Consider the following 57671-nt stretch of genomic DNA (forward strand, 5'->3'; position numbering starts at 1 on the left):
ACAGCCTGTGAGTATAAATATTAGAAAAAAGAGTAACAGTTGATTCTTCATTTCCAGTTTCCTTTATCTGGTATTAATTATTCAGCTTATTGCTTTAATCTGGCGGCGGTTTTCGCTTCAATCTGTTTAAGCAAGCTACCGCTGCCAGTACGGATAAAATCGGCAATTTCCCACTTTCCTTCGCGCCGCTGTAAAACTAAATCCTGCTCTTCACTGTTATCATTGGTCAGCGCAATACGAACATGAATACGGGCGGAATCGGCAGTTTTCTCGAGTACACGAATTTCATCAACGCGAGAAAATAGCGACTCTTCGCCAAAACAAATCGGATTGTCGTAAATAAATTGCCGTTCTATTTGCATCTCTTGATCGAAATTGCCGTTTTTATTGAATGTGGTTTTATAAAATTCATTGACTGCCTGACGATAGGTGTCGGAAACAACCCATGTCCAGGGCCAACTATAATCGGCAATATGTTTAAACAATTCAGCGACAAAGGCTTCTGGCTGTTCTTTTTGCAGCGATGCCAGCGTCGCCAGTATTTTTTCATTCTCGCTATTAACTGCCTGCCAGACGCTGCCATGGTTGCTGATGACATCATCAATGACCCAACGACCATTTTCTGCCACCATTTTCAGCGTTTGCGTGGTCTTTTCTTTATCGTCGTCAAAGGTACGAAAGCGCACAACGGCATCTGCATGATCGGTATCCGTTTGAGTAACTGCTACGCTTTCTAACACCAGATCGCCAAAATCCTGACAATCACAAATCGGATCATAATCCAGCCAGCCGATATTGCCCGGCAGCGTGAGATTATCATTCAGGGTAAGTGCTTTTTGTATGCGTGCAGACGTTATCGCCTGCTCTCCTGTCTCACCAAAATAAGGCGCGCTGGCATCAGATTTATAGTTTTGATAAATCTGGCGAACTGTCTGTTCAGCAGTCAGCGAGGGTGATTGTGCCTGAGTAGTGAAGCTTGCAAAAAACGCCAAAAACAGAAGTATTATTTTCATCTGTTTTTCACCTCACCGTCGTGTTTATCCATATTGTAGATGCTTTGTTGCTTTAAGAGCTTCCAGCTCTGCATGATGATGTCCTTAAATTTGGCATTTCTGAACAAGGGAGAGTAACAACGGGCGGGAGGTGAGGGGAATAAATGATTTCTGAAAAGTCCGGTAGCGGAACATTACCGCCACCGGGAGAATTTGCGCGTTAGCCGCCGAACTGGTCGGGATCGGGACCGAGACGTTTACCTTGATCGAGTTTTGCGATTTCACAAAGTTCGTCTTTGTCGAGACGGAAATCCCAGACATCAAAGTTTTCGGCAATGCGTGAAGGCGTGACCGATTTCGGGATCACCACCAGACCGTTATCCAGATGCCAGCGGATAACAATTTGTGCCGGTGTTTTGCCGTATTTATCCGCCAGGTAGCGAATGACTTTCTGATCGAAAACGCCTTTCCCACCTTGCGCTAATGGGCTCCAGGATTCGGTCTGGATTTTGTGCGTAGCGTTCCAGGCGTGAAGCTGGCGTTGCTGCATCAGCGGGTGAAGTTCGATCTGATTAATAACAGGCGTCACGCCAGTTTCGTCGATCAGACGTTGCAGGTGGTGGATCTGGAAGTTACAGACGCCAATGCTTTTGATTAATCCTTCTTTTTGCAGCTCAATCATTCCTTTCCACGCCTCGACATAGTGATCGATAGCGGGAACGGGCCAGTGCATTAAGTAAAGGTCGATATAATCAAGCTGAAGTTTTTTCAGGCTGTCGAGCAGTGCTTCGCGGGGGCGTTTGTGGTCGTCGTTCCACAGTTTGGTTGTAATGAACAACTCTTCTCTGGCAAGAGTGGCATTTTTCAGCGCCTTGCCGACACCTTCTTCGTTTTTATAGGCAGCGGCGGTATCAATCGAGCGATATCCCACTTCTAACGCTTTTTGGATAGCGGTGATGACTTCCTCATTACTTGCTTGCCAGACACCCAGTCCCAGCTGGGGCATGACATTGCCATCCTGTAGCTTAATAACGGTTGGATTAGCCATACGTTCCTCCTTTTATATGAACTCACCGGAGCAGGCTCCGGTGAGTTGGTGTGAACTTAAGTCTGGACGAAATACCCAAAAACGAAAGTTTGAGGAGGAAAAAGCTTAACGAGCAGCTTCGTAAATGCGGCGGCTGACATCCAGCGTAATGTCATGATTTTCGCCCAGTTGGGTCATGCCGTGTTCTTCCAGTTTCTTCAGCAATGCCGGGATGGAGCTGCCGTCCAGACCGTAGTCGGAGAGGCGGGTTGGCACGCCCAATTGCTCGAAGAAGTTGCGGGTCGCGGCAATTGCGGCGTCAATACGCTCATCGTCGGAACCTTCAGTGATGTTCCAGACGCGTTCAGCATATTGCAGCAGTTTTGCGCGCTTGGTGTCGCGTTTTTCATTCCACAGGGCAGGCAGAACGATAGCCAGCGTTTGCGCGTGATCCAGACCGTGCATCGCAGTCAGTTCGTGTCCCAGCATATGCGTTGCCCAGTCCTGTGGTACGCCAGCGCCAATCAAACCGTTCAGCGCCTGGGTTGCCGCCCACATGACGTTAGCGCGTACATCGTAGTTTTCTGGCTCTTTCAGGGCTTTCGGGCCATCTTCGAGAAGCGTCAGCAAAATACCTTCTGCGAAGCGATCCTGAATTTTGGCATCAACCGGTTTGGTAACATACTGTTCCACGGTGTGTACAAAGGCGTCCACTACGCCGTTAGCCACCTGACGCGGCGGCAGGGTGTAGGTATAAATCGGATCGAGCACGGCAAATACGGGCTGAACATGGGCAGAATGGAACGCCTGCTTGTCGCCGGTGGTTTTACGGGAGATCACCGCACCTGCGTTGGATTCTGAACCGGTCGCTGGCAGTGTCAGCACACAGCCCATTGGGATGGCGCTTTTAATCTCTTTACCGCCAGTTTGTAGGATGTGCCACGGATCGACATTCTCAGGATAATTTGCCGCTGCGGCGATAAATTTGGTGCCGTCCAGTACGGAACCGCCGCCAACCGCCAGCAGGAAAGTCACTTTCTGTTCGCGAACCAGTTTCACGGCGTTCATCAGCGTTTCATAAGCCGGGTTTGGCTCGATACCGCCAAACTCCAGCACATCCATACCTTTCAGCGCATCCAGAACTTGATCGAGAACGCCTGTTTTTTTCACGCTGCCGCCGCCGTAGGTAATCAATACGCGAGCATCGTGAGGAATTTGTTCGCGTAAACCAGCGATAGCGCCTTTACCAAACAGAATACGGGTTGGGGTGTGCAGATTAAAGTTGTTCATTACTTGCTCCCTTTGCTGAGCCAATATTAGGGCAGAGATCGGTCTGCCTGATGTTTTTCATTGTGGTCGCCAGCGCCGCAGCTCTCAATGCTCATTTCTGCCAATGTCTTGCCTATTTCTCCAGAGTACTGGAGAAATGTTACAAAATTGCGCACAATCAAATTGCCGCATTATTCTTAAGAAATTACGCGATATGAAACGTGAAGAGATTTACCGCCTGCTGACGGACAAAATTAATAACCTGAAAAATAAAGAAAATAGTTTGTCTGAGCTATTGCCCGATGTGCGCTTATTGTATGGCGAGAACCCCGGCGCACGTACGCCGGTGATGTATGAACCTGGCATCATAATTCTCTTTTCCGGGCATAAAATCGGCTATATCAATGAACGCGTGTTTCGTTATGATGCCAATGAATATCTGCTGCTGACGGTGCCGTTACCGTTTGAGTGCGAAACCTATGCCACGCCGGAGGTGCCATTAGCGGGCTTACGTCTCAACGTCGATATTTTGCAGTTACAGGAACTGTTGATGGACATTGGTGAAGATGAGCATTTCCAGCCGTCGATGGCTGCCAGTGGCATAAACTCCGCTACGTTGTCAGAAGAGATTTTATGCGCGGCGGAGCGGTTACTGGACGTGATGGAGCGACCGCTGGATGCGCGCATTCTTGGCAAACAGATCATCCGCGAAATTCTTTACTACGTGCTGACCGGACCTTGCGGTGGCGCATTACTGGCGCTGGTCAGTCGTCAGACTCACTTCAGCCTGATTAGCCGCGTGCTGAAACGGATTGAGAATAAATACACCGAAAACCTGAGCGTCGAGCAACTGGCGGCAGAAGCTAACATGAGCGTTTCAGCGTTCCACCATAATTTTAAGTCTGTCACCAGCACCTCACCGTTGCAGTATTTGAAGAACTACCGACTGCATAAGGCGCGGATGATGATAATCCATGATGGCATGAAGGCCAGCGCGGCGGCGATGCGCGTCGGCTACGAAAGTGCGTCGCAATTTAGCCGTGAGTTTAAACGCTACTTCGGTGTGACGCCGGGGGAAGATGCGGCAAGAATGCGGGCGATGCAGGGGAGTTAAATGTGTTCCCGGCATCGCTGCCGGGAACGGAGAAAAACGTCAGGCGTTACCGTATTTCTTTTTAATCACCACAAACAGCGTGCCTAACAGGCCGGCGGTTAACAGGGCAATCGGCAGGATCATCAGGAATGTCATTACCTGATCTTCATGGCGTTTAACGAACGGGATCATGCTCAAGGCATAGCCGAAACCGGTCACCACGCTGACCCATAGCAATCCACTTAACCAGTTGAAAAACTGGAAGCGGCGGTTTGGCAGACCGGAAATCCCCGCCATGGTTGGTAGCAGCGTGCGGACAAATGCAAGAAAACGTCCAGCCAGCAAAGCCAGCAAACCGTGGCGGTCAAACATACAGGTGGCGCGCTGATGATATTTAGCGGGGAGCTGTGCCAGCCAGCCTTTCACCGTTTTGGTATTACCTAGCCAACGCCCTTGAATATAACTTAACCAGCAGCCCAGGCTGGCTGCGGCAGTCAGAATCACGATTGTTGGCAGAAAATCCATCACCCCCTGGGCAATCAGTGCGCCAGCCAGTATCAACAAGCTGTCGCCTGGCAAAAATGAAGCGGGCAGCAGACCGTTTTCTAAAAACAGCGTGGCAAACATGACAAAGTAAACAACGCTAACAATATGAGGATCCGCCAGCGCGGCAAAGTCGTGTTGCCAGAGCGCAGCGATAATGTCTTGAATAACAGCCATGGACTTTCCTGTGGAACAGCGTTTAAGCCTTTATTTGCCTATTGTACTCCTGAATCGTCCGGGACGCCTTGATCCCGGACGCAACAATTTAAGACTATTCACAATTAAATGTCTGCAAAATTGTCCAAATTTGGCAATGTTACACAATTCGGGTAAAGCCAGCGTCCAGATCGGCAATCAGATCGTCGACGTTTTCCAGACCAATATGCAGGCGAATCAACGTGCCGCTGAAATCAATCTTTCCTTGCGGGCGAATGGCGGCGATATGTTCCGGTTGATTTGCAAGGATCAACGATTCATATCCTCCCCACGAGTAGGCCATGCTGAATAAACTGAAGTTATCCAGATAGTTCGCCAGTTCTTCATCGTTGAGTTTTTTCTTCAACACAAAGGAAAATAGTCCGCTGCTGCCTGTAAAGTCTCGTTGCCAGAATTCGTGACCTCTACTGCCCGGCAGAGCAGGGTGGTTAACCCGTTCAACCTGCGGATGTTCCGCCAGCCATTCAGCCACTTTCAGGCTGCTTTCATGATGTTGACGCAGACGCACACCTAAAGTGCGCAGGCCACGGCTGGTCATATAAGCGGTGTCGGCATCGACCATTTGTCCCATCAGATAAGCGTTCTCCCGCAGTTGCTCCCAGCATCGGGCATTACATACCGCAGTGCCGATCATTGCATCCGAGTGACCTACCAGATATTTGGTGGCGGCCTGAATGGAAACATCAATGCCAAAATCAAGGGCTTTAAACAGCACCCCGGCAGCCCAGGTGTTATCGATCATAATGATGGCGTCCGGCACCACGCTGCGCACGGCGGAGACAATCGCCGGAACATCATGCACTTCCATGGTGATGGAGCCAGGGGATTCCAGAAACACGATTTTAGTGTTTGGCTGCACATGTTTAATGATATCCGCGCCAATCAGTGGATCAAACCACGATGTCGTTACGCCCAGTTTGCTGAGGATTTTGCTACAGAAATCCTGACTTGGTTCGTAGGCGGTGTTGGTCATCAACACATGATCGCCCTGTTCGACAAAAGCAAGGATGGAATTGGCAACCGCTGCCGCACCGCAAGGAAACAGTGCACAGCCGGTGCCACCTTCCAGTTCGCACATTGCTTCTTGTAACGAAAAGTGGGTTAACGTTCCGCGCCGTCCATAGAACAATTCGCCGTTGGCGCGATTACGCGTCGCATGTTTTTTCGCTTCAACGCTGTCAAAAACCAGCGAAGAGGCGCGCTGAATCACGCTATTCACCGCGCCGAGAGTGTACTTTTTGCTGCGTCCTGCATTCACCAGTTGAGTATCAAGCTTTTTGTCCGCCATGTCGGTATTCCTGTTTTTATACGTCTGGATGTCTAAACTAGCATGAATAATTGCGGGCGCATCCTGAAGAATTGGCATTAAAGAAGAAAATTTTCGCAAATGGCGTTCTGGTGGCTTTTTTACTGCGTAAACGCAAGGAAAAGAAAGCAAAGGTACGGCAGTATGCAAATAGTAATGAGAACGACTATCAATTCGACGTCGTTTTGATATTATTATGCGCAGATTTTGTGACTTGCGTCCTGGAGATACACAGTGGGTAATAATTTAATGCAGACGGATCTTTCCGTCTGGGGTATGTATCAGCACGCCGATATTGTCGTTAAGTGCGTGATGATTGGGCTTATTTTGGCCTCCGTAGTCACCTGGGCAATCTTCTTCAGTAAGAGCGTAGAGTTCTTCAATCAGAAGCGTCGCCTTAAGCGCGAGCAGCAACTGCTGGCTGAAGCGCGTTCCTTAAACCAGGCCAACGATATCGCCGCTGATTTTGGTAGCAAAAGCTTAAGCCTGCATTTGCTCAATGAAGCGCAGAACGAGCTGGAATTGTCAGAAGGCAGCGACGATAACGAAGGTATTAAAGAGCGTACCAGCTTCCGCCTGGAGCGTCGGGTCGCCGCAGTGGGGCGTCAAATGGGACGCGGTAACGGCTATCTGGCAACCATTGGCGCGATTTCGCCGTTCGTTGGTCTGTTTGGTACGGTCTGGGGCATCATGAACAGCTTTATCGGTATTGCGCAAACGCAGACCACGAATTTGGCGGTGGTTGCACCGGGTATCGCAGAAGCTCTGTTAGCAACGGCAATCGGCCTGGTGGCAGCGATTCCGGCGGTCGTTATCTATAACGTATTCGCGCGCCAGATTGGCGGCTTTAAAGCGATGCTGGGCGATGTCGCAGCGCAGGTGCTGTTGCTGCAAAGCCGTGACCTGGATCTGGAAGCCAGCGCCGCTGCGCATCCGGTTCGTGTCGCACAAAAATTACGTGCAGGGTAATGCGCTATGGCAATGCATCTTAACGAAAACCTCGATGATAACGGCGAAATGCATGATATCAACGTGACGCCGTTTATCGACGTGATGTTGGTTCTGCTGATTATCTTTATGGTGGCGGCACCGTTAGCGACGGTAGATGTGAAGGTGAACTTGCCTGCTTCTACCAGCACGCCGCAGCCGCGCCCGGAAAAACCGGTTTATCTGTCGGTGAAGGCAGACAACTCGATGTTTATCGGTAACGATCCGGTCACCGATGAAACAATGATTACGGCGTTGAATGCGTTAACCGAAGGCAAGAAAGACACCACCATCTTCTTCCGAGCGGACAAAACCGTCGATTACGAGACGTTGATGAAGGTAATGGATACGCTGCATCAGGCGGGTTATCTGAAGATAGGCCTGGTCGGCGAAGAAACCGCTAAAGCGAAATAAAAATGATGCCCGGTTGCTTCATACAACCGGGCATTTTTTAGCCTAGATGTTCGCCGCCGCACACGCCGTGCACTTCTGCGGTGACGTAGCTCGACTCCTGACTTGCCAGATAAACATAAACAGGCGCCAGTTCTGCCGGCTGCCCCGCACGTTTCATCGGTGTTTTCTGACCAAACTGTGGGATCTTATCCTGCGTTTGTCCGCCGGAAATTTGCAGTGCCGTCCAGATAGGACCTGGTGCGACAATATTCACCCGAATACCTTTCTCCGCGACCTGTTTTGCCAGACCACGGCTGTAGTTAAGAATCGCCGCTTTCGTTGCTGCGTAATCCAACAAGTGCGGGCTCGGCTGGTACGCCTGGATTGACGAAGTGGTGATGATACTTGAGCCTTTCGGCAGCAAGGGAATCGCTTCCTGGGTTAACCAGAACAGCGCGAAAACGTTAATGGCAAAGGTCTCTTGAAACTGTTCGCTGGTGAGGTCTGCAATATCAGGAATGGCAACCTGTTTCCCGGCGACTAGCGCCATAATATCCAGCCCGCCTAACGCCTTATGCGCGTCGTGAACTAGCGAACGGGCAAATTTCTCATCGCTTAAATCGCCCGGCAGCAGAACGACTTTGCGTCCGCATTCTTCAATAATCTTTTTCACATCCTGGGCGTCTTCTTCTTCCGCCGGAAGATAACTGATCGCCACGTCAGCGCCTTCACGCGCGTAAGCGATGGCGGCAGCACGACCGATACCAGAATCGCCCCCTGTCACCAGTGCCTTACGATCTTTCAGGCGACCGCTACCAACATAGGTTTTCTCGCCGCAATCCGGCACCGGCGTCATCTTCGCCTGGATGCCTGGCGTCGGTTGTTTCTGTTTGGGATATTCACCAGTGTAATACTGCGTGGTCGGGTCTTTTAAATGAGACATCGCTTTTCTCCCTTCAGGTTCAACGTCCTATAAGGGTAGACGCTCTCAATGCGTTAATCAGGGAACCAGGAAGATCCCTAAACCTCGGATTTATGCGACAACGGTTTAACGTATATGTTGATTTGCTGTTGCGCGCTGTTTACTCAATTGCGATATACTGTTGCCCGTTTTAACTACACGACAGGAATGTATGGAACGTTTTCTTGAAAATGCAATGTATGCTTCTCGCTGGCTGCTTGCCCCCGTGTACTTTGGCCTTTCGCTGGCGTTAGTTGCCCTGGCGCTGAAGTTCTTCCAGGAGATTATTCACGTACTGCCGAATATCTTCTCGATGGCGGAATCTGATTTGATCCTCGTTCTGCTGTCGCTGGTGGATATGACGCTGGTTGGCGGTTTGCTGGTGATGGTGATGTTTTCCGGTTATGAGAATTTCGTCTCGCAGCTCGATATCTCCGAGAACAAAGAGAAGCTGAACTGGCTGGGGAAAATGGACGCAACGTCGCTAAAGAACAAAGTGGCAGCGTCGATTGTGGCGATCTCTTCCATTCACTTACTGCGCGTCTTTATGGATGCGAAAAATGTCCCTGATAACAAACTGATGTGGTACGTCATTATCCATCTGACGTTTGTGCTCTCTGCGTTTGTGATGGGCTATCTTGACCGACTGACTCGCCATAATCACTGATCTGATTCGGGCGCGGTTCTCGCGCCCGTTATTAACACGTTATTTATCGGATGACGCTTGCCACAGATTCAGCTCGCCATCGGCGATATGCTGGTCAATCTGCGCTAACTCCTCGGTGCTAAACGCCAGATTATTCAGCGCCTGTACGTTCTCCTCCAGTTGCTCCGCACGGCTGGCACCGATCAATACCGATGTCACGCGATCATCTTTCAGCAACCAGCTTAATGCCATTTGCGCCATCGTCTGACCGCGCTGCTGTGCCATTTTATTCAATAACCGCAGGCTGTTGAGGTTGGCTTCGGTGAGCATTTTCGGCGTCAGACCTCGAACTTTATGACCTTCGCGATGCATCCGTGAATCCTCCGGAATACCGTTGAGATATTTTCCGGTCAGCAATCCCTGAGCCAGTGGAGTAAAGGCAATACAGCCCACGCCGTTATTTTCCAGGGTGTCCAGCAGGCCGCTTTTATCCACCCAGCGGTTCAGTAAATTGTATGAAGGTTGATGAATTAACAGCGGAATTTTCCATTCGCGCAGCAACTCGACCATTTTTTGCGTCCGCTCTGGCGAGTATGAAGAGATCCCGACATACAGCGCCTTGCCGCTTTGCACAGCATGAGCCAGCGCAGAGGCGGTTTCTTCCATCGGCGTATTTTCATCGACGCGATGAGAGTAAAAAATATCAACATATTCTAGACCCATACGCTTCAGGCTTTGGTCGAGGCTGGCGAGCAGGTATTTACGTGAACCGCCAGAGCCGTACGGGCCGGGCCACATATCGTATCCGGCTTTGGTAGAGATAATCAGTTCATCGCGATAAGCAGCAAAATCCTCCCGCAGCAGACGACCAAAGTTCTCTTCTGCGCTTCCTGGAGGCGGCCCGTAGTTGTTGGCTAAATCAAAGTGCGTAATGCCCAAATCAAAGGCTTTGCGCAGGATCGCACGCTGTGATTCCAGCGCGTTAACGTGGCCGAAATTGTGCCATAAACCGAGCGATAACGCGGGCAGACGTAAACCGCTTTTTCCGCAATAGCGGTACTGCATCTGCCCGTAACGTTCGGGATTCGCTAACCAGACCATGACATCTCCTTTTCACCGTTCAGTTTCGAAACAATGTTTCTAGTTTAGCAATTTGCCAGCGTGTCTCCCGTAGCCTAGTTCACAGAGTGACGAAAAACTGGGCAAAAACACGTGCTTATGCTTTGCTTAAAAAAACAACAGTTGAGGAATGAAACGATGTCGCGTTTAACAGCCAAAGATTTCCCGCAAGAGTTACTGGATTACTACGACTATTACGCTCACGGGAAAATCTCGAAACGTGAGTTCCTCAACCTGGCGACGAAGTATACGGTGGGCGGGATGACGGCATTAGCGTTGTTTGATTTGCTCAAGCCAAATTATGCGCTGGCGACTCAGGTAGAGTTTACCGACCCGGAGATTGTTGCTGAGTACATCACGTATCCTTCGCCAAATGGTCACGGCGAGGTTCGGGGTTATCTGGTGAAGCCTGCGAAGATGAGCGGCAAAACGCCAGCCGTGGTGGTAGTGCATGAGAATCGTGGACTGAATCCGTATATCGAAGATGTGGCGCGGCGAGTGGCGAAGGCGGGGTACATCGCTCTGGCGCCAGACGGCTTAAGCTCCGTGGGCGGATATCCGGGGAACGATGATAAAGGTCGTGAGCTGCAACAGCAGGTTGATCCAACCAAACTGATGAATGATTTCTTTGCCGCGATTGAGTTTATGCAACGCTATCCGCAAGCCACGGGCAAAGTGGGTATTACGGGATTTTGCTATGGCGGTGGTGTCTCGAACGCGGCAGCGGTGGCATACCCGGAACTGGCCTGCGCGGTGCCGTTTTATGGCCGCCAGGCGCCCACCGCCGATGTGGCGAAAATCGACGCGCCTTTACTGCTTCACTACGCTGAACTGGATACGCGAATCAACGAAGGTTGGCCCGCTTATGAGGCAGCGTTGAAAGCTAATAATAAGGTTTATGAAGCGTATATTTATCCGGGGGTTAATCACGGATTCCATAATGATTCCACGCCCCGTTATGACAAATCTGCTGCCGATCTTGCCTGGCAAAGGACGCTGAAATGGTTCGACAAATATCTCTCCTGATGGGTTTATCTCTTCCTGGATAACATTCTTAACATGCTGAAAAAAATAGCGTGCGTAAAAGTCGTTCTTTGCCTAAAATATCGCTATATAAGTTGATATATAGCGTTTGAGGGCAAAACGATGAATAACCATTTTGGTAAAGGCTTAATGGCGGGATTAAAAGCAACACATGCCGACAGTGCGGTTAATGTGACTAAATTCTGTGCCGATTATAAGCGCGGATTTGTATTAGGCTACTCGCATCGGATGTATAAAAAGACCGGTGACCGCCAGCTCAGCGCCTGGGAAGCAGGTATTCTGACGCGCCGTTATGGACTGGATAAAGAGATGGTAATGGATTTCTTTCGTGAGAATAATTCCTGTTCTACATTACGATTTTTTATGGCTGGTTATCGCCTCGAAAATTGATCAAACATACGTATTATCTTGCTTTAATTAATTACACTAATGCTTCTTCCCTTCGTTTTAGCGCCCCGCCGCAGTATCATGACAATGATAACCATAATAAATGTGTGGTAAATGGCGCATCGATCGCATTATTGATTTTGCGGTTGAGGCAAAATATATGCCAGGTCTTCGCAACGGAATAACTATAAATGACTGGAGATAACACCCTCATCCATTCTCACGGCATTAATCGTCGTGATTTCATGAAGCTTTGTGCAGCATTAGCCGCCACTATGGGGCTGAGTAGCAAAGCCGCCGCAGAGATGGCCGAATCGGTCACTAACCCGCAGCGCCCGCCGGTTATCTGGATTGGCGCGCAGGAGTGCACCGGTTGTACGGAATCTCTGCTTCGTGCAACGCATCCAACGGTAGAAAACCTCGTGCTGGAGACCATCTCTCTGGAGTATCACGAAGTCCTTTCCGCCGCATTCGGCCATCAGGTTGAAGAGAACAAACATAACGCGCTTGAGAAGTATAAAGGGCAGTATGTGTTGGTTGTGGATGGTTCCATCCCATTAAAAGATAACGGTATTTACTGCATGGTTGCCGGTGAGCCGATTGTGGATCACATCCGCAAAGCGGCGGAAGGCGCAGCAGCCATTATTGCTATCGGTTCTTGCTCCGCGTGGGGCGGTGTCGCAGCAGCTGGGGTTAACCCCACCGGCGCGGTCAGCCTGCAAGAAGTTCTGCCGGGCAAAACCGTTATCAACATTCCAGGCTGTCCGCCGAACCCGCACAACTTCCTTGCGACCGTTGCGCACATCATCACTTACGGCAAACCGCCGAAACTGGATGACAAAAATCGTCCGACCTTCGCCTATGGCCGTCTGATTCACGAACACTGCGAACGTCGCCCGCACTTCGATGCTGGTCGTTTTGCCAAAGAGTTCGGTGATGAAGGCCACCGCGAAGGCTGGTGCCTGTACCACCTCGGCTGTAAAGGCCCTGAAACTTACGGCAACTGCTCAACGCTGCAATTCTGCGATGTTGGCGGCGTGTGGCCGGTGGCGATTGGTCACCCGTGCTACGGCTGTAACGAAGAAGGTATCGGCTTCCATAAAGGCATCCATCAGCTTGCTAACGTCGAAAACCAGACGCCACGCTCACAAAAACCGGACGTGAATGCTAAAGAAGGCGGCAACGTCTCTGCGGGCGCTATCGGTTTGCTCGGCGGCGTGGTTGGGCTGGTTGCCGGTGTCAGCGTGATGGCGGTGCGTGAACTGGGTCGTCAGCAAAAGAAAGATAACGCTGACTCACGGGGAGAATAACCGTGAACAGACGTAATTTTATTAAAGCAGCCTCCTGCGGGGCATTGCTGACGGGCGCGTTGCCGTCTGTCAGCCATGCGGCTGCTGAAAACCGCCCGCCAATTCCGGGATCGCTGGGTATGTTGTATGACTCGACCTTGTGCGTAGGCTGCCAGGCTTGCGTCACTAAGTGTCAGGATATCAACTTCCCTGAACGTAACCCACAAGGGGAGCAGACCTGGTCGAACAACGACAAACTGTCGCCATACACCAATAACATCATTCAGGTGTGGACCAGCGGCACGGGTGTCAACAAAGACCAGGAAGAGAACGGCTATGCGTACATTAAGAAACAGTGTATGCACTGCGTCGATCCAAATTGTGTCTCTGTATGCCCGGTCTCTGCGCTGAAAAAAGATCCGAAAACCGGCATTGTCCATTACGACAAAGATGTGTGCACCGGCTGCCGTTACTGCATGGTCGCCTGTCCGTACAACGTGCCGAAGTACGACTACAACAACCCGTTTGGTGCGTTGCATAAGTGTGAGCTGTGTAACCAGAAAGGCGTGGAACGTCTCGATAAAGGCGGTCTGCCTGGCTGCGTAGAAGTGTGCCCGGCGGGCGCGGTGATTTTTGGTACGCGTGAAGAGCTGATGGCTGAGGCGAAAAAACGCCTGGCGCTGAAGCCTGGCAGCGAATACCACTATCCGCGTCAGACGCTGAAATCTGGCGACACTTACCTGCACACAGTGCCGAAATATTATCCGCATCTGTACGGCGAGAAAGAGGGCGGCGGTACTCAGGTTCTGGTACTGACGGGTGTGCCTTATGAAAATCTCGACCTGCCGAAACTGGACGATCTTTCTACCGGTGCGCGTTCCGAAAATATTCAACACACCCTGTATAAAGGCATGATGCTACCACTGGCTGTGCTGGCGGGCTTAACCGTGCTGGTTCGTCGCAACACCAAAAACGACCATCACGACGGAGGAGACGATCATGAGTCATGATCCACAACCGCTGGGCGGCAAAATCATCAGTAAACCGGTCATGATTTTTGGACCGTTAATCGTCATCTGTATGCTCCTGATTGTGAAACGTCTGGTGTTCGGTCTGGGTTCTGTCTCCGACCTGAACGGCGGCTTCCCGTGGGGCGTGTGGATCGCGTTTGACCTGCTGATCGGCACCGGCTTTGCCTGTGGCGGCTGGGCGCTGGCGTGGGCGGTATACGTCTTTAACCGTGGGCAATACCATCCGCTGGTGCGTCCGGCGCTGTTGGCGAGTCTGTTTGGTTACTCACTGGGTGGCTTGTCGATCACCATCGACGTGGGTCGCTACTGGAACCTGCCGTACTTCTACATTCCGGGTCACTTCAACGTGAACTCGGTACTGTTCGAGACGGCGGTCTGTATGACCATCTACATCGGCGTGATGGCTCTGGAGTTTGCTCCGGCACTGTTTGAACGTCTGGGCTGGAAGGTGTCGCTCAAGCGTCTGAACAAGGTGATGTTCTTTATCATCGCGCTCGGCGCGCTGCTGCCGACCATGCACCAGTCTTCCATGGGGTCACTGATGATCTCGGCGGGCTATAAAGTGCATCCGCTGTGGCAGAGCTATGAAATGTTGCCGCTGTTCTCGCTGCTGACGGCGTTCATCATGGGCTTCTCGATTGTCATCTTTGAAGGTTCGCTGGTGCAGGTGGGTCTGCGCGGCAATGGCCCGGATGAGAAGAGCCTGTTCGTCAAGCTGACCAACACCATCAGCGTGCTGCTGGCGATTTTCATTGTGCTGCGCTTTGGCGAGCTAATCTATCGCGACAAGCTGTCGTTAGCGTTTGCCGGTGACTTCTACTCCGTGATGTTCTGGATTGAAGTCCTGCTGATGCTTTTCCCGCTGGTCGTTCTGCGTGTGACGAAGCTGCGCAATGATTCCCGTATGCTGTTCCTGTCAGCACTGAGCGCACTGTTAGGTTGTGCAACCTGGCGTCTGACCTATTCGCTGGTGGCATTCAACCCAGGCGGCGGTTACGCCTACTTCCCGACCTGGGAAGAACTGTTGATTTCTATTGGTTTTGTGGCTATTGAGATTTGCGCTTACATCGTACTCATTCGTCTACTGCCGATACTTCCTCCTTTAAAACAAAACGATCATAATCGTCATGAGGCGAGCAAAGCATGAGCCAGAGAATTACTATTGATCCGGTAACCCGTATTGAAGGGCATTTACGCATCGATTGCGAAATCGAAAATGGCGTCGTTTCGAAAGCATGGGCTTCCGGGACCATGTGGCGCGGCATGGAAGAGATCGTGAAAAACCGCGATCCGCGCGATGCATGGATGATTGTGCAACGTATCTGTGGCGTATGTACCACCACTCACGCGCTCTCTTCTGTTCGTGCGGCAGAGAGTGCGCTGAATATCGACGTTCCGGTTAACGCGCAATACATCCGTAACATCATTCTGGCTGCGCACACCACGCATGACCATATCGTTCATTTCTATCAGCTCTCTGCGCTGGACTGGGTAGACATCACTTCTGCGCTGCAAGCCGATCCGACCAAAGCCTCCGAAATGCTGAAAGGCGTTTCGACCTGGCACCTGAACAGCCCGGAAGAGTTCACTAAAGTTCAGAACAAGATCAAAGATCTGGTTGCCAGCGGTCAGTTGGGTATTTTCGCCAACGGCTACTGGGGACATCCGGCGATGAAACTGCCGCCGGAAGTGAACCTGATTGCGGTAGCGCACTACTTACAGGCGCTGGAGTGCCAGCGTGACGCTAACCGCGTTGTGGCGCTGCTGGGTGGTAAAACGCCGCACATTCAGAACCTGGCGGTAGGTGGTGTTGCTAACCCGATCAACCTTGACGGTCTGGGCGTGCTGAACCTTGAGCGCCTGATGTACATCAAGTCCTTCATCGACAAGCTGAGCGACTTTGTTGAGCAGGTTTATAAGGTTGATACCGCAGTTATTGCCGCGTTCTATCCGGAATGGCTGGAACGCGGTAAAGGCGCGGTGAACTACTTGAGCGTGCCGGAATTCCCGACCGACAGCAAAAACGGCAGCTTCCTGTTCCCGGGCGGCTACATTGAGAATGCGGATCTGTCCTCGTATCGTCCGATCACTTCCCATTCAGATGAATATCTGATCAAAGGGATTCAGGAAAGCGCGAAGCACTCCTGGTATAAAGACGAAGCGCCGCAGGCACCGTGGGAAGGCACGACCATTCCGGCTTATGACGGCTGGTCTGAGGACGGTAAATATTCCTGGGTGAAATCACCGACTTTCTACGGCAAAACGGTAGAAGTGGGGCCGCTGGCGAACATGCTGGTGAAACTGGCCGCAGGACGCGAGTCTACCCAGAACAAACTAAATGAAATCGTTGCGATTTATCAGAAACTGACTGGCAACACGCTGGAGGTGGCGCAGCTGCACTCCACGCTGGGGCGTATTATTGGTCGTACCGTTCACTGCTGCGAATTGCAGGATATCCTGCAAAATCAATACAGTGCACTGATCACCAATATCGGCAAAGGCGACCACACCACCTTTGTGAAGCCGAACATTCCGGCTACAGGTGAGTTCAAAGGCGTTGGCTTCCTTGAAGCACCGCGCGGTATGCTCTCTCACTGGATGGTGATCAAAGACGGTATCATCAGCAACTACCAGGCGGTCGTCCCATCAACCTGGAACTCCGGCCCGCGTAACTTTAATGATGACGTCGGTCCTTACGAGCAGTCACTGGTGGGGACACCGGTTGCCGATCCGAATAAACCGCTGGAAGTGGTGCGCACCATTCACTCCTTCGACCCGTGCATGGCCTGCGCGGTACACGTAGTGGATGCCGACGGCAACGAAGTGGTTTCAGTGAAGGTTCTGTAATGCGTATTTTAGTCTTAGGGGTCGGCAATATTTTGCTGACCGATGAAGCCATCGGTGTGCGGATTGTCGAAGCGTTAGAGCAACGATACATTCTGCCGGATTATGTTGAAATCCTCGATGGCGGCACGGCAGGAATGGAGCTGCTTGGCGACATGGCAAATCGCGATCATCTGATCATTGCGGATGCCATTGTGTCGAAAAAGAACGCGCCGGGAACGATGATGATCCTGCGGGATGAAGAAGTTCCGGCGTTGTTTACCAATAAAATTTCTCCGCATCAGCTTGGCCTGGCCGACGTCTTGTCGGCCCTGCGCTTCACTGGCGAGTTTCCGAAAAAGCTGACCCTGGTCGGCGTGATCCCGGAATCACTGGAGCCGCACATCGGCTTGACGCCGACGGTCGAAGCGATGATTGAACCTGCGCTTGAGCAGGTTCTGGCTGCGCTGCGTGAATCAGGCGTGGAAGCCATCCCACGGGAGGCGACTCATGACTGAAGAGATAGCAGGTTTCCAGACCTCCCCGAAGGCGCAAGTACAGGCAGCGTTTGAAGAAATTGCCCGGCGTTCGATGCACGATCTCTCTTTTCTGCATCCTTCAATGCCGGTGTATGTTTCCGACTTTACGCTGTTCGAAGGTCAGTGGACGGGGTGTGTAATCACCCCGTGGATGCTGAGTGCAGTTATCTTCCCCGGCCCGGATCAACTCTGGCCGCTGCGCAAAGTGAGTGAAAAAATCGGTCTGCAACTGCCGTATGGCACCATGACCTTTACCGTTGGCGAACTGGACGGTGTTTCGCAATACCTCTCCTGCTCGCTGATGTCACCGCTTTCGCACAGCATGTCGATTGAAGAGGGTCAACGGCTGACGGATGACTGCGCACGAATGATCCTTTCGCTGCCGGTCACCAATCCGGATGTACCACACGCAGGGCGTCGCGCCCTGCTGTTTGGTCGCAGGAGTGGTGAAAATGCATGAGTTGTCGCTTTGCCAGAGCGCCGTTGAAATTATCCAACGGCAGGCGGAGCAGCACGATGTTAAGCGCGTCACCGCCGTGTGGCTGGAAATTGGCGCGCTCTCCTGCGTTGAGGAGAGCGCCGTCCGTTTTAGTTTTGAAATTGTCTGCCAGGGAACGGTGGCGCAAGGGTGCGATTTACATATCGTCTATAAACCTGCCCAGGCCTGGTGTTGGGATTGCAGCCAGGTGGTGGAGATTCATCAGCACGATGCGCAGTGTCCGATCTGTCATGGCGAGCGGTTGCGTGTCGATACCGGCGATTCGCTGATCGTCAAAAGTATTGAAGTTGAATAAGACTGAGGACAATGCCTGAAAAGCGCACGGACGGTCCCCTCGCCCCTCCGGGGAGAGGGTTAGGGTGAGGGGAAACACCCGCTAAAGGTTCTTTTTCGCGTTTGTCCGCAATCGAAATAACCGGAGTTAACAATGTGTATTGGCGTTCCAGGCCAGGTGCTGGCTGTCGGTGAAGATATTCACCAGCTTGCGCAGGTTGAAGTATGTGGTATCAAGCGCGACGTGAATATCGCCCTGATTTGTGAAGGTAACCCTGCCGATCTGCTGGGTCAGTGGGTGCTGGTACACGTCGGATTTGCCATGAGCATCATCGACGAAGATGAAGCCAAGGCCACATTAGACGCACTGCGCCAAATGGATTACGACATTACCAGCGCGTGATGATTAGCTTTCGTAGGCCTGATAAGACGCGGCAGCGTCGCATCAGGCATTGTGCTCGATTGCCGGATGCGGCGTGAACGCCTTATCTGGCCTATCTCGGCCTGGATGGCTTGCTGTGACGAACACCAACCCTTACCCCTGACGCTTATCTTCCGTATTGGTCTCAAAATCACTGGCATCATGGCGCTCATGCAACTGCTCGTTCAGCGACCCGTTGGTGCGGTTAACAATTCGTCCACGCTTCACAGCCGGACGTTCACCCACTTCTTTCGCCCAGCGTTGCACGTGCTTATAACTGCCCGCATCAAGAAACTCTGCGGCATCATACACGCCGCCTAATACCACGTTGCCAAACCACGGCCAGATTGCCATATCAGCAATGGTGTACTCATCGCCCGCAACAAACTTATGCTGCGCCAGTTGTTTATCCAGTACGTCGAGCAGGCGTTTGGCTTCCATGGTAAAGCGATTGATGGCGTACTCAATTTTCACCGGCGCGTAATGGTAAAAGTGACCAAAACCACCGCCGAGGAACGGCGCAGCCCCCTGTAGCCAGAACAGCCAGTTCATTGCTTCAGTACGTTTCGCCAGATCCTGCGGCAAGAAGTAGCCAAATTTCTCTGCCAGATAAAGCAGGATCGAACCAGACTCAAACACGCGGATCGGCGGATTATGCGTATGATCGCGCAGCGCCGGGATCTTCGAATTTGGGTTCACTTCGACAAAGCCGCTGGAGAATTGATCGCCATCGCCTATGCGTATCAGCCAGGCATCGTACTCTGCACCAGTAACGCCCAGCGCCAGCAGCTCCTCAAGCATAATCGTTACTTTCTGACCGTTCGGCGTTCCCAGCGAATAAAGTTGCAATGGATGTTTGCCAACGGGCAGCGTTTTTTCATGCGTCGGACCAGAAACCGGGCGATTGATATTGGCGAACGCGCCGCCAGCGGATTTATCCCACGTCCAGACTTTCGCGGGCTGATAAGTATTGTCTGTCATAGTGAGTTGCCTTCTGAGTGGTAGTGTTGAAGCAGTGTAGCAGGTCACTTGCTGTACAGAATGTGAATTTTTTAACCCTTTGCGCCAGCCGCTGCGATGAGGTGTATGATTAGTCTGACCTCTGTCCGGTTAATGTCGCTGAGCAGGTAATCAGAGCACAACAATTACGCCAACTGCTTAGGTTGTATTGTTAAAGGTAAAGTGATGAGCAAAGGAACGACCAGCCAGGATGCCCCGTTCGGGACATTATTGGGCTACGCCCCAGGTGGGGTAGCAATCTACTCTTCAGATTACAGTTCTCTCGATCCGCAGGAATACGAAGATGACGCCGTATTCCGTAGCTATATCGACGACGAATATATGGGCCACAAATGGCAATGCGTTGAATTTGCTCGCCGTTTTCTCTTTCTGAATTACGGTGTGGTCTTCACTGATGTAGGCATGGCGTGGGAGATTTTCTCGCTGCGCTTCCTGCGTGAAGTGGTTAACGACAACATCCTGCCATTGCAGGCATTTCCTAACGGCTCGCCGCGTGCGCCAGTCGCGGGTGCGCTGCTTATCTGGGATAAAGGCGGAGAATTTAAAGATACCGGCCATGTCGCCATCATTACCCAATTGCACGGCAACAAAGTCCGTATTGCGGAACAGAACGTGATTCATTCCCCGTTACCGCAAGGGCAGCAGTGGACGCGCGAGTTGGAGATGGTGGTAGAAAACGGCTGCTATACCCTCAAAGACACGTTTGATGACACCACCATTCTGGGCTGGATGATTCAGACGGAAGATACCGAATACAGCTTGCCACAGCCGCAAATTGAAGGCGATTTGTTGAAAATCAGCGGAGCGCGACTGGAAAACAAAGGCCAGTTTGACGGTAAATGGCTGGATGAAAAAGACCCGCTGCAAAATGCCTACGTGCAGGCCAACGGTCAGGTGATTAATCAGGATCCGTATCATTATTACACCATCACCGAGAGTGCCGAGCAGGAGCTGATTAAAGCCACCAACGAGTTGCACCTGATGTATCTTCACGCTACCGACAAGGTGCTGAAAGATGACAACCTGCTGGCATTGTTCGACATTCCAAAAATCCTCTGGCCGCGTTTGCGTCTCTCCTGGCAGCGTCGCCGTCACCATATGATCACCGGTCGTATGGATTTCTGTATGGATGAGCGTGGCCTGAAGGTCTACGAATACAACGCCGATTCCGCCTCCTGCCATACTGAAGCGGGCTTAATCCTCGAACGTTGGACGGAGCAAGGCTATAAAGGCAACGGCTTCAATCCGGCAGAAGGGCTGATTAACGAACTAGCAGGCGCATGGAAACACAGTCGTGCACGTCCATTTGTCCATATCATGCAGGACAAAGATATTGAGGAGAATTATCACGCCCAGTTTATGGAGCAGGCGCTGCAACAGGCTGGCTTTGAAACGCGTATTTTGCGCGGGCTGGATGAACTGGGCTGGGATGCTGCCGGGCAACTGATTGATGGGGAAGGGCGACTGGTTAACTGCGTATGGAAAACCTGGGCGTGGGAAACCGCGTTTGATCAGATTCGTGAAGTCAGTGACCGTGAGTTTGCCGCAGTGCCGATTCGTACCGGTCATCCGCAAAATGAAGTACGTCTGATCGACGTTCTGCTGCGCCCGGAAGTGCTGGTCTTTGAGCCGCTGTGGACGGTGATCCCCGGTAACAAAGCGATTCTGCCGATCCTCTGGTCGCTGTTCCCGCACCATCGCTATCTGCTGGATACTGATTTCACTGTTAATGATGAACTGGTGAAAACCGGTTATGCCGTGAAGCCGATTGCCGGTCGCTGTGGCAGCAATATCGACCTGGTCAGCCATCATGAAGAGGTGCTGGATCAAACCAGCGGTAAATTTGCCGAGCAGAAAAACATCTATCAACAGTTGTGGTGCTTGCCGAAAGTGGACGGTAAATACATCCAGGTATGTACCTTCACCGTTGGTGGCAACTATGGCGGGACTTGCTTGCGCGGCGATGAATCACTGGTCATCAAAAAAGAGAGTGATATTGAACCGTTAATTGTGGTGAAAGAGTAATACATGTAGTAGCAACCCCGTACTGATTATAAAGAGTAATCAGTACGGGGATTAATCAAAGTATTTAATATTCATATATTTTATTATTTGCTCATTTCATTTGTGAATATATAAACTGGCAAAATGCCTGTGTGTTAATTATTCCTGATAATTTTGAATTAATGCTTATTGTCTGATACACAAGAAATAACACTCTTTTTATCGTTAAAAGATGATATTTCACTTTGCCCACGCCGTGAAAGTCACTGATAATGCGTCCGTTCGTAAATTCAAAATGGCGTAATCTAATATATGCTAAATTTATTTGTTGGCCTTGATATATATACGGGGCTTTTGTTATTACTTGCTCTGGCATTTGTGTTGTTCTACGAAGCAATCAATGGTTTTCATGACACGGCAAATGCGGTGGCAACCGTTATTTATACCCGCGCCATGCAACCACAACTTGCTGTGGTAATGGCGGCGTTTTTTAACTTTTTTGGCGTATTGCTTGGCGGACTTAGCGTCGCTTATGCCATCGTCCATATGTTGCCAACCGATTTGCTGCTGAATATGGGGTCAACCCACGGTCTGGCGATGGTCTTTTCCATGCTGCTGGCGGCGATTATCTGGAACCTGGGAACGTGGTTTTTTGGTTTACCGGCCTCCAGTTCACATACTTTGATTGGTGCGATTATCGGCATCGGTCTAACTAATGCGATGTTAACCGGTTCATCGGTGATGGACGCGTTAAATCTGCGTGAAGTGACCAAGATTTTCTCCTCACTGATTGTCTCCCCAATTGTGGGGCTGGTGATTGCGGGAGGACTGATTTTCCTGCTGCGTCGCTTCTGGAGCGGGACGAAAAAGCGTGACCGTATTCACCGCATTCCTGAAGATCGCAAAAAGAAAAAAGGCAAACGTAAGCCGCCATTCTGGACGCGTATCGCACTGATTGTTTCCGCTGCGGGCGTGGCGTTTTCGCATGGTGCGAACGATGGACAAAAAGGGATCGGTCTTGTGATGCTGGTGCTGGTGGGAATTGCGCCCGCCGGGTTTGTCGTCAATATGAACGCGTCCGGCTATGAAATTACCCGTACCCGCGATGCCGTGACTAACTTTGAACACTATCTGCAACAGCATCCTGAATTGCCGCAGAAATTGATTACGATGGAACCCCCGCTGCCTGCGACTCCGACGGATGGCACACAAGTAACGGAGTTTCACTGTCATCCGGCAAATACCTTTGATGCGATTGCGCGCGTTAAAACGATGCTGCCAGGCAATATGGAAAGCTACGAGTCGTTAAGCGTGAGTCAGCGCAGCCAGCTGCGCCGCATTATGCTGTGCATTTCTGATACCTCCGCGAAGCTGGCGAAACTGCCAGACGTCAGTAAAGAAGACCAGAACCTGCTGAAAAAACTGCGTAGCGATATGTTAAACACCATTGAATACGCTCCGGTGTGGATCATTATGGCAGTGGCGCTGGCGCTCGGTATCGGCACCATGATTGGCTGGCGTCGTGTAGCGATGACCATCGGTGAGAAGATTGGTAAGCGTGGCATGACGTATGCGCAAGGGATGGCGGCGCAAATGACGGCGGCGGTATCTATCGGCCTTGCCAGCTACATCGGTATGCCAGTTTCCACAACACACGTACTCTCTTCTGCGGTGGCAGGGACGATGGTCGTGGATGGTGGAGGCTTACAGCGTAAAACGGTAACCAGCATCCTGATGGCGTGGGTGTTTACCTTACCGGCGGCGATTTTTCTGTCTGGTAGTCTGTACTGGATAGCATTGCAGTTGATTTAACCTTCCTGAAAATGCCCGGTCCTGGCGATCGGGCATTTCCATTTTTGACTAGTGATAACCACGCGCCGTCATAAAATCCGTAATCGCTTTTTCTGCATCAACCAGCACCTTTTCCAGTGGCTGATTGGCGTCGATATCAACCAGTTGTGCACCACCAAAGGTTAACTGTGGCGTTATGGCAATCTTCCTCGCCAGCGATTCCCGTTTATGGTCGGGTTTACGCGCGCAGGCAACTTCAAGGTCAACATTGAGTTTGATGACCAGATCAGGCTTATGGCTCGCCATCCAGTGAAACGCTTTACGTTCCTGGCTTGCCAGCCATGAGACAAAACGACCACCTTCAACGTTAGGTGGGAACACCGTACCATCGTAAGCGCCAGGAATTTGGTCCTGAGGATAACGGTCGGTTAGAACAATTAACCCGCGACGACGACAGGCAAGCATATGACGAAAGCGCAGTAAGCGACGGGCGACAAACGCTGTAATTACCAGCGCCGGAACCGGGCCAGGCAATTTTTTTGCCGTTTTCACTTCATTTTTTTCAATGGTTTTATGCAGGGATTTTCCCATCAACGGTAATTTTGTCACCGCACGTCCGACATTTCCTGCCTGCTTTCCTAAATGAACTCTTTCGGCAGCACCATATTTTTCGACAACGCTAATGAGATGTTCACACACCGTTGACTTGCCTGAACCATCGCTACCAATGACAGCAATTAATGGAGGAATTATTGACTGCATGAATATATCCTTAAATTTAAATACCCGTCCAAAATATTTATTTAATTAATGTGTTTTTATGAAAGTGTAATTCAGGTCAATGTCACAATTAACCATTGTCACAATAAGGTTGAACAGATATTCTGAGCACCGACCACGTAATATTCAATACATTATTTGCTGCCGGGTTTTTCGTGAATCAACGTAATATGTCAATAATTAATTCCACGCCAGTGCGTGTTATTGCCATTGTGGGGTGTGATGGTTCAGGTAAATCGACTCTCACAGCAAGCCTGGTAAATGAACTGGCAACAAAAATGCCAACAGAACACATTTATCTCGGGCAATCTTCCGGGAGAATTGGCGAATGGATATCACATCTTCCAGTAATTGGCGCGCCTTTTGGGCGTTATCTGCGGGGGAAAGCGGCACATGTGCATGAAAAGCCGTCAACGCCGCCCGGCAATATTACCGCGCTGGTTATTTATTTGCTTTCCTGCTGGCGGGCGTACAAGTTTCGCAAAATGTTGCGTAAAAGCCAGCAAGGCTATCTGTTGATTACCGACCGTTATCCACAGGTCGAAGTGCCTGGTTTTCGCTTTGATGGTCCGCAACTGGCAAAAACTACTGGCGGTAACGGCTGGATAAAAATGTTAAGGCAACGCGAGCTGAAACTATACCAGTGGATGGCGTCTTATTTGCCTGTGTTATTGATTCGTCTTGCTATTGATGAACAGACGGCATTTTCCCGCAAACCCGATCATCAACTGGCGGCGTTACAGGAAAAAATCGCTGTTACGCCACAACTGACGTTCAATGGCGCAAAGATACTGGAGCTGGACGGGCGACAACCTGCAGATGAAATCCTGCAAGCCTCGTTACGCTCAATTCACGCAGCACTTTCCTGATCACCAAAATGGATAGGGGACGATTTAACGAATGGATGCACTACAAACGCAAACTGTTAACAGCACAACCGCGCCGCAACCCAACTATATTCCAGGGCTGATTGCGGTGGTCGGGTGCGATGGCACCGGTAAATCCACGCTGACCACCGATTTGGTTAAATCGCTGCAACAACACTGGCAAACTGAGCGTCGTTATCTGGGGCTGCTATCCGGCGAAGACGGCGACAAAATTAAACGCTTGCCGCTCGTTGGCGTCTGGCTGGAACGGCGTCTGGCGGCCAAATCCTCGAAAACTCAAAGTATGAAAACTAAATCTCCGGCACTCTGGGCGTCGGTGATTATGTACTGTTTCTCGCTGCGAAGAATGGCGAATCTGCGCAAGGTTCAGCGACTGGCGCAAAGCGGCGTTCTGATAGTCAGCGATCGCTTTCCGCAGGCGGAAATTTCCGGTTTCTATTATGACGGACCGGGGATTGGCGTCGAACGCGCGACCGGAAAAATCAACCAATTTCTGGCACAGCGCGAGCGGCGCTTATATCAACAAATGGCGCAATATCGTCCTGAATTAATTATTCGTCTGGGCATTGATATTGATACCGCCATCTCCCGCAAGCCAGATCACGATTATGCCGAGTTGCAGGACAAAATCGGCGTTATGTCGAAGATTGGCTATAACGGCACAAAAATTCTTGAGATTGATTCCAGAGCGCCCTACCACGACGTGCTGGAACAGGCGCAGAAAGCGGTTTCTCTGGTTGCCATCGTTTCTGACCGCCGAAGTTTAACTTGAGGCTGGCGGGCTATTTTTCATTATCAACGATAAGGTCTGGCTGAATTGGCGGGTTTTAACATCAAACATTGGTTTGCAGATGGAGCCTTTCGCACCATTATTCGCAATAGCGCCTGGTTAGGCTCCAGCAATGTCGTGAGCGCCTTGCTGGGCTTACTGGCGCTCTCGTGCGCTGGTAAAGGGATGACGCCAGCGATGTTTGGCGTACTGGTGATTGTGCAATCGTATGCTAAGTCGATCAGCGATTTTATTAAGTTTCAGACATGGCAGTTGGTAGTGCAGTACGGAACGCCAGCCTTAACCAACAATAACCCCCAACAATTTCGTAATGTCGTCTCGTTTTCCTTTTCGCTGGATATCGTCAGCGGCGCGGTGGCGATTGTCGGCGGCATTGCCTTACTGCCATTTCTTTCCCATTCATTAGGTCTGGATGAGCAAAGCTTTTGGCTGGCGGCGCTCTATTGCACGCTGATCCCCTCAATGGCTTCTTCCACGCCGACCGGCATTCTGCGCGCTGTCGATCGCTTCGATTTAATTGCGGTGCAGCAGGCTACAAAACCCTTTCTGCGAGCGGCGGGTAGCGTAATCGCCTGGTATTTTGACTTTGGTTTTGCGGGCTTTGTTATTGCCTGGTACGCCTCGAATCTGGTTGGCGGCACGATGTACTGGTGGTTTGCTGCGCGTGAATTACGCCGCAGAAATATCCATAACGCCTTCAAATTGAATCTGTTCGAGTCTGCCCGTCATATCAAAGGCGCGTGGAGTTTTGTCTGGTCAACCAACATTGCTCACTCCATCTGGTCGGCGCGTAACTCGTGCAGCACCGTGCTGGTGGGGATTGTGTTGGGGCCAGCCGCCGCTGGGTTATTTAAAATCGCCATGACATTCTTCGATGCCGCCGGTACGCCAGCGGGTTTGCTGGGTAAAAGTTTTTATCCAGAGGTAATGCGCTTAGATCCGCGCACTACCAGACCGTGGTTGTTAGGCGTGAAGTCAGGTTTACTGGCTGGCGGAATCGGTATTCTGGTGGCGCTCGCGGTGCTAATCGTCGGCAAGCCGCTAATTTCGCTGGTATTTGGCGTTAAATATCTCGAAGCATATGACCTGATCCAGGTGATGCTTGGTGCGATTGTTATTTCGATGCTGGGCTTTCCGCAGGAGTCATTGCTATTGATGGCGGGTAAACAGCGCGCCTTCCTCGTAGCGCAAACCATCGCTTCAATCGGCTACATCGTTTTGCTGTTCATGTTTTGTCATCTGTTTGGCGTGCTGGGAGCAGCGTTTGCTTATTTCGGCGGTCAATGTCTGGACGTGGCGCTCTCACTAATTCCGACCTTAAAGGCGTTCTTTCAGCGCCATTCATTGCTTTATAACGCAGCCGGAGAGAAATCCCGATGATGAGAAAATATTTTCCGCTTGAGGCGAGCGAGCGTTTATTTGTTGCGATTGAGGAAGATGATGTTGTTGACGCGCAGGTCAGTTTGCCGCCGACAATCGCCCTGGGTTGTACCGCCGAAATCATCCATGATAATTACGCGTTATGTCTGCAATTCTGGCTAAATGGCGTTGATCATAAGGAGTTGCTGCGTTTAATCCATAAACAAACCAAAGGCGATGAGCTTTCGGCTGAAGAGCGCAAACAATTTAAATACATGCGAGCGCGCTATAAGCATTTACGTTTTGCTCAACGGTTGTATTTAAAGAAGCATCAGGCCGGATTTTTATTCGGCAAAACGACGGTATGTCTGGGCCATTTTCAGGATGGTTTTCGTAACGGTAAGAAAAATATCGTGTCGTATTACGGTAACCTGTTACGGATTTATTTAAGCTCCCCGGTCTGGTCGTTAGTGAACTGGTCATTACGCCATAGCCAGTTAGAAAGCGTGAACGGTTTTATTGCCTATCGGCAAAAGCAAATGCATATCCTGAAAGAGATTATTGCCAAACCGCGACTAACCGGCAGGGAATTTCATGATGTGCGAAAAATCATCAGTCAGCAGGTTTCTTATTACGACACCCTAAGATCGCTTGATCCTGAAAATAAAGAGGCGTTACAGATTTCCCGCTTCCTCGCTGCCATTAATGGTCTGATGGGGGATAAACACGACGACATGGTGGCGGATGATATGGAGAACCGCCGTTCGTATAACGTGCCGACGGCGCTGGATAGCGATATTCGCCAGCGTTTAGAGCTGCTGATTTCGCGTTTTCCGCTATATCCGGAGCAATAATGCCATCTCGCCTGATTGTCGCGCTGATCCTTGCGCTCTTAGCGCCAGTCGTGGCGGCGCATAATTTCATCAATGGGAAGCAGGTTACGCCTATTTATATTCAGGATGGCGGCGAATTACTGCTTACTAACAACGATGAAATCTACTACCAGAAATGGAACAGCGCGCAACTGGCGGGAAAAGTCCGCATTATCCAGTATATCGCCGGGCGCAAGTCGGCAAAGAAAAAGAACTCACTGTTAATCAAAGCAGTAGAAGCGGCAAACTTTCCGCAGGATCGTTTTCAGCCCACCACTATTGTGAATACTGATGATGCCATCTTTGGTACAGGCTATTTTGTGAGCGGTAAAATCGAGAAAAATAAACGCCGCTATCCGTGGGCGCAATTCGTTATTGACGGCAATGGTCTGGGACGGGTTGCCTGGCAATTGCCGGAGCAGAGTTCAACCATTCTGGTGCTGAATAAAAACGGGCAAATTCAGTGGGCAAAGGACGGCAGCCTGACGCCGGAAGAGGTAGATCATGTTATTGCGCTGGCGCAGAAGCTGATCAATGAATAAAAAACTCAAAGGATTGAGGGCGTTAGTGAGATGAAGCTGATTGAACATTACATCATGCGCGGTACGCGCCGTCTGGTGCTGATTATCGTCGGTTTTCTGATCTTTATTTTCGCCAGCTATTCCGCACAGCGTTATCTGACCGAAGCGGCAAATGGCACTTTAGCTCTCAACGTTGTGCTGGATATCGTTTTTTACAAAGTGCTGATTGCACTGGAGATGTTGTTACCGGTTGGCCTGTATGTGTCAGTTGGCGTGACGCTTGGGCAGATGTATACCGACTCAGAAATTACCGCAATTTCTGCGGCGGGAGGCAGCCCGGCGCGTTTGTATAAAGCTGTTCTTTACCTTGCTATACCGTTAAGTATTTTTGTCACCGTTTTGTCGATGTATGGTCGGCCGTGGGCTTATGCGCAGATTTATCAACTGGAGCAACAGTCGCAGTCGGAGCTGGATGTCCGCCAGCTACGGGCGAAAAAATTTAATACTAACGATAATGGGCGGATGATCCTCTCGCAGACGGTTGATCAAGACAATAATCGCCTGACTGACGCGCTGATATACACTTCTACGGCCAATCGAACCCGCATTTTTCGTGCCCGCTCCGTTAATGTTATCGATCCCTCTCCGGACAAACCGACCGTCATGTTGCATAACGGCACAGCCTATCTTCTCGATCATCAGGGCAGTGACGACAACGAACAGATCTATCGCAATCTGCAATTACATCTGAATCCGCTGGATCAAAGCCCTAACGTCAAACGCAAAGCGAAATCGCTCACGGAGCTGGCGCATTCTGTCTTTCCTGCCGATCACGCCGAATTGCAATGGCGACAAAGCCGTGGCGTGACTGCGTTGTTAATGGCACTGATGGCTATCTCTTTAAGTCGGGTAAAACCACGGCAGGGGCGATTTTCTACCTTATTGCCTTTAACGTTACTGTTTATTGCCATTTTTTATGGCGGAGACGTTTGCCGCACTCTGGTGGCGAACGGTGCAATTCCTGTTATCCCTGGTTTGTGGTTAGTGCCTGGACTGATGTTGACTGGTTTGTTGGTGCTGGTTGCTCGCGACTTCTCTTTGCTGCAGAAATTTTCCCGATGAATGTCTTCAGTCGCTATTTAATCCGTCACCTGTTTCTCGGTTTTGCCGCTGCCGCAGGACTACTGCTGCCGCTTTTTACCACCTTCAACCTGATTAACGAGCTGGATGATGTCAGCCCTGGCGGTTATCGCTGGACTCAGGCTGTTCTGGTGGTGGTGATGACCCTGCCACGCACACTGGTCGATCTTGCGCCGTTTATCGCGTTATTAGGGGGGATTGTCGGTCTTGGGCAGTTATCGAAAAACAGTGAACTTACCGCTATTCGCAGCACGGGATTTTCCATTTTCCGTATCGCGCTGGTGGTGCTGGTCGCCGGAATGCTGTGGACAGTCTCGTTAGGCGCGATTGATGAGTGGGTAGCGTCGCCATTGCAGCAACAGGCGATGCAAATCAAATCGACCGCCACCGCGTTAGGGGGGGACGATGACATCACCGGCAACATGTTGTGGGCCAGACGTGACAATGAATTTGTGACGGTGAAATCGCTGAATGAACAGGGCCAGCCGGTAGGCGTGGAGATATTTCATTACCGCGACGATCTGTCACTCGAATCCTACATTTACGCGCGCAGCGCCACCATCGAAGACGATAAAACGTGGCTCCTGCACGGTGTGAATCATAAAAAATGGCTTAATGGCAAAGAAACGCTGGAAACATTAGATAATCTGCCGTGGCAATCGACGTTCACCAGTATAAATCTCGAAGAGTTATCGATGCCGGGTAATAGCTTTTCTGTCCGCCAGCTCAACCATTACATCCATTATTTGCAGGAAACCGGGCAACCGAGCAGTGAATATCGTCTGGCACTGTGGGAAAAGCTGGGACACCCCATCTTAACTCTGGCGATGATTTTACTGGCTGTGCCGTTTACCTTTAGCGCCCCGCGCTCACCGGGGATGGGCAGCCGTCTTGCTGTGGGCGTGATCGTTGGCTTGCTTACCTGGATCAGCTATCAAATCATGGTCAATCTGGGATTGCTATTTGCGTTGAGCGCCCCAGCGACTGCGCTCGGTTTACCGGTAGCGTTTGTGCTGGTGGCGTTGAGTCTGGTGTATTGGTATGACAGGCAACACTAAACCCGCCGTGGCGTAATACCACGACGGGTTAACATTACTGTTTCAGCGTGGCAAATGCCTGAATGATGGCATCGATTTGTTCGCGGCTGTGCGCAGCGTTAACGCTACAGCGCAGCAGCGTAATGCCCGCAGGCGCAGCAGGTGGCAGGATAAGATTCACATAAACACCTAGAGAGATAAGCTCGCGCCAGATGCGTAACCCTTCCTCTTTCGAACCGATTATCACTGGCACTACCGGGCTAATATGCGAGCTTAGCTCGTAACCCAATTTTTGCAGACCGTCATACAGATGGTTGGCGTTATCCATCAACTTTTGCCGCAACTCTGGTTGTGTGGCAATGGTTCTTAACGACGAGCGCACGGTCGCAATGCAGGAAGGAGAAGGGGAGGCGGTGAAAATATACGGGCGGCTGCCGTAGCGCAGCACTTCCATCGCTTCCGAGCCGACAGCAAAACCGCCGATAGAGGCCAGACTCTTACTGAAGGTACCAACGATAATATCAACATCGTCCTCAACGCCAACGGCTTCAACCAGCCCACGCCCCGTTGCGCCTAACACGCCAAACGAATGAGCTTCATCGACAATCAAATAACCGCCGAGACGACGTTTGATATCAATAATTTCCGCCAGCGGCGCAACGTCGCCGAGCATACTGTAGATGCCCTCAACGATGATAATCGCCTCTTTCGCCCGTTCGCCGAGGCGAATCATGCGACGTTCCAGATCGTTGGCGTCGTTATGGCGAAAACGAATAATTTCCGCGCCGCCGAGAGAGCAGGCATCATAAATACTGGCGTGGCTATCGGCATCCAGCAACACCACGGCGTTATGGTCGGCAAGTGCGCTGATGACGCCTAAATTCGCGGTATAACCAGTTGAAAAAACAATAGCAGTAGGGCGATTGAAAAACTCGGCGATCTCTTTCTCTAACGCCAGATGCGGCGCATAGCTGCCATTAGCCATACGAGAACCGGTGGTGCCGGTGCCTTGTGTCGCTAACGCAGCCTGACCTTCGGCGATGGCCTCGTTATTGAAGGTTAAACCGAGATAATTATTGGTTCCGGCCAGGATCACTTTTTTATTGCCGATACGCCCTTCGGTGGCGGAATACACTTCATCAATACAGGTGCCAAACGGTGTTAAACCGTTATCACTAAATTGCAGTCGCTCGCCAGCAAGACGCACATATTTATCGTATAGCCCCATTATTTATTCTCCAGCCATGGAAGTAGTGTTTCCATTAATTGCGCAGGGGTTTTGACATCCAGCAGAATATTAATCGGAATGGAAATATCGAATCTGTCTTCCAGCATCATTAAGAGATCCATCACTTTGATCGATTCCAGACCAAGATCGTTGACGAGCGCGCTGTCAGGCTTAATTTCCACACCGTTTTCGACCAAATCCTGTAAACAGGAAAGGATGTAATCCATTACTATTTCACGATTTACCATAGAAACGTTAACACACCTTTAAACAAGACAATCAAAATAGCCCGTTGCGTAATGCGTGTTCCAGGCTAATCCCGGGAAACCAGTTAATATTTTCAGAAATACGGTTATTACTTGCCGACCAGTTGGCATGGGTTAATTCACGAATTTTCGAGCGGGTCAGCATAGGTTCTTTTCCTGCCAGGCGACTCAACGCGGTACTGATATCCGCAAGACAGGTGAGTAGTGGCAGAGGAATGCCGACCATCCGTACGGAACCACGACGGGCGGCGGCGGCAAGCTGTTGTACGCGTTGCCAGTCATAGCCTCCGGAGACGCCATCGCATAATTCATATGTTTGCGTTGGTACAGTTTCGGCGCTTAACCACTGACTCACAGCTTGCGCGAAATCGGTAACGTGCAGAAAAGAGAGTCGTGTTTCTGGTGCGCCAAGCCGTGGCAGCAGGCCGCGCAGCATCCAGTCAAACAGTGGTTTTAGCTCTTTATCGCCGGGGCCATACACTGCCGTCGGGCGAAAAACGCCCAGCGTAATTTCGTCAGCCATCGCTGCCAGCCGTTGTTCGGCGACGTGTTTGGAGTTTGCATACCAGGAGAGTTCAGGATGGCGTGCCGCCAGTGAAGAGATAAACAGAAAACGTTGGCAAAAGCCGCTCTCTTTTGCTGCCTGCATCAGACGCAGACTGCCGTCAACGTTACAGCGGGTAAAGACATCTTCATTGTGCCCGCGCACTTGCCCGGCACAATGAACCACCGCACTGGCACCGGCAACCAGCTCGCTAAGCGAATGCGTATCTTCCAGCGAACCGCGCACCCAGATGAGATTATCGCTGACGTGAGCGCGGGCAGTACGCGTCAACGCGCGAACATGAAAGCCGCGAATGAGCAGGTTATCGATAATATATTTACCAATAAACCCGGTAGCACCCGTCACCGCGACTATTTGGCTCATACGAGAGATTCCTGCACAGCGGGATTAGCGGCGACGGCCTTCTGATAACGTTTTTTCGCTTCAGCACGGGCGGGCTTGCCGGAAGAGGTGCGGGGAATACTGTGGGGCGGTAACAGATCGATAGCCGCTGTCACGCCAAACTCACTTTGTATCCGCGCAGCCAGCGAGTGGATAAGCTGCGCGCGACGTGCTTCGTCGCTGATCCGACACTGGATCTGCAAAATGATTTTTTCCTGGGCGGTAACAAACGCAATGGCATCGCCGGAGTGAATTTCCGGCTCCTGCTCCGCCAGGTACTCAATATCCTGCGGCCAGATATTGCGGCCACGAATAATAATCAGATCTTTAATGCGTCCGGTGACATACAGATAACCGTCCAGCAGATAGCCGAGATCGCCAGTATCTAACCAACCCGTCGCGGCAATCTCGTCTTGCGAAGCCAGGTCGCCAAAGTAACCACTCATCAGGCTGGGGCCGGAGATGCAAATATGACCTACCACACGTTCCGTGACTGAAATACCTGCTTCATTACGGATTTCAATACCATGTTCCGGCAAGGCTTTACCGCAGTTGACGAAAGTCGATACAGCGCGCGTTCCTGTGTTCGGTGCGACGGCTTTCCCCTGATATTCTAGGATGTCGCGATCTACTTCGTTAACTACAACGCCGGAGGCTTCGTCAGAAAAACTGACGGCAAGCGCGTTCTCTGCCAGCCCGTAGCATGGCATGAAAGTTTTATCGTCAAAGTTAGCCTGACGGAAACATTCAGCAAATTGATGGAGTTGTTCTGCGGAGATCGGCTCAGCGCCAATACCGGCGACGCGCCAGCAGGAGAGATCCAGTTCAGCGAGATCTTTTTCATTCACCCGGCGCTGGCACAGTTCATAGCCAAACGGTGGCGCAACGGAAACGGTGCCGCGATTTTTGCTGATCAATTTAAGCCATTGCAGCGGGCGCATGGCGAAATCCTGAGTGCGCAAGTAATCCACTGAAAGCTGCGTGGCGACAGGTGTCAGGAGAAAACCGACCAGCCCCATATCATGATAGAAAGGCAGCCAGGAGACGCAGCGATCGCCCGGACGTAATTTAATGCCATCGTGGCTGATGGCACGTAGATTTGCCATTACTTCGCGATGAGTAATGATGACGCCACGGGGAAAACGGGTGCTGCCGGAGGTGTACTGGAGGTAGGCGATATCGTCTGGAACGGGATGCTGGAGCGTAACGTCGGCTTCCGGCAAGGATTTAAACCAGGCATGGCTTAACACATGCAACTCGGGGTTGTCATGCGTCGCGGCATTGACCAGCGGTAACCACTCATCGCCGGTGATAATCGCGGCTGGCTGACAGCTTGCCAGTAAGCCCTGCAATTTGGCGCTCCAGGAATCTCGTTGACCGACCCCCATCGGAATCGCCAACGGGACGGCGGCTAACCCGGCATACTGGCAGGCAAAAAATGCTTCGACAAACCCGCTACTGGTTTCGGCAATCAGCGCCACGCGATCGCCTTTTTTCAAATTTAGCGATAACAACCGCTTTGCGCCTGCTTCGGCATGTGCTTTTAAATTGTGATATTCCAGTTCATCTTCAAGCTGGCAACGTCTGTCATAAAAGTTCATTCCGGCGCGGCCCAGAGCGGCATAATCCAAAGCATCAACCAGCGTTGGAAAATCGGCATAGCGCATAGGCAGGGAATGCGTAAAAATTTTATTAGACATATACACCACGAGAAAATTGGATATCAAAAATAAAATGACAATAATGCGGTAGATTATATATGCATAAAAGATAAATGAGATAGTATTTTCACGGGTGCGATATTGAACATTGATTTAAATAATGGTTTTAACTTTTTTGTTTTTTATTGTGAATAATATTTGATTTGTGAATATATTAAGTAAGTGGCCTGTCTGGTTGCATTAAGCACTAACGATTAATATTTTCTCAGATAATGTAGGTGATGATTTTATCGCAATAATTAAAAGCAGTATTTTATATTCATCGGATGGATTATTAAGGTGCCGAATGTCTCGGTTTATGCCCGTATTCCCTCCGTTAATTATTTGTTAGCCACTGAGCCAGGGAATGCGGTCTGCTGATGATTAAAATTGAAAAAGTAATTAATAAAAATGACCTTAAGGCATTTATCGCTTTTCCGTCATCACTTTATCCCGATGATCCAAACTGGATCCCTCCTTTGTTCATTGAACGCAGCGAGCATTTGTCCAGGAAGAATCCGGGGACGGAGCATATTATCTGGCAGGCGTGGGTGGCAAAAAAAGCGGGGCAGATAGTCGGGCGCATTACCGCGCAAATCGATACCTTGCACCGCGAGCGATACGGCGAAGATACTGGTCATTTCGGTATGATTGACGCCATTGATGATCCGCAAGTTTTTGCCGCTTTATTTGGCGCAGCGGAAGCGTGGTTGAAGTCACAAGGCGCGCGCAACATCAGCGGACCTTTCAGCCTGAATATCAATCAGGAAAGCGGATTACTGATTGAGGGTTTCGATACACCGCCATGCGCGATGATGCCGCACGGTAAGCCGTGGTATGCCGCGCATATTGAACAATTGGGTTATCGCAAAGGCATTGATCTACTGGCGTGGTGGATGCAGCGAACCGATCTTACTTTCTCTCCGGCGCTAAAAAAACTGATGGAGCAGGTACGCAAAAAGGTGACCATTCGCTGCATCAATCGCCAGCGGTTTGCCGAAGAAATGCAGGTTCTGCGTGAGATTTTCAACTCTGGCTGGCAGCACAACTGGGGATTTGTGCCGTTTACCGAACATGAGTTCGCGACCATGGGCGATCAGCTTAAGTACCTGGTGCCGGACGATATGATCTACATCGCCGAGATTGATTCTGCACCCTGTGCGTTTATTGTCGGCTTACCGAACATCAACGAAGCGATTGCCGATCTGAATGGATCGCTCTTTCCCTTCGGCTGGGCAAAATTGCTGTGGCGCTTAAAAGTCAGCGGTGTGCGAACTGCGCGAGTGCCGCTGATGGGGGTACGTGACGAGTATCAGTTTAGCCGCATTGGCCCGGTGATCGCGCTGCTGCTGATTGAAGCATTACGCGATCCGTTTGCTCGCAGGAAGATTGATGCGCTGGAGATGTCATGGATCCTCGAAACCAATACAGGCATGAATAACATGCTGGAACGCATTGGGGCGGAGCCGTATAAACGTTACCGGTTGTATGAAAAGCACATTTAATACCAGATCCCATTAAGCGCAGGGGCGGTCCCCTCGCCCCAGGGGAAGAGGATGAGGGGGGAAACCCTGCTCACATTCCCCCCGGATTCATCTCCAGCGGCACCGCCGAGCGAATCAAGTGGTGGCCTTCCAGCTCGATATCGTGGAGATTCTTTTTTACGGTCATCACGTGATCGCGGGCGGCGCGCTGGGCGACGTGCGGCAGCCGCTGCAAAACCGCGTTATAGATCCGCGCATGTTGGCGATCGATCTGTTTCTTCTGCTGTGGTCGATGGTAGAGATTATTCACGCTGGCAAACACCGAATTAAACATCAGGTCTGTCAATGATTGCAGAGTAAACACCAGCACCTGATTGTGGGAAGCCTGACAAATTGCCCGATGAAAAGCGTGATCCAACTGCGCATGTTCGATCAGCGAAATCTCTTTGTTGTTCTCACTGGCGGCGAGCATTTTTTCATAACAGCGGGTAATCAAGACAAAATCAGCCTGGGTTCCCAGCGTTGCCGCCAGCCTTGCCGATTCTCCTTCCAGCAGTGCGCGAACGTCGAGCAGATCGTACAGCGTTCGCGGCTGCGTACTGAACAGATGGATTAGCGGGCTGGTGTCCTGCACCCGATCAAGACGAGCCACACGGGAATCACGCCCCTGCGCCGTTTCAATAATCCCGCGCCCGCGCAGCACGGTCAGTCCTTCACGCAGTGCGGAGCGTGAGAAGCCGAGCTTTTCACACAGTCGGCGCTCTGAAGGAAGCGGCTGCCCAACTTTCAACACGCCGTCGATAATCAACCGTTCGATACTCTCTGCAACCACTTCGCAAATAGGGCGACGCTCATCTTTCATTCCCGGACCTCGTGCACAGGTAGGACCAATTTTTCTGTTCTTAATTTGCAAAACACGTACATCACGTAAGTGATTATGTTACATCAATTTAACATTAGGTTAACCAAGGCAAGGTCACAGAGCTGGAAAAAAAATGGTCTGACCGGTAGCTAAAGAGATAGACGAAAACAAAAAGCCCGCTTAATAACTGTTCACAGAAGCAGCGCGCAAAAATCAGCTGCCACACAACACAACACAACAAAGCGAAGCCTACTCATGAGCATCTTGTACGAAGAGCGTCTTGATGGCGCTTTACCCGATGTCGACCGCACATCGGTACTGATGGCACTGCGTGAGCATGTCCCTGGACTCGAGATCCTGCATACCGATGAGGAGATCATTCCTTACGAGTGTGACGGGTTGAGCGCGTATCGCACGCGTCCATTACTGGTTGTTCTGCCTAAGCAGATGGAACAGGTGGCAGCGATTCTGGCTGTCTGCCACCGTCTGCGTGTACCGGTAGTGACCCGTGGCGCAGGCACCGGGCTTTCTGGCGGCGCGTTGCCGCTGGAAAAAGGTGTGTTGTTGGTGATGGCGCGCTTTAAAGAAATCCTCGACATTAACCCCGTCGGTCGCCGCGCGCGCGTGCAGCCGGGCGTGCGTAACCTGGCGATCTCCCAGGCCGTTGCGCCGCATAATCTCTATTACGCACCGGATCCCTCCTCGCAAATCGCCTGTTCTATTGGCGGCAACGTGGCGGAAAACGCCGGAGGCGTCCACTGCCTGAAATATGGTCTGACCGTACATAACCTGCTGAAAATCGAAGTGCAAACGCTGGACGGCGAGGCGCTGACGTTGGGATCGGACGCGCTGGATTCGCCAGGTTTTGACCTGCTGGCGCTGTTTACCGGATCGGAAGGTATGCTCGGCGTGACCACCGAAGTGACGGTAAAACTGCTGCCGAAGCCCCCCGTGGCACGGGTTCTGTTAGCCAGCTTTGACTCGGTAGAAAAAGCCGGGCTTGCCGTCGGTGACATCATCGCTAATGGCATTATCCCCGGCGGGCTGGAGATGATGGATAACCTGTCGATCCGCGCGGCGGAAGATTTTATTCATGCTGGTTATCCCGTCGATGCCGAAGCGATTTTGTTGTGCGAGCTGGACGGCGTGGAGTCTGACGTTCAGGAAGACTGCGAGCGTGTTAACGACATCTTGTTGAAAGCGGGCGCGACTGACGTCCGTCTGGCACAGGACGAAGCGGAGCGCGTGCGTTTCTGGGCCGGTCGCAAAAACGCCTTCCCGGCGGTGGGGCGTATCTCGCCGGATTACTACTGCATGGATGGCACCATCCCGCGTCGCGCCCTGCCTGGCGTACTGGAAGGCATTGCCCGTTTATCGCAGCAATATGATTTACGCGTCGCCAACGTCTTTCATGCCGGAGATGGCAACATGCACCCGTTAATCCTTTTCGATGCCAACGAACCCGGTGAATTTGCCCGTGCGGAAGAGTTGGGTGGGAAGATCCTCGAACTCTGCGTCGAAGTGGGCGGCAGCATCAGTGGGGAACATGGCATCGGGCGCGAAAAAATCAATCAAATGTGCGCCCAGTTCAACAGCGATGAAATCACGACCTTCCATGCGGTCAAGGCGGCGTTTGACCCTGATGGTTTGCTGAACCCAGGGAAAAACATTCCCACACTGCACCGCTGCGCTGAATTTGGTGCCATGCACGTGCATCACGGTCATTTACCTTTCCCTGAACTGGAGCGTTTCTGATGCTACGCGAGTGTGATTACAGCCAGGTGCTACTGGAGCAGGTGAGTCAGGCGATTAGCGATAAAACGCCGCTGGTAATTCAGGGAAGCAATAGCAAAGCCTTTTTAGGTCGCCCTGTCACCGGGCAAACGCTGGATGTGCGTTGTCATCGCGGCATTGTTAATTACGACCCGACCGAGCTGGTGATAACCGCTCGTGCCGGAACGCCGCTGGTGGCCATTGAAGCGGCGCTGGAAAGCGCCGGGCAAATGCTTCCCTGCGAGCCGCCGCATTATGGCGAAGAAGCCACCTGGGGCGGGATGGTTGCCTGCGGACTGGCGGGGCCGCGTCGCCCGTGGAGCGGTTCGGTCCGCGATTTTGTCCTCGGCACGCGCATCATTACCGGCACTGGAAAACATCTGCGTTTTGGTGGCGAAGTGATGAAAAACGTTGCCGGATACGATCTCTCACGGTTAATGGCCGGAAGCTACGGCTGTCTTGGTGTGCTCACTGAAATCTCAATGAAAGTGTTGCCGCGACCGCGCGCCACCCTGAGCCTGCGTCGGGAAATCAGCCTGCAAGAAACCATGAACGAAATCGCCCAGTGGCAACTCCAGCCGCTACCCATTAGTGGCTTATGTTACTTCGACAATGCGTTGTGGATCCGCCTTGAGGGCGGCGAAGGATCGGTAAAAGCAGCGCGTGAACTGCTGGGGGGCGAAGAGGTTGCGGGTCAGTTCTGGCAGCAATTGCGTGAACAACAACTGCCGTTCTTCTCGTTACCAGGTACCTTATGGCGCATTTCATTACCCAGCGATGCGCCTATGATGGATTTACCCGGCGAGCAACTGATCGACTGGGGCGGCGCGTTACGCTGGCTGAAATCGACAGCCGATGACAATCAAATCCACCGCATCGCCCGTAACGCTGGCGGTCATGCGACTCGCTTTAGTGCCGGAGATGGCGGCTTTGCTCCGCTACCGGCTCCTTTATTCCGCTATCACCAGCAGCTTAAACAGCAGCTCGACCCTTGCGGCGTGTTTAACCCCGGTCGCATGTACGCGGAACTTTGAGGAGCAGGCTATGCAAACCCGATTAACCGAAGAGATGCGTCAGAACGCGCGGGCGCTGGAAGCCGACAGCATCCTGCGCGCCTGTGTTCACTGCGGATTTTGTACCGCAACCTGCCCAACCTATCAGCTTCTGGGGGATGAACTGGATGGGCCGCGCGGGCGCATCTATCTGATTAAACAGGTGCTGGAAGGCAACGAAGTTACGCTTAAAACGCAGGAGCATCTCGATCGCTGTCTCACTTGCCGCAACTGTGAAACCACCTGTCCTTCTGGTGTGCGCTATCACACTCTGCTGGATATCGGGCGTGATATTGTCGAGCAGAAAGTGAAACGCCCACTGCCGGAGCGAATGCTGCGAGAAGGGCTACGCCAGGTGGTGCCGCGCCCGGCGGTCTTCCGTGCGCTGACGCAGGTAGGCCTGGTGCTACGACCGTTTTTGCCAGAGCAGCTCAGAGCAAAACTGCCCGCCGAAACCGTGAAGGCCAAACCACGTCCACCGCTGCGCCATAAGCGTCGGGTTTTAATGCTGGAAGGTTGCGCCCAGCCTACGCTTTCGCCCAACACCAACGCGGCAACCGCGCGGGTGCTGGATCGTCTGGGGATCAGCGTCATGCCAGCTAACGAAGCAGGCTGTTGTGGGGCAGTGGACTATCATCTTAATGCGCAGGAAAAGGGCTTAGCGCGTGCGCGAAATAACATTGATGCCTGGTGGCCCGCGATTGAAGCAGGTGCCGAGGCTATTTTGCAGACTGCCAGCGGCTGTGGCGCGTTCGTCAAAGAGTATGGGCAGATGCTGAAAAACGATGCGCTGTATGCCGATAAAGCGCGTCAGGTCAGTGAACTGGCGGTCGATTTAGTCGAACTGTTGCGCGAGGAACCGCTGGAAAAACTGGCAATTCGCGGCGATAAAAAACTGGCCTTCCACTGCCCGTGTACTCTGCAACATGCGCAAAAGCTGAACGGCGAAGTGGAAAAAGTGTTACTTCGTCTTGGATTTACCTTAACCGACGTTCCCGACAGCCATCTGTGCTGCGGGTCGGCGGGAACATATGCGTTAACGCATCCCGATCTGGCGCGCCAGCTACGGGATAACAAAATGAATGCACTGGAAAGCGGCAAACCGGAAATGATCGTCACCGCCAACATTGGTTGCCAGACGCATCTGGCGAGCGCCGGTCGTACCTCTGTGCGTCACTGGATTGAAATTGTAGAACAAGCTCTTGAAAAGGAATAACAAAATGAAAACTAAAGTCATTCTTAGCCAGCAAATGGCGAGTGCAATTATTGCCGCAGGTCAGGAAGAGGCGCAGAAAAATAACTGGTCTGTTTCCATTGCTGTTGCCGATGACGGCGGTCATCTGCTGGCGTTAAGCCGCATGGATGATTGCGCGCCAATTGCGGCTTACATCTCCCAGGAGAAAGCGCGTACCGCCGCGCTGGGGCGTCGTGAAACTAAGGGCTATGAAGAGATGGTGAACAACGGACGTACCGCGTTCGTGACTGCGCCGTTACTGACGTCGCTGGAAGGCGGCGTACCGGTTGTTGTTGATGGGCAAATTATTGGTGCCGTGGGCGTTTCTGGTTTAACCGGAGCACAGGATGCGCAGGTCGCGAAAGCGGCAGCAGCGGTGTTGGCGAAATAAGCGAAAACGAGGAGATAAATAATGAGTGAGACCATAACCCAGGGCCGTTTACGCATTGACGCCAATTTTAAACGTTTTGTGGATGAAGAAGTTTTACCGGGTGTGGAACTGGATGCTGCCGCGTTCTGGCGCAATGTTGATGAGATTGTTCACGATCTGGCGCCAGAAAATCGTCAGTTGCTGGTAGAACGCGATCGCATTCAGGCGGCGCTCGACGAGTGGCATCGCAGCAATCCGGGGCCGGTAAAAGACAAAGCGGCCTATAAATCTTTCCTGCGTGAACTGGGCTACCTGGTGCCGCAACCGGAGCACGTGACGGTGGAAACCACGGGCATCGACAGTGAAATTACCAGTCAGGCGGGGCCACAGCTGGTGGTTCCGGCAATGAATGCCCGCTACGCGCTGAACGCGGCGAACGCTCGCTGGGGCTCACTGTACGATGCGTTATACGGCAGCGACATCATCCCGCAGGAAGGGGCGATGGTCAGCGGCTACGATCCGCAGCGCGGCGAGCAGGTTATCGCCTGGGTTCGGCGTTTTCTCGACGAATCACTGCCGCTGGAAAATGGCAGCTATCAGGATGCGGTGGCGTTTAGCGTGGTCGATAAACAATTACGTATCCAGTTGAAAAATGGCACGGAAACCACGTTACGTACCCCGGCGCAGTTTGTCGGTTATCGTGGTGATGCCGCTGCGCCGGGCTGCATTTTGCTGAAAAATAACGGTTTGCATATCGAGCTGCAAATCGATGCCAACGGGCGGATTGGCAAAGACGATCCGGCGCACATCAACGATGTTATCGTCGAAGCTGCCATCAGTACCATTCTCGACTGCGAAGATTCGGTCGCTGCGGTTGATGCGGAAGATAAAATCCTGCTGTACCGCAACCTGCTGGGGCTGATGCAGGGCACTCTGCAAGAGAAGATGGAGAAAAACGGTCGGCAAATCGTGCGTAAACTGAATGACGATCGTCAGTACACTGCTGCCGACGGCTCTGAAATTTCTCTGCACGGGCGCTCGCTGCTGTTTATCCGCAACGTGGGTCATTTGATGACCATTCCTGTGATTTGGGACAGCGAAGGCAATGAAATCCCGGAAGGCATTCTTGATGGTGTCATGACAGGCGCGATTGCCCTCTATGATTTAAAAGTGCAGAAAAACTCGCGTACCGGCAGCGTCTATATTGTGAAACCGAAAATGCACGGTCCGCAGGAAGTGGCGTTCGCCAACAAACTGTTTACCCGCATTGAGACAATGCTCGGCATGGCGCCGAATACCCTGAAAATGGGCATTATGGATGAAGAACGCCGAACCTCGCTGAACTTGCGTAGCTGCATCGCCCAGGCGCGCAACCGCGTGGCGTTCATCAACACCGGCTTCCTCGACCGTACCGGTGATGAGATGCATTCGGTGATGGAAGCGGGGCCGATGTTGCGTAAAAACCAGATGAAATCGACGCCGTGGATCAAAGCCTACGAGCGTAATAACGTGCTGTCTGGTCTGTTCTGCGGGCTGCGCGGTAAAGCGCAAATCGGTAAAGGTATGTGGGCAATGCCGGATCTGATGGCAGACATGTACAGCCAGAAGGGCGATCAGCTGCGTGCCGGGGCGAACACGGCCTGGGTTCCGTCGCCGACCGCCGCTACGCTCCATGCGCTACACTACCATCAAACCAACGTACAGAGCGTGCAAGCCAACATTGCCAACACAGAGTTCAATGCTGAATTTGAACCGCTGCTGGACGATCTGCTGACCATTCCGGTTGCTGAAAACGCTAACTGGTCGGCGCAAGAGATCCAACAAGAGCTGGACAACAACGTACAGGGTATTCTGGGGTATGTGGTGCGCTGGGTGGAGCAGGGGATTGGTTGTTCAAAAGTGCCGGATATTCACAACGTGGCGCTGATGGAAGACCGTGCAACGCTGCGCATCTCCAGCCAGCATATCGCCAACTGGTTACGTCACGGTATTCTGACTAAAGAACAGGTGCAGGCGTCGCTGGAGAATATGGCGAAAGTGGTGGATCAGCAAAACGCTGGCGATCCGGCGTATCGTCCGATGGTGGGGAATTTCGCTAACTCGTGTGCCTTTAAAGCCGCCAGTGATTTAATCTTCCTCGGCGTGAAACAGCCAAACGGTTATACCGAACCGTTATTACACGCCTGGCGTTTACGCGAAAAAGAAAGTCATTAATAGCAATAGCAAAAGCCCCGGCAAGTTTTATTGTCGGGGCTATTATAGTTACTGCGGTAGTACATTTATCCCGGAAATAACCGGAGCGATTATCAGGGTTTAACAATATTAAATACCCGTAGCGCATCACTAGCGGGATTAAAACAACAATATGGACATCTTAACGATACTCTGCGCCTGCGTGTGCGGAACAGAAACCCTTACCCGATATACTTGTTATGCCAGAGGTAGCAATTGCGTTAGCGGCGTGCTGTTGCTGTAAAGTATAACCCCTATATTTTACAGTTCAGTCCTCTTTTGCTTATTACAACCTTAAGTATATCAAGCATATAAAGATAATAAGAGACTGAACAATATGGTTACCTGGACCCAAATGTATATGCCGATGGGAGGACTGGGGCTATCCGCTCTGGTCGCCTTGATCCCGATAATATTCTTCTTCGTTGCACTCGCGGTATTACGTCTGAAAGGACATGTCGCCGGAGCAATAACCCTTATATTATCGATATTGATTGCGATATTCGCCTTTAAAATGCCGATTGATATGGCATTTGCTGCTGCGGGATATGGCTTTATTTATGGCTTATGGCCGATTGCGTGGATTATTGTCGCAGCGGTATTCCTCTATAAATTAACCGTTGCCAGCGGGCAGTTTGATATTATCCGCAGCTCGGTTATCTCCATCACCGACGATCAACGTTTGCAGGTACTACTGATTGGTTTCTCCTTTGGCGCGCTGCTGGAGGGGGCGGCTGGCTTTGGTGCACCGGTGGCGATTACGGGGGCGTTGCTGGTGGGGCTGGGCTTCAAACCGTTATACGCGGCGGGGCTGTGCCTGATTGCCAACACTGCGCCGGTGGCGTTTGGAGCGTTGGGCGTGCCGATTCTGGTCGCCGGTCAGGTAACGGGAATCGATCCGTTCGACATCGGTGCAATGGCGGGACGTCAGTTACCGTTCCTGTCAGTTCTTGTACCGTTCTGGCTGGTGGCGATGATGGACGGCTGGAAAGGGGTGAAAGAGACGTGGCCAGCGGCGCTGGTTGCGGGTGGTAGCTTTGCGGTTACCCAGTTCTTTACCTCTAACTACATTGGTCCTGAACTGCCGGATATTACTTCGGCGCTGGTGAGTATCGTCTCACTTTCTTTATTCCTTAAAGTCTGGCGACCGAAAAATACCGAAACGGCAATCAGCATGGGGCAATCCGCAGGTGCGATGGTGGTGAATAAACCGTCTTCTGGCGGTCCCGTGCCTTCAGAATATAGTCTGGGGCAAATCATTCGCGCCTGGTCACCCTTTTTAATCTTAACGGTGCTGGTCACCATCTGGACGATGAAGCCATTTAAAGCGTTATTTGCTCCGGGCGGCGCGTTTTATTCGCTGGTGATTAATTTCCAGATCCCTCATTTGCATCAACAAGTGTTGAAAGCGGCACCCATTGTCGCCCAGCCAACGCCAATGGATGCGGTGTTTAAATTCGACCCCCTCTCTGCTGGCGGCACCGCTATTTTTATTGCGGCGATTATCTCTATCTTCATTCTCGGCGTGGGGATCAAGAAAGGCATTGGCGTCTTTGCCGAAACGCTAATTAGCCTGAAGTGGCCGATATTGTCGATTGGCATGGTGCTGGCATTTGCTTTCGTGACCAACTATTCCGGCATGTCTACCACGCTGGCGCTGGTACTGGCGGGCACTGGCGTGATGTTCCCGTTCTTCTCACCGTTCCTTGGCTGGCTGGGGGTATTCCTTACCGGCTCGGACACATCCTCGAATGCCCTGTTTGGTTCACTGCAATCAACCACCGCGCAGCAAATCAACGTCTCTGACACCCTGCTGGTGGCAGCAAACACCAGCGGCGGCGTGACCGGCAAGATGATCTCTCCGCAATCTATCGCCGTGGCGTGCGCCGCAACAGGCATGGTGGGCCGAGAATCTGAACTGTTCCGCTACACTGTGAAACACAGTCTGATCTTTGCCAGCGTTATTGGCATTATCACGCTGTTGCAGGCGTATGTGTTTACCGGAATGTTAGTCTCGTAAGTCAACAAAGCCGGATGATCGTCAATACCATCCGGCTTCATTCTTTTCTGGTTACATTATTCTGTCTTATTAATTAAAAAATCATTTCCCGATTTATTATCTATGCGGCAATAATGTTTTGTGTTCAGATAACCCGCTAAATAATTAAGCGCGTGAGAATATCTATTTTTTTGTCCCGCAAAACAAGTCTGTATTAATTATGTTCGCTTGATGAGTAAACACCGTGCTATCTGTTGCTTTTGCAATCGCAATCGTTAAAACTATCAACAACTTGAGATAGTCACATTGTGAATAATTGTTACTTTTTTGTTTGTTAAATCTTTTGATAAATACCCCGACTGACATCGTATAGGGGATATTCTTATAAATTTTACCTGTTTCGTTATCAATAATGCAGTTTTCTTAAGAATGGAGGAAATTATTAGAGAAGATAAAGCATAAAACTATTTCCCCAGTTACGAATCTTTTAACTTTATTTTGTCACTTGCGTTATTAATGAATAAGAAATTTAAATATAAGAAATCGCTTTTAGCGGCTATTTTAAGCGCAACCTTGTTAGCCGGTTGTGATGGCGGTGGTTCAGGATCGTCCTCCGATACTCCGCCTGTAGATTCTGGAACAGGGTCTTTGCCGGAAGTGAAACCTGATCCAACACCAAACCCGGAGCCGACGCCGGAGCCTGAACCTACTCCGGACCCGACACCTGATCCAGAGCCAACGCCAGAACCGGAGCCAGAACCTGTTCCTACGAAAACGGGTTATCTGACCCTGGGCGGAAGCCAGCGGGTAATCGGTGCTAAATGTAATGGTGAATCCAGCGACGGCTTTACTTTTACACCTGGCGAGGACGTTACTTGCGTAGCGGGTAACACGACAATTGCCACCTTCAACACTCAGTCAGAAGCTGCGCGTAGCCTGCGTGCGGTTGAAAAAGTGTCGTTTAGCCTTGAGGACTCGCAAGAACTGGCGGAGTCCGACGACAAGAAAAGCAATGCGCTCTCGCTGGTAACCTCCATGAACAGTTGTCCGGCGGATACAGAACAGGTTTGCCTGACGTTCTCCTCGGTGATCGAGAGTAAACGCTTCGACTCGCTGTATAAGCAAATCGATCTGACTCCGGAAGAGTTCAAAAAGCTGGTCAATGAAGAGGTGGAAAACAATGCCGCGACCGATAAGGCGCCATCCACTCATACTTCACCGGTAGTGCCCGTCACGACGCCGGGAACAAAGCCGGATCTGAACGCTTCCTTCGTGTCGGCTAACGCGGAACAGTTTTATCAGTATCAACCTACGGAAATCATTCTTTCTGAAGGTCGACTGGTCGACAGCCTGGGCAATGGTGTGGTTGGCGTAAATTACTACACCAGCTCAGGCCGTGGCGTAACTGGTGAAAACGGCAAATTCAACTTCAGCTGGGGTGAAACCATCTCCTTTGGCATCGACACCTTTGAACTGGGCTCAGTACGCGGCAATAAGTCGACTATTGCACTGACGGAACTGGGCGATGAAGTTCGCGGGGCAAATATCGATCAACTTATTCATCGTTACTCCCAGGCCGGAAAAAATGATGAGCGTGAAGTGCCGGATGTAGTGCGCCAGGTCTTTGCCGAGTATCCCAACGTGATCAACGAGATTATCAATCTCTCGTTATCCAATGGCGAGACGTTGAGCGAAGGCGATCAAACCTTTGAGCGGAAGAACGAATTTCTTGAGCAACTTAAATCCGGGCAGGCTAAAGAGATTGATACGGCGATTTGTGACTCCCTTGGGGGCTGCAACTCTCAACGTTGGTTCTCGTTGACTGCACGCAATGTTAACGAAGGTCAGATTCAGGGCGTTATCAACAAGCTGTGGGGTGTGGATAAAGATTACAAATCAGTGACGAAATTCCACGTTTTCCATGACTCTACCAACTTCTATGGTAGCACCGGTAATGCGCGCGGTCAGGCGGTGGTGAATATCTCCAACGCGGCATTCCCGATTCTGATGGCGCGTAATGATAAAAACTACTGGCTGGCGTTTGGCGAAAAACGCGCCTGGGATAAAAACGAGCTGGCGTACATTACGGAAGCGCCTTCCATTGTGCGACCGGAGAACGTGACACGCGAAACTGCCACCTTCAACCTGCCGTTTATCTCGCTGGGGCAAGTTGGTGAGGGCAAACTGATGGTTATCGGTAACCCGCACTACAACAGCATCCTGCGTTGCCCGAACGGTTACAGCTGGGAAGGCGGTGTTGATAAAAACGGTCAGTGTATGCGTAACGGTGATTCAAATGACATGAAGCACTTTATGCAGAACGTGTTGCGCTATCTGTCTAACAATAGCTGGACTCCAGACGCGAAAACCAGCATGACCGTGGGCACCAACCTGGATACCGTCTATTTCAAACGTCATGGTCAGGTTACAGGAAACAGTGCTGAGTTCGGCTTCCATCCGGATTTTACGGGTATCTCCGTTGAGCATTTAAGTAGCTATGGCGATCTCGATCCGCAGAAAATGCCGCTGCTGATCCTCAACGGCTTTGAGTATGTGACTCAGGTGGGTAACGATCCCTATGCAATCCCGCTGCGTGCAGATACCAGCAAACCGAAGCTGACTCAGCAGGATGTGACGGATCTGATCGCCTATCTGAACAAAGGCGGATCGGTGCTGATCATGGAAAACGTGATGAGCAATCTTAAGGAAGAGAGCGCGTCCGGCTTTGTGCGTCTGCTTGATGCCGCAGGCCTGTCAATGGCACTGAACAAGTCGGTGGTGAATAACGATCCTCAAGGGTATCCGGATCGCGTTCGTCAGCAGCGCGCAACGGGCATTTGGGTCTATGAACGTTATCCTGCCGTAGACGGTGCGCTGCCGTACACCATCGATAGTGATACAGGGGAAGTTAAGTGGAAATATCAGGTAGAAAACAAACCTGATGACAAACCGAAGCTGGAAGTTGCCAGCTGGCTGGAAGATGTAGATGGCAAACAGGAAACGCGTTATGCCTTTATTGATGAAGCCGATCATAAAACGGAGGATTCTCTGAAGGCTGCGAAGGAGAAAATTTTCGCCGCGTTCCCGGGGCTGAAAGAGTGTACTGATTCGACTTACCACTACGAGGTCAACTGCCTGGAACATCGCCCTGGCACGGGTGTTCCGGTAACCGGGGGCATGTTTGTTCCGCGCTATACGCAACTGAATCTCAGCGCCGACACCGCGAAAGCGATGGTGCAGGCGGCGGATTTAGGCACCAACATTCAGCGCCTGTATCAACACGAGCTTTATTTCCGTACCAATGGTCGCAAAGGTGAGCGTCTGAGCAGCGTCGATCTGGAACGTCTGTACCAGAACATGTCGGTCTGGCTGTGGAATGAAATTGAATACAGCTATGACAGCAGCAAGGATGACGAGCTGGGCTTTAAAACGTTCACCGAGTTCCTGAACTGCTACGCCAACAATGCTTACACCAAAGGCACGCAGTGCTCCGCAGAGCTGAAACAATCGCTTGTCGATAACAAGATGATCTACGGAGATAATACTGCCAAAGCGGGGATGATGAACCCAAGCTATCCGCTCAACTATATGGAAAAACCGCTGACGCGCCTGATGCTGGGGCGTTCCTGGTGGGATCTGAACATCAAAGTTGATGTCGAGAAGTATCCGGGAGCAGTATCGGCTGAAGTTGAGAATGTTACTGAAACCATCAGCCTGTACTCGAATCCGACCAAATGGTTTGCGGGTAACATGCAGTCTACTGGTCTGTGGGCTCCGGCTCAAAAAGAGGTCACCATTAAGTCCAATGCGGACGTTCCTGTGACTGTCACCGTGGCGCTGGCCGACGACCTTACCGGACGTGAGAAGCATGAAGTTGCTCTGAACCGTCCGCCAAGAGTGACTAAAACGTATACTCTGGAGGCTAATGGTACGGTGAAGTTTACGGTTCCTTACGGTGGTCTGATTTATATCAAGGGCGACAGCAAGGAGAATAATAAATCTGCCAGCTTCACCTTTACCGGAGTAGTAAAAGCGCCGTTCTATAAAGACGGTAAATGGAAAAACGCTCTGAACTCACCGGCGCCGTTGGGTGAGCTGGAGTCAGACTCTTTCGTCTATACCACGCCGAAGAAGAACCTTGAGGCCAGCAATTTCACTGGTGGCGTAGCAGAATTCGCTAAAGATCTGGATACTTTTGCCAGCTCGATGAATGACTTCTACGGTCGTGATGGCGAGCAAGGTAAGCACCGGATGTTTACCTATAAAGCATTGACGGGTCACAAACATCGTTTCGCCAACGATGTGCAGATCTCCATTGGTGATGCGCACTCTGGTTATCCGGTAATGAACAGCAGCTTCTCGACGAACAGCACCACGCTGCCGACGACGCCGCTGAACGACTGGCTGATCTGGCACGAAGTAGGGCACAACGCTGCAGAAACGCCGCTGACTGTACCGGGCGCAACTGAAGTAGCGAACAACGTGCTGGCGCTGTACATGCAGGATCGCTATCTCGGCAAGATGAACCGTGTCGCTGACGATATTACCGTTGCGCCGGAATATCTGGAGGAGAGCAACGGTCAGGCATGGGCACGCGGCGGTGCGGGTGACCGTCTGCTGATGTACGCACAGCTGAAGGAGTGGGCAGAGAAAAACTTTGATATCAAGAACTGGTATCCAGAGGGGCAACTGCCAGCGTTCTACAGCGATCGTGAAGGGATGAAAGGCTGGAACCTGTTCCAGTTGATGCACCGTAAAGCGCGCGGCGATGAGGTTGGTAAAACTAAGTTTGGCGAAAAAAATTACTGTGCCGAATCCAACGGTAACGCTGCGGACACGCTGATGCTGTGTGCCTCCTGGGTCGCACAGGCGGATCTTTCGGAGTTCTTTAAGAAATGGAATCCGGGCGCGAATGCTTACCAGCTTCCGGGGGCGAGCGAGATGAGCTTCGAGGGCGGCGTGAGCCAGTCGGCTTACAACACGCTCGCGGCGCTTGGTCTGCCGAAACCGCAGCAAGGGCCGGAAACCATTAACAAGGTTACCGAGCATAAGATGTCAGCCGAGTAAGCCTGTAGGCATGAAATAAGGCGCATCGGGTTAACACATATGCCCGATGCGCCAACTTATCGGAGCTACAGGGAAAGCCGCAATTACTTGCGTTGGCAGATACCTGTAGGCCGGATAAGGCGTTTTACGCCGCATCCGGCAAGTTACAACACATAACCTTTAACCATGCATTTTGATGTTTTTCAGCAATATCCAGCGGTGATGCCCATCCTGGCAACCGTTGGTGGATTAATCATCGGCAGTTTTTTGAATGTGGTGATTTGGCGTTACCCCATCATGCTTCGCCAACAAATGGCGGAGTTTCAGGGTGAAACGCCGAGTGCGCAGTCAAAAATAAGCCTGGCGCTGCCACGTTCGCACTGTCCGCATTGTCAGCAGACCATCCGCGTTCGTGACAACATTCCGCTGCTCTCTTGGCTGATGCTCAAAGGGCGCTGCCGTGACTGTCAGGCGAAAATCAGCAAGCGTTATCCGCTGGTGGAGTTATTGACGGCACTCGCTTTTTTGCTGGCGAGTCTGGTCTGGCCGGAAAGTGGATGGGGGCTGGCGGTGATGATATTATCCGCCTGGCTGATTGCCGCGAGTGTCATCGACCTCGATAACCAATGGCTGCCCGATGTCTTTACTCAGGGCGTATTGTGGACGGGGCTGATTGCGGCATGGGCGCAGCAGAGTCCGTTAACGCTACAAGACGCAGTCACCGGCGTACTGGTGGGGTTTATCACTTTTTACTCGCTGCGCTGGATAGCCGGAATAGTTCTGCGTAAAGAAGCATTAGGCATGGGCGATGTATTACTCTTCGCCGCTTTAGGTGGCTGGGTGGGGGCGTTGTCGCTGCCCAATGTTGCTTTAATCGCCTCATGCTGCGGCCTGATATATGCCGTTATTACAAAAAGAGGATCAACCACACTGCCTTTTGGACCGTGTTTAAGTCTGGGCGGTATAGCAACACTTTATCTACAGGCATTGTTTTAATGATAACCACGTCATTATCGAAGTGACATTTTTACTCTTATTAATAACCTTAGAGATTATTTACCATGTCGATAAAACAAATGCCAGGGAGGGTATTAATATCGCTATTGTTGAGCGTTACAGGATTATTAAGTGGCTGCGCCAGCCATAATGAAAACGCCAGTTTACTGGCGAAAAAACAGGCGCAAAATATCAGTCAAAACCTGCCAATTAAATCTGCGGGATATACCTTAGTGCTGGCGCAAAGTAGCGGTGCGACGGTAAAAATGACCATTATCAGCGAAGCGGGTACTCAAACCACGCAAACGCCTGACGCCTTTTTAAACAGCTATCAACGACAAATGTGCGCTGACCCGACGGTGAAATTAATGATCACTGAGGGAATTAATTACAGCATAACGATTAATGATACACGTACAGGTAACCAGTATCAGCGGAAACTGGATCGTACCACCTGTGGAATAGTCAAAGCATAATGTCGGGTATATAAATTGGCGCGGGTTGTTTTTCGTGACGCACGAATTTATCTCATTCAGTGGCTGACTAAAATTCGTCACACTCTTAGCCAGAGACAATCTCTTAATACAGACAAAGAGCATCTGCGAAAAATTGTACGCGCGATGTTCTGGCTGGTGCTGCTTATTATTTCTGCAAAAATGGCGTATTCACTCTGGCGCTATATCTCCTTTTCTGCGGAATATACGGCGGTTTCCCCATCGGCGAATAAACCGGCACGTGCGGATGCAAAAACGTTCGATAAAAAAGACGTGCAATTAATCAGCCAGCAAAACTGGTTTGGCAAATATCAGCCCGTCGCCGCGCCGGTAAAACAACCCGAACCAGCGCCGGTGGCAGAAACGCGTCTTAACGTGGTGCTGCGCGGGATCGCCTTTGGTGCCAGACCCGGTGCGGTTATTGAAGAAGGCGGCAAACAGCAGGTCTATTTGCAGGGTGAAACGCTTGGCTCTCACAACGCGGTGATTGAGGAAATCAACCGCGACCATGTGATGCTGCGCTATCAGGGAAAAATAGAGCGCCTCAGTCTGGCAGAAGAGGAGCGTTCCACCGTTGCCGTGACCAACAAAAAAGCTGTCAGTGACGAAGAAAAGCCAGCTGTTGCTGAACCTGCTGTCAGTGCGCCAGTTGAGATCCCGGCTGCCGTGCGTCAGGCGCTGGCGAAAGATCCGCAGAAAATTTTTAACTATATCCAGCTTACGCCCGTGCGTAAGGAGGGGATTGTCGGTTATGCAGTGAAACCGGGGGCAGATCGTTCTCTGTTCGATGCCAGCGGTTTCAAGGAAGGCGATATCGCCATTGCGTTAAATCAGCAGGATTTTACTGATCCACGAGCAATGATTGCTCTGATGCGGCAGTTACCTTCAATGGATTCCATTCAACTTACGGTTTTACGCAAGGGTGCGCGCTACGACATTTCCATCGCGCTGCGCTAACCGCATTTAATCCAGGAGAATCATTCATCGTGTTTTGGCGTGATATTACGTTGTCGGTCTGGCGTAAGAAGACAACTGGCCTCAAAACAAAAAAGCGTTTACTGCCGCTGGTGCTGGCAGCGGCATTATGTAGTTCACCGGTCTGGGCGGAAGAAGCCACCTTTACCGCCAATTTTAAAGATACCGACCTGAAATCGTTCATCGAAACCGTCGGCGCTAACCTTAATAAAACCATCATTATGGGGCCGGGCGTGCAGGGGAAAGTGAGTATTCGTACCATGACCCCGCTCAATGAACGCCAGTATTACCAGCTATTCCTTAACCTGCTGGAAGCGCAGGGGTATGCCGTCGTACCGATGGAAAACGATGTGCTGAAGGTGGTGAAATCCAGCGCCGCGAAAGTCGAGCCGCTGCCGCTGGTCGGTGAAGGCAGCGACAACTACGCGGGCGATGAAATGGTCACCAAAGTAGTGCCGGTACGTAATGTGTCGGTCCGCGAACTGGCACCGATTTTGCGCCAGATGATCGACAGCGCAGGCTCAGGCAACGTTGTTAATTACGATCCCTCCAACGTGATTATGCTTACCGGACGCGCCTCGGTTGTGGAACGGCTGACGGAAGTGATCCAGCGCGTGGATCACGCGGGAAATCGCACTGAAGAGGTGATCCCGCTGGATAACGCCTCGGCTTCGGAAATTGCCCGCGTGCTGGAAAGCCTGACCAAAAACAGCGGCGAGAACCAGCCAGCGACGCTGAAATCACAGATTGTCGCCGATGAACGCACCAACAGCGTGATTATCAGCGGCGATCCCGCCACGCGGGATAAAATGCGCCGCCTGATCCGTCGTCTGGACTCAGAAATGGAGCGCAGCGGCAACAGCCAGGTGTTCTATCTCAAATACAGCAAAGCCGAAGATCTGGTCGATGTTCTGAAACAGGTCAGCGGCACGCTCACCGCCGCTAAAGAAGAGGCGGAAGGCACGGTCGGTAGCGGGCGTGAGGTTGTCTCCATCGCCGCCAGTAAACACAGTAATGCCCTGATTGTTACCGCGCCGCAGGACATCATGCAGTCGCTGCAAAGCGTGATTGAACAACTGGATATTCGCCGTGCTCAGGTGCATGTCGAGGCGTTGATCGTGGAAGTTGCCGAAGGCAGCAATATCAACTTCGGTGTGCAGTGGGCGTCGAAAGATGCCGGATTAATGCAGTTTGCCAACGGCACGCAGATCCCTATCGGCACGCTGGGGGCGGCGATTTCTCAGGCGAAACCGCAGAAAGGCTCCACGGTGATCAGCGAAAACGGTGCCACCACCATTAACCCGGATACCAACGGCGATCTCTCCACGCTCGCCCAGCTACTTTCCGGCTTTAGCGGTACGGCGGTTGGCGTGGTGAAAGGCGACTGGATGGCGCTGGTACAGGCGGTTAAAAATGACTCCAGCTCGAACGTCCTCTCCACGCCGAGCATCACCACGCTGGACAACCAGGAAGCCTTCTTCATGGTGGGGCAGGATGTTCCGGTATTAACCGGATCTACCGTTGGCTCCAATAACAGCAATCCTTTCAACACCGTAGAGAGGAAAAAAGTCGGCATCATGCTGAAAGTTACGCCGCAGATTAACGAAGGTAACGCGGTACAGATGGTGATTGAGCAGGAAGTCTCGAAGGTGGAAGGACAGACCAGCCTCGACGTGGTGTTTGGTGAGCGCAAACTGAAAACCACCGTGCTGGCTAACGATGGTGAGCTGATCGTGCTTGGCGGTCTGATGGACGACCAGGCGGGAGAAAGTGTGGCGAAAGTGCCGTTGCTTGGCGATATCCCATTGATTGGTAACTTGTTTAAATCGACGGCAGATAAAAAAGAAAAACGTAACCTGATGGTGTTTATCCGCCCGACCATTCTGCGTGACGGTATGGCGGCAGACGGCGTGTCGCAGCGCAAATATAACTATATGCGCGCCGAGCAGATCTATCGCGATGAGCAAGGCTTAAGCCTGATGCCGCACACCGCGCAGCCGGTACTGCCAGCGCAAAACCAGACCTTACCGCCGGAAGTACGCGCGTTCCTCAATGCCGGGAGAACGCGTTAATGGTGCCTGCAGCACAGGAAACCACCGCTAACACCGTGCGTCTGCCCTACAGTTTCAGCCGCCGGTTTAGCCTGGTGGCATGGTGCGAAGCGTCGCTGGAGATCCTCCATGTGCATCCGCTGTCGCTCTCTGTTTTGCAGGAGCTACAGCGGGGGCTGAACACACCCTTTACGCTGCGGCAAATCGATGAGGCCGAATTTGAACAGCGGCTGAATGCGGTCTGGCAGCGGGACTCTTCCGAGGCTCGCCAGCTGATGGAAGATCTCGGTTCTGCCGAGGACTTTTTTACCCTCGCAGAAGAGCTGCCGGAAACGGAAGATCTGCTGGAAAGTGACGACGATGCGCCGATCATCAAACTGATCAACGCCATGCTGGCAGAGGCGATTAAAGAAGGCGCTTCGGATATCCACATCGAGACGTTTGAAAAGAGTCTGGTGATCCGTTTTCGTGTTGACGGCACATTACATGAAATGCTGCGTCCGGGGCGCAAACTGGCCTCGCTGCTGGTATCGCGTATTAAGGTGATGGCACGGCTGGACATTGCCGAAAAGCGCGTGCCGCAGGATGGACGTATTGCGCTGCTGCTGGGCGGTCGGGCGATTGACGTGCGTGTTTCCACCATGCCTTCCGCCTGGGGCGAGCGCGTGGTGCTGCGACTGCTGGACAAAAACCAGGCTCGCCTGACGCTGGAACGTTTGGGTTTAAGTCACGAACTGACCGCGCAGTTGCGCCAGCTACTGCACAAACCCCACGGCATTTTTCTGGTGACGGGGCCGACAGGTTCCGGCAAAAGCACCACGCTGTACGCCGGATTGCAGGAGCTGAACAACCACTCGCGCAACATTCTCACGGTTGAAGACCCCATCGAATACATGATTGAAGGGATAGGTCAGACGCAGGTCAACACCCGCGTCGGCATGACCTTCGCCCGTGGCCTGCGCGCGATTTTGCGCCAGGACCCGGATGTGGTGATGGTCGGTGAAATCCGCGATACCGAAACCGCAGAAATCGCTGTTCAGGCGTCGCTCACTGGGCACCTGGTACTTTCCACGCTGCATACCAACACGGCGGTGGGGGCGATTACGCGTTTGCAGGATATGGGCGTGGAGCCTTTCCTGCTCTCTTCCAGTCTGACGGGCGTGATGGCGCAGCGACTGGTTCGCACGCTGTGTACCGACTGCCGCCAGCCCGCGCCTGCCACCGACGAAGAAAAACGCCTGCTGGGGATTACCGATGCGCGAACCGTCACGCTGTACCATCCGCAGGGCTGTCCCGCCTGTAATCACAAAGGCTTTCGCGGACGTACTGCCATCCATGAGCTGATCGTGGTGGATGCCACATTGCGTGATTTGATCCACCGTCAGGCCGGGGAACTGGAGCTGGAACGTTATGTCCGGCAACACTCTGCGGGTATCCGCAGCAACGGCATCGAGAAAGTGCTCGCCGGAGAAACCTCTCTCGATGAAGTTCTGCGGGTAACCATGGAGGCGTAATGGCACTGTTTTACTATCAGGCGCTGGAACGTAATGGTCGCAAAACCAAAGGCATGATTGAGGCGGATTCCGCGCGTCATGCCCGCCAGTTGTTGCGCGGTAAAGAGCTCATTCCCGTGCACATTGAAGCCCGGATGAATGCTTCGGCAGGGGGAATGTTGCAGCGTCGGCGGCACGCACATCGTCGCGTGGCGGCGGCAGATCTGGCGCTGTTCACCCGCCAACTGGCAACGTTAGTACAGGCAGCAATGCCGCTGGAAACCTGCTTACAGGCGGTCAGTGAGCAAAGTGAAAAACTGCATGTGAAAAGTCTCGGAATGGCGCTGCGCAGCCGGATTCAGGAAGGTTATACCCTGTCGGACAGCCTGCGTGAACATCCCCGCGTCTTTG

The 57671-nt window shown here is 51.7% G+C and carries 52 protein-coding genes (2 of these 52 cut by a window edge); 37 read left to right on the plus strand and 15 right to left on the minus strand.

Annotated elements, in window-relative coordinates:
* From HEN21_RS11840 to yqhD, 4 genes are all read right to left on the minus strand, one after another.
* A protein-coding gene (locus tag HEN21_RS11840) for a hypothetical protein (RefSeq protein WP_176251934.1) crosses the window boundary here: on the minus strand, positions 1-51 show its start. The gene continues 198 nt to the left of window position 1, outside the view; only the first 51 of its 249 coding nucleotides appear in the window; the start codon lies at positions 49-51; its stop codon lies off the left edge, out of view.
* Positions 52-86: 35 nt separating this feature from the next.
* Positions 87-1013, minus strand: a complete 927-nt coding sequence (locus tag HEN21_RS11845; RefSeq protein ID WP_000691652.1) for a YbjP/YqhG family protein — start codon at positions 1011-1013, stop codon at positions 87-89.
* Positions 1014-1212: 199 nt separating this feature from the next.
* Positions 1213-2040 (minus strand): 2,5-didehydrogluconate reductase DkgA, encoded by an 828-nt coding sequence (gene dkgA / locus HEN21_RS11850; protein WP_176251935.1) that lies wholly within the window; start codon positions 2038-2040, stop codon positions 1213-1215.
* Positions 2041-2145: 105 nt separating this feature from the next.
* Positions 2146-3309, minus strand: a complete 1164-nt coding sequence (gene yqhD / locus HEN21_RS11855; protein ID WP_001058825.1) for an alcohol dehydrogenase — start codon at positions 3307-3309, stop codon at positions 2146-2148.
* A 193-nt stretch (positions 3310-3502) separates the two neighbouring features.
* Between yqhD and yqhC the strand changes: the two genes are divergently transcribed.
* Positions 3503-4402, plus strand: coding sequence for an AraC family transcriptional regulator (gene yqhC / locus HEN21_RS11860; protein WP_203218742.1), 900 nt, complete (start codon positions 3503-3505; stop codon positions 4400-4402).
* Between the two features lie 39 nt (positions 4403-4441).
* On the opposite strand, the gene yghB is transcribed toward yqhC, so the two are convergent.
* Positions 4442-5101 carry a DedA family general envelope maintenance protein YghB gene (yghB, locus tag HEN21_RS11865; RefSeq protein WP_016159785.1) on the minus strand — a complete coding sequence of 220 codons (660 nt, stop codon included), beginning with the start codon at positions 5099-5101 and terminating at the stop codon, positions 4442-4444.
* Positions 5102-5240: 139 nt separating this feature from the next.
* Positions 5241-6428, minus strand: a complete 1188-nt coding sequence (gene metC / locus HEN21_RS11870; RefSeq protein WP_176251937.1) for a cystathionine beta-lyase — start codon at positions 6426-6428, stop codon at positions 5241-5243.
* A 252-nt stretch (positions 6429-6680) separates the two neighbouring features.
* On the opposite strand from metC, the gene exbB reads away from it, so the two are divergent.
* A complete protein-coding gene (exbB, locus tag HEN21_RS11875) occupies positions 6681-7415 on the plus strand; it encodes a tol-pal system-associated acyl-CoA thioesterase (RefSeq protein ID WP_000527844.1) in 735 nt (244 codons plus the stop codon).
* Between the two features lie 6 nt (positions 7416-7421).
* Positions 7422-7847 (plus strand): TonB system transport protein ExbD, encoded by a 426-nt coding sequence (exbD, locus tag HEN21_RS11880; RefSeq protein WP_001240712.1) that lies wholly within the window; start codon positions 7422-7424, stop codon positions 7845-7847.
* Positions 7848-7884: 37 nt separating this feature from the next.
* Here the strand turns inward: exbD and yghA are convergent, their stop codons facing one another.
* A complete protein-coding gene (gene yghA, locus HEN21_RS11885) occupies positions 7885-8769 on the minus strand; it encodes an NADP(+)-dependent aldehyde reductase (RefSeq protein WP_000018750.1) in 885 nt (294 codons plus the stop codon).
* Between the two features lie 190 nt (positions 8770-8959).
* Here yghA and HEN21_RS11890 point away from each other — a divergent pair, with 190 nt between their 5' ends.
* Positions 8960-9454 (plus strand): TIGR00645 family protein, encoded by a 495-nt coding sequence (locus HEN21_RS11890; RefSeq protein ID WP_000439331.1) that lies wholly within the window; start codon positions 8960-8962, stop codon positions 9452-9454.
* A 39-nt stretch (positions 9455-9493) separates the two neighbouring features.
* On the opposite strand, the gene gpr is transcribed toward HEN21_RS11890, so the two are convergent.
* Positions 9494-10534: an L-glyceraldehyde 3-phosphate reductase gene (gene gpr / locus HEN21_RS11895; RefSeq protein WP_176251938.1), complete on the minus strand. Its 1041-nt coding sequence runs from the start codon at positions 10532-10534 to the stop codon at positions 9494-9496.
* 156 nt (positions 10535-10690) lie between these two features.
* On the opposite strand from gpr, the gene yghX reads away from it, so the two are divergent.
* From yghX to hybG, 10 genes are all read left to right on the plus strand, one after another.
* A complete protein-coding gene (gene yghX / locus HEN21_RS11900) occupies positions 10691-11578 on the plus strand; it encodes a YghX family hydrolase (protein WP_010348720.1) in 888 nt (295 codons plus the stop codon).
* Positions 11579-11698: 120 nt separating this feature from the next.
* Positions 11699-11986 carry a DUF2623 family protein YghW gene (yghW, locus tag HEN21_RS11905; RefSeq protein ID WP_001059138.1) on the plus strand — a complete coding sequence of 96 codons (288 nt, stop codon included), beginning with the start codon at positions 11699-11701 and terminating at the stop codon, positions 11984-11986.
* Between the two features lie 188 nt (positions 11987-12174).
* Positions 12175-13293, plus strand: a complete 1119-nt coding sequence (hybO, locus tag HEN21_RS11910; protein WP_000145410.1) for a hydrogenase 2 small subunit — start codon at positions 12175-12177, stop codon at positions 13291-13293.
* A gap of 2 nt (positions 13294-13295) precedes the next feature.
* Positions 13296-14282, plus strand: coding sequence for a hydrogenase 2 operon protein HybA (gene hybA, locus HEN21_RS11915; protein WP_001081870.1), 987 nt, complete (start codon positions 13296-13298; stop codon positions 14280-14282).
* Complete coding sequence (hybB, locus tag HEN21_RS11920) at positions 14272-15450, plus strand: Ni/Fe-hydrogenase cytochrome b subunit (RefSeq protein ID WP_176251939.1); 1179 nt, start codon at positions 14272-14274, stop codon at positions 15448-15450. Before hybA ends, hybB begins: the two co-directional genes overlap by 11 nt.
* Positions 15447-17150 carry a hydrogenase 2 large subunit gene (gene hybC / locus HEN21_RS11925; RefSeq protein WP_105285777.1) on the plus strand — a complete coding sequence of 568 codons (1704 nt, stop codon included), beginning with the start codon at positions 15447-15449 and terminating at the stop codon, positions 17148-17150. Before hybB ends, hybC begins: the two co-directional genes overlap by 4 nt.
* A complete protein-coding gene (locus tag HEN21_RS11930) occupies positions 17150-17644 on the plus strand; it encodes a HyaD/HybD family hydrogenase maturation endopeptidase (RefSeq protein ID WP_001221940.1) in 495 nt (164 codons plus the stop codon). Before hybC ends, HEN21_RS11930 begins: the two co-directional genes overlap by 1 nt.
* The gene (gene hybE / locus HEN21_RS11935; protein WP_000134014.1) at positions 17637-18125 is read left to right on the plus strand and encodes a hydrogenase-2 assembly chaperone; all 489 of its coding nucleotides are present in this window, start codon (positions 17637-17639) and stop codon (positions 18123-18125) included. Before HEN21_RS11930 ends, hybE begins: the two co-directional genes overlap by 8 nt.
* On the plus strand, positions 18118-18459 hold the full coding sequence (gene hypA, locus HEN21_RS11940; RefSeq protein ID WP_000544956.1) for a hydrogenase maturation nickel metallochaperone HypA: 342 nt from the start codon (positions 18118-18120) through the stop codon (positions 18457-18459). Before hybE ends, hypA begins: the two co-directional genes overlap by 8 nt.
* Before the next feature lie 132 nt (positions 18460-18591).
* Positions 18592-18840, plus strand: coding sequence for a hydrogenase maturation factor HybG (gene hybG / locus HEN21_RS11945; protein ID WP_000334896.1), 249 nt, complete (start codon positions 18592-18594; stop codon positions 18838-18840).
* Between the two features lie 132 nt (positions 18841-18972).
* On the opposite strand, the gene yghU is transcribed toward hybG, so the two are convergent.
* On the minus strand, positions 18973-19839 hold the full coding sequence (yghU, locus tag HEN21_RS11950; RefSeq protein ID WP_176251940.1) for a glutathione-dependent disulfide-bond oxidoreductase: 867 nt from the start codon (positions 19837-19839) through the stop codon (positions 18973-18975).
* 204 nt (positions 19840-20043) lie between these two features.
* On the opposite strand from yghU, the gene gss reads away from it, so the two are divergent.
* Both gss and pitB read left to right on the plus strand, forming a co-directional pair.
* A complete protein-coding gene (gene gss, locus HEN21_RS11955; protein ID WP_010348713.1) occupies positions 20044-21903 on the plus strand; it encodes a bifunctional glutathionylspermidine amidase/synthase in 1860 nt (619 codons plus the stop codon).
* Between the two features lie 291 nt (positions 21904-22194).
* Complete coding sequence (gene pitB / locus HEN21_RS11960; RefSeq protein ID WP_024257546.1) at positions 22195-23694, plus strand: inorganic phosphate transporter PitB; 1500 nt, start codon at positions 22195-22197, stop codon at positions 23692-23694.
* 48 nt (positions 23695-23742) lie between these two features.
* Here pitB and HEN21_RS11965 read toward each other — a convergent pair whose 3' ends face one another.
* Complete coding sequence (locus HEN21_RS11965) at positions 23743-24435, minus strand: dTMP kinase (RefSeq protein WP_176251941.1); 693 nt, start codon at positions 24433-24435, stop codon at positions 23743-23745.
* Between the two features lie 173 nt (positions 24436-24608).
* On the opposite strand from HEN21_RS11965, the gene HEN21_RS11970 reads away from it, so the two are divergent.
* Genes HEN21_RS11970 through lptG form a run of 7 tightly spaced genes read left to right on the plus strand, consistent with a single transcriptional unit; the run spans position 24609 to position 31080 of the window.
* A complete protein-coding gene (locus HEN21_RS11970) occupies positions 24609-25322 on the plus strand; it encodes a dTMP kinase (RefSeq protein ID WP_176251942.1) in 714 nt (237 codons plus the stop codon).
* A 31-nt stretch (positions 25323-25353) separates the two neighbouring features.
* Positions 25354-26112: a hypothetical protein gene (locus tag HEN21_RS11975; protein ID WP_105285774.1), complete on the plus strand. Its 759-nt coding sequence runs from the start codon at positions 25354-25356 to the stop codon at positions 26110-26112.
* 45 nt (positions 26113-26157) lie between these two features.
* Positions 26158-27510: a lipopolysaccharide biosynthesis protein gene (locus HEN21_RS11980; RefSeq protein ID WP_176251943.1), complete on the plus strand. Its 1353-nt coding sequence runs from the start codon at positions 26158-26160 to the stop codon at positions 27508-27510.
* Positions 27507-28343 (plus strand): hypothetical protein, encoded by an 837-nt coding sequence (locus HEN21_RS11985; protein WP_000984961.1) that lies wholly within the window; start codon positions 27507-27509, stop codon positions 28341-28343. Before HEN21_RS11980 ends, HEN21_RS11985 begins: the two co-directional genes overlap by 4 nt.
* Positions 28343-28903, plus strand: coding sequence for a YtfJ family protein (locus HEN21_RS11990; protein ID WP_001141114.1), 561 nt, complete (start codon positions 28343-28345; stop codon positions 28901-28903). Before HEN21_RS11985 ends, HEN21_RS11990 begins: the two co-directional genes overlap by 1 nt.
* A gap of 30 nt (positions 28904-28933) precedes the next feature.
* Positions 28934-30004 (plus strand): LPS export ABC transporter permease LptF, encoded by a 1071-nt coding sequence (gene lptF / locus HEN21_RS11995; RefSeq protein WP_010355588.1) that lies wholly within the window; start codon positions 28934-28936, stop codon positions 30002-30004.
* Positions 30001-31080, plus strand: coding sequence for an LPS export ABC transporter permease LptG (gene lptG / locus HEN21_RS12000; protein WP_105286407.1), 1080 nt, complete (start codon positions 30001-30003; stop codon positions 31078-31080). Before lptF ends, lptG begins: the two co-directional genes overlap by 4 nt.
* Positions 31081-31114: 34 nt before the next feature.
* On the opposite strand, the gene spt is transcribed toward lptG, so the two are convergent.
* The 4 genes from spt to HEN21_RS12020 are packed head-to-tail and all read right to left on the minus strand — an operon-like array spanning position 31115 to position 35199.
* A complete protein-coding gene (gene spt, locus HEN21_RS12005) occupies positions 31115-32287 on the minus strand; it encodes a serine palmitoyltransferase (protein WP_105285772.1) in 1173 nt (390 codons plus the stop codon).
* Entirely contained in the window at positions 32287-32535 is a 249-nt protein-coding gene (locus tag HEN21_RS12010) for an acyl carrier protein (RefSeq protein ID WP_000248094.1), read from the minus strand. The genes spt and HEN21_RS12010 overlap by 1 nt, the downstream gene beginning before the upstream one ends.
* Positions 32536-32566: 31 nt before the next feature.
* Entirely contained in the window at positions 32567-33481 is a 915-nt protein-coding gene (locus HEN21_RS12015; protein ID WP_176251944.1) for an NAD-dependent epimerase/dehydratase family protein, read from the minus strand.
* A complete protein-coding gene (locus HEN21_RS12020; RefSeq protein ID WP_207106159.1) occupies positions 33478-35199 on the minus strand; it encodes a fatty acyl-AMP ligase in 1722 nt (573 codons plus the stop codon). The genes HEN21_RS12015 and HEN21_RS12020 overlap by 4 nt, the downstream gene beginning before the upstream one ends.
* 380 nt (positions 35200-35579) lie before the next feature.
* Here HEN21_RS12020 and yghO point away from each other — a divergent pair, with 380 nt between their 5' ends.
* The gene (yghO, locus tag HEN21_RS12025; protein ID WP_176251946.1) at positions 35580-36704 is read left to right on the plus strand and encodes a protein YghO; all 1125 of its coding nucleotides are present in this window, start codon (positions 35580-35582) and stop codon (positions 36702-36704) included.
* Positions 36705-36774: 70 nt separating this feature from the next.
* Here the strand turns inward: yghO and glcC are convergent, their stop codons facing one another.
* The gene (gene glcC / locus HEN21_RS12030; protein ID WP_010355594.1) at positions 36775-37545 is read right to left on the minus strand and encodes a transcriptional regulator GlcC; all 771 of its coding nucleotides are present in this window, start codon (positions 37543-37545) and stop codon (positions 36775-36777) included.
* Positions 37546-37800: 255 nt separating this feature from the next.
* Between glcC and glcD the strand changes: the two genes are divergently transcribed.
* The 13 genes from glcD to gspF all read left to right on the plus strand — a co-directional run.
* A complete protein-coding gene (gene glcD / locus HEN21_RS12035) occupies positions 37801-39300 on the plus strand; it encodes a glycolate oxidase subunit GlcD (RefSeq protein WP_000026094.1) in 1500 nt (499 codons plus the stop codon).
* Positions 39300-40352 (plus strand): glycolate oxidase subunit GlcE, encoded by a 1053-nt coding sequence (gene glcE, locus HEN21_RS12040; RefSeq protein WP_176251947.1) that lies wholly within the window; start codon positions 39300-39302, stop codon positions 40350-40352. Before glcD ends, glcE begins: the two co-directional genes overlap by 1 nt.
* A gap of 10 nt (positions 40353-40362) precedes the next feature.
* A complete protein-coding gene (gene glcF, locus HEN21_RS12045) occupies positions 40363-41586 on the plus strand; it encodes a glycolate oxidase subunit GlcF (RefSeq protein WP_001194830.1) in 1224 nt (407 codons plus the stop codon).
* A 4-nt stretch (positions 41587-41590) separates the two neighbouring features.
* Complete coding sequence (locus tag HEN21_RS12050; protein WP_000853256.1) at positions 41591-41995, plus strand: GlcG family protein; 405 nt, start codon at positions 41591-41593, stop codon at positions 41993-41995.
* A 21-nt stretch (positions 41996-42016) separates the two neighbouring features.
* Positions 42017-44188: a malate synthase G gene (gene glcB, locus HEN21_RS12055; RefSeq protein ID WP_176251948.1), complete on the plus strand. Its 2172-nt coding sequence runs from the start codon at positions 42017-42019 to the stop codon at positions 44186-44188.
* 355 nt (positions 44189-44543) lie between these two features.
* Positions 44544-46226, plus strand: coding sequence for a glycolate permease GlcA (gene glcA, locus HEN21_RS12060; RefSeq protein WP_000259282.1), 1683 nt, complete (start codon positions 44544-44546; stop codon positions 46224-46226).
* A 495-nt stretch (positions 46227-46721) separates the two neighbouring features.
* Positions 46722-51272, plus strand: coding sequence for a lipoprotein metalloprotease SslE (gene sslE / locus HEN21_RS12065; protein ID WP_176251949.1), 4551 nt, complete (start codon positions 46722-46724; stop codon positions 51270-51272).
* 165 nt (positions 51273-51437) lie between these two features.
* Positions 51438-52247 carry a prepilin peptidase PppA gene (gene pppA / locus HEN21_RS12070; protein WP_176251950.1) on the plus strand — a complete coding sequence of 270 codons (810 nt, stop codon included), beginning with the start codon at positions 51438-51440 and terminating at the stop codon, positions 52245-52247.
* A 65-nt stretch (positions 52248-52312) separates the two neighbouring features.
* The gene (gene gspS2 / locus HEN21_RS12075) at positions 52313-52723 is read left to right on the plus strand and encodes a type II secretion system pilot lipoprotein GspS-beta (protein ID WP_176251951.1); all 411 of its coding nucleotides are present in this window, start codon (positions 52313-52315) and stop codon (positions 52721-52723) included.
* A 15-nt stretch (positions 52724-52738) separates the two neighbouring features.
* Positions 52739-53698: a type II secretion system protein GspC gene (gene gspC / locus HEN21_RS12080; protein WP_176251952.1), complete on the plus strand. Its 960-nt coding sequence runs from the start codon at positions 52739-52741 to the stop codon at positions 53696-53698.
* A 29-nt stretch (positions 53699-53727) separates the two neighbouring features.
* Complete coding sequence (gene gspD, locus HEN21_RS12085) at positions 53728-55788, plus strand: type II secretion system secretin GspD (RefSeq protein ID WP_105285761.1); 2061 nt, start codon at positions 53728-53730, stop codon at positions 55786-55788.
* Entirely contained in the window at positions 55788-57281 is a 1494-nt protein-coding gene (gene gspE, locus HEN21_RS12090; RefSeq protein ID WP_176251953.1) for a type II secretion system ATPase GspE, read from the plus strand. Before gspD ends, gspE begins: the two co-directional genes overlap by 1 nt.
* Positions 57281-57671: the 5' portion of a type II secretion system inner membrane protein GspF gene (gene gspF, locus HEN21_RS12095; RefSeq protein WP_176251954.1), read on the plus strand. The gene runs 833 nt beyond the window's last position; only the first 391 of its 1224 coding nucleotides appear in the window; the start codon lies at positions 57281-57283; the stop codon falls past the right edge of the window. Before gspE ends, gspF begins: the two co-directional genes overlap by 1 nt.

It is taken from the genome of Escherichia sp. 93.1518 (assembly GCF_013368915.2).
Classification (GTDB): domain Bacteria; phylum Pseudomonadota; class Gammaproteobacteria; order Enterobacterales; family Enterobacteriaceae; genus Escherichia; species Escherichia ruysiae.

Bases quoted from the DNA above. Each gene is read 5' to 3' on its own strand.
- HEN21_RS12020 (WP_207106159.1), bottom strand. From the start codon at position 35,199: ATGTCTAATAAAATTTTTACGCATTCCCTGCCTATGCGCTATGCCGAT.
- hybO (WP_000145410.1), top strand. From the start codon at position 12,175: ATGACTGGAGATAACACCCTCATCCATTCTCACGGCATTAATCGTCGT.
- HEN21_RS11845 (WP_000691652.1), bottom strand. From the start codon at position 1,013: ATGAAAATAATACTTCTGTTTTTGGCGTTTTTTGCAAGCTTCACTACT.
- yghW (WP_001059138.1), top strand. From the start codon at position 11,699: ATGAATAACCATTTTGGTAAAGGCTTAATGGCGGGATTAAAAGCAACA.
- hybB (WP_176251939.1), top strand. From the start codon at position 14,272: ATGAGTCATGATCCACAACCGCTGGGCGGCAAAATCATCAGTAAACCG.
- glcE (WP_176251947.1), top strand. From the start codon at position 39,300: ATGCTACGCGAGTGTGATTACAGCCAGGTGCTACTGGAGCAGGTGAGT.
- HEN21_RS12050 (WP_000853256.1), top strand. From the start codon at position 41,591: ATGAAAACTAAAGTCATTCTTAGCCAGCAAATGGCGAGTGCAATTATT.
- yqhC (WP_203218742.1), top strand. From the start codon at position 3,503: ATGAAACGTGAAGAGATTTACCGCCTGCTGACGGACAAAATTAATAAC.
- yqhD (WP_001058825.1), bottom strand. From the start codon at position 3,309: ATGAACAACTTTAATCTGCACACCCCAACCCGTATTCTGTTTGGTAAA.
- HEN21_RS12015 (WP_176251944.1), bottom strand. From the start codon at position 33,481: ATGAGCCAAATAGTCGCGGTGACGGGTGCTACCGGGTTTATTGGTAAA.
- metC (WP_176251937.1), bottom strand. From the start codon at position 6,428: ATGGCGGACAAAAAGCTTGATACTCAACTGGTGAATGCAGGACGCAGC.
- HEN21_RS12010 (WP_000248094.1), bottom strand. From the start codon at position 32,535: ATGGTAAATCGTGAAATAGTAATGGATTACATCCTTTCCTGTTTACAG.
- glcC (WP_010355594.1), bottom strand. From the start codon at position 37,545: ATGAAAGATGAGCGTCGCCCTATTTGCGAAGTGGTTGCAGAGAGTATC.
- glcF (WP_001194830.1), top strand. From the start codon at position 40,363: ATGCAAACCCGATTAACCGAAGAGATGCGTCAGAACGCGCGGGCGCTG.
- HEN21_RS11990 (WP_001141114.1), top strand. From the start codon at position 28,343: ATGCCATCTCGCCTGATTGTCGCGCTGATCCTTGCGCTCTTAGCGCCA.
- gspE (WP_176251953.1), top strand. From the start codon at position 55,788: ATGGTGCCTGCAGCACAGGAAACCACCGCTAACACCGTGCGTCTGCCC.
- glcA (WP_000259282.1), top strand. From the start codon at position 44,544: ATGGTTACCTGGACCCAAATGTATATGCCGATGGGAGGACTGGGGCTA.
- HEN21_RS11985 (WP_000984961.1), top strand. From the start codon at position 27,507: ATGATGAGAAAATATTTTCCGCTTGAGGCGAGCGAGCGTTTATTTGTT.
- yghO (WP_176251946.1), top strand. From the start codon at position 35,580: ATGATTAAAATTGAAAAAGTAATTAATAAAAATGACCTTAAGGCATTT.
- hypA (WP_000544956.1), top strand. From the start codon at position 18,118: ATGCATGAGTTGTCGCTTTGCCAGAGCGCCGTTGAAATTATCCAACGG.
- hybE (WP_000134014.1), top strand. From the start codon at position 17,637: ATGACTGAAGAGATAGCAGGTTTCCAGACCTCCCCGAAGGCGCAAGTA.
- yghU (WP_176251940.1), bottom strand. From the start codon at position 19,839: ATGACAGACAATACTTATCAGCCCGCGAAAGTCTGGACGTGGGATAAA.
- HEN21_RS11965 (WP_176251941.1), bottom strand. From the start codon at position 24,435: ATGCAGTCAATAATTCCTCCATTAATTGCTGTCATTGGTAGCGATGGT.
- yghX (WP_010348720.1), top strand. From the start codon at position 10,691: ATGTCGCGTTTAACAGCCAAAGATTTCCCGCAAGAGTTACTGGATTAC.
- pppA (WP_176251950.1), top strand. From the start codon at position 51,438: ATGCATTTTGATGTTTTTCAGCAATATCCAGCGGTGATGCCCATCCTG.
- HEN21_RS11975 (WP_105285774.1), top strand. From the start codon at position 25,354: ATGGATGCACTACAAACGCAAACTGTTAACAGCACAACCGCGCCGCAA.
- dkgA (WP_176251935.1), bottom strand. From the start codon at position 2,040: ATGGCTAATCCAACCGTTATTAAGCTACAGGATGGCAATGTCATGCCC.
- yghB (WP_016159785.1), bottom strand. From the start codon at position 5,101: ATGGCTGTTATTCAAGACATTATCGCTGCGCTCTGGCAACACGACTTT.
- glcD (WP_000026094.1), top strand. From the start codon at position 37,801: ATGAGCATCTTGTACGAAGAGCGTCTTGATGGCGCTTTACCCGATGTC.
- hybG (WP_000334896.1), top strand. From the start codon at position 18,592: ATGTGTATTGGCGTTCCAGGCCAGGTGCTGGCTGTCGGTGAAGATATT.
- HEN21_RS11890 (WP_000439331.1), top strand. From the start codon at position 8,960: ATGGAACGTTTTCTTGAAAATGCAATGTATGCTTCTCGCTGGCTGCTT.
- gss (WP_010348713.1), top strand. From the start codon at position 20,044: ATGAGCAAAGGAACGACCAGCCAGGATGCCCCGTTCGGGACATTATTG.
- HEN21_RS11930 (WP_001221940.1), top strand. From the start codon at position 17,150: ATGCGTATTTTAGTCTTAGGGGTCGGCAATATTTTGCTGACCGATGAA.
- lptG (WP_105286407.1), top strand. From the start codon at position 30,001: ATGAATGTCTTCAGTCGCTATTTAATCCGTCACCTGTTTCTCGGTTTT.
- gspS2 (WP_176251951.1), top strand. From the start codon at position 52,313: ATGTCGATAAAACAAATGCCAGGGAGGGTATTAATATCGCTATTGTTG.
- spt (WP_105285772.1), bottom strand. From the start codon at position 32,287: ATGGGGCTATACGATAAATATGTGCGTCTTGCTGGCGAGCGACTGCAA.
- yghA (WP_000018750.1), bottom strand. From the start codon at position 8,769: ATGTCTCATTTAAAAGACCCGACCACGCAGTATTACACTGGTGAATAT.
- sslE (WP_176251949.1), top strand. From the start codon at position 46,722: ATGAATAAGAAATTTAAATATAAGAAATCGCTTTTAGCGGCTATTTTA.
- hybC (WP_105285777.1), top strand. From the start codon at position 15,447: ATGAGCCAGAGAATTACTATTGATCCGGTAACCCGTATTGAAGGGCAT.
- pitB (WP_024257546.1), top strand. From the start codon at position 22,195: ATGCTAAATTTATTTGTTGGCCTTGATATATATACGGGGCTTTTGTTA.
- gpr (WP_176251938.1), bottom strand. From the start codon at position 10,534: ATGGTCTGGTTAGCGAATCCCGAACGTTACGGGCAGATGCAGTACCGC.
- glcB (WP_176251948.1), top strand. From the start codon at position 42,017: ATGAGTGAGACCATAACCCAGGGCCGTTTACGCATTGACGCCAATTTT.
- exbD (WP_001240712.1), top strand. From the start codon at position 7,422: ATGGCAATGCATCTTAACGAAAACCTCGATGATAACGGCGAAATGCAT.
- lptF (WP_010355588.1), top strand. From the start codon at position 28,934: ATGAAGCTGATTGAACATTACATCATGCGCGGTACGCGCCGTCTGGTG.